Annotated in this window: 52 protein-coding genes (2 of these 52 running past the window's edge); 25 read left to right on the forward strand and 27 right to left on the reverse strand. The window is 72.3% G+C overall.

Going from position 1 to position 56284, the window contains the following annotated elements; genetic code table 11:
- The 3 genes from ACFYOJ_RS10425 to ACFYOJ_RS10435 form a co-directional block, all read right to left on the reverse strand.
- Positions 1 to 317: the 5' portion of a hypothetical protein gene (locus tag ACFYOJ_RS10425; protein ID WP_356553830.1), read on the reverse strand. The gene continues 262 nt to the left of window position 1, outside the view; 317 of the gene's 579 nt are visible here — the first part of the coding sequence; the start codon lies at positions 315 to 317; the stop codon falls past the left edge of the window.
- Positions 318 to 574: 257 nt separating this feature from the next.
- Positions 575 to 1477 (reverse strand): tRNA (adenine-N1)-methyltransferase, encoded by a 903-nt coding sequence (locus tag ACFYOJ_RS10430; RefSeq protein ID WP_356553829.1) that lies wholly within the window; start codon positions 1475 to 1477, stop codon positions 575 to 577.
- Positions 1478 to 1543: 66 nt separating this feature from the next.
- Positions 1544 to 2980, reverse strand: a complete 1437-nt coding sequence (locus ACFYOJ_RS10435) for a site-2 protease family protein (RefSeq protein WP_356553828.1) — start codon at positions 2978 to 2980, stop codon at positions 1544 to 1546.
- Between the two features lie 173 nt (positions 2981 to 3153).
- Between ACFYOJ_RS10435 and ACFYOJ_RS10440 the strand changes: the two genes are divergently transcribed.
- On the forward strand, positions 3154 to 4143 hold the full coding sequence (locus ACFYOJ_RS10440; protein ID WP_356553827.1) for a RecB family exonuclease: 990 nt from the start codon (positions 3154 to 3156) through the stop codon (positions 4141 to 4143).
- A gap of 14 nt (positions 4144 to 4157) precedes the next feature.
- Positions 4158 to 4829, forward strand: a complete 672-nt coding sequence (locus ACFYOJ_RS10445; RefSeq protein ID WP_356553825.1) for a response regulator transcription factor — start codon at positions 4158 to 4160, stop codon at positions 4827 to 4829.
- A gap of 79 nt (positions 4830 to 4908) precedes the next feature.
- On the opposite strand, the gene ACFYOJ_RS10450 is transcribed toward ACFYOJ_RS10445, so the two are convergent.
- From ACFYOJ_RS10450 to metH, 3 genes are all read right to left on the reverse strand, one after another.
- Positions 4909 to 6513 (reverse strand): ABC transporter substrate-binding protein, encoded by a 1605-nt coding sequence (locus ACFYOJ_RS10450; RefSeq protein ID WP_356553824.1) that lies wholly within the window; start codon positions 6511 to 6513, stop codon positions 4909 to 4911.
- A 456-nt stretch (positions 6514 to 6969) separates the two neighbouring features.
- Complete coding sequence (locus ACFYOJ_RS10455; RefSeq protein WP_356553823.1) at positions 6970 to 7671, reverse strand: HAD family phosphatase; 702 nt, start codon at positions 7669 to 7671, stop codon at positions 6970 to 6972.
- Positions 7672 to 7809: 138 nt separating this feature from the next.
- Positions 7810 to 11322, reverse strand: coding sequence for a methionine synthase (gene metH / locus ACFYOJ_RS10460; RefSeq protein WP_356553822.1), 3513 nt, complete (start codon positions 11320 to 11322; stop codon positions 7810 to 7812).
- A gap of 373 nt (positions 11323 to 11695) precedes the next feature.
- Here metH and ACFYOJ_RS10465 point away from each other — a divergent pair, with 373 nt between their 5' ends.
- From ACFYOJ_RS10465 to ACFYOJ_RS10485, 5 genes are all read left to right on the forward strand, one after another.
- Positions 11696 to 12460: an IclR family transcriptional regulator gene (locus ACFYOJ_RS10465; RefSeq protein ID WP_356553821.1), complete on the forward strand. Its 765-nt coding sequence runs from the start codon at positions 11696 to 11698 to the stop codon at positions 12458 to 12460.
- Positions 12461 to 12863: 403 nt separating this feature from the next.
- Positions 12864 to 13652 (forward strand): MIP/aquaporin family protein, encoded by a 789-nt coding sequence (locus tag ACFYOJ_RS10470; RefSeq protein ID WP_356553820.1) that lies wholly within the window; start codon positions 12864 to 12866, stop codon positions 13650 to 13652.
- Positions 13653 to 13750: 98 nt separating this feature from the next.
- On the forward strand, positions 13751 to 15289 hold the full coding sequence (gene glpK, locus ACFYOJ_RS10475; RefSeq protein ID WP_356553818.1) for a glycerol kinase GlpK: 1539 nt from the start codon (positions 13751 to 13753) through the stop codon (positions 15287 to 15289).
- A gap of 8 nt (positions 15290 to 15297) precedes the next feature.
- Entirely contained in the window at positions 15298 to 16914 is a 1617-nt protein-coding gene (locus ACFYOJ_RS10480; protein ID WP_356553817.1) for a glycerol-3-phosphate dehydrogenase/oxidase, read from the forward strand.
- Positions 16915 to 17135: 221 nt separating this feature from the next.
- Positions 17136 to 18122 carry a PAC2 family protein gene (locus tag ACFYOJ_RS10485; RefSeq protein ID WP_356553815.1) on the forward strand — a complete coding sequence of 329 codons (987 nt, stop codon included), beginning with the start codon at positions 17136 to 17138 and terminating at the stop codon, positions 18120 to 18122.
- A 106-nt stretch (positions 18123 to 18228) separates the two neighbouring features.
- On the opposite strand, the gene ACFYOJ_RS10490 is transcribed toward ACFYOJ_RS10485, so the two are convergent.
- The 6 genes from ACFYOJ_RS10490 to ACFYOJ_RS10515 form a co-directional block, all read right to left on the reverse strand.
- Complete coding sequence (locus ACFYOJ_RS10490) at positions 18229 to 19281, reverse strand: BMP family ABC transporter substrate-binding protein (protein ID WP_356557008.1); 1053 nt, start codon at positions 19279 to 19281, stop codon at positions 18229 to 18231.
- A 165-nt stretch (positions 19282 to 19446) separates the two neighbouring features.
- Positions 19447 to 20688 (reverse strand): M20 family metallopeptidase, encoded by a 1242-nt coding sequence (locus tag ACFYOJ_RS10495; RefSeq protein WP_356557007.1) that lies wholly within the window; start codon positions 20686 to 20688, stop codon positions 19447 to 19449.
- 275 nt (positions 20689 to 20963) lie between these two features.
- Positions 20964 to 22025: a hypothetical protein gene (locus tag ACFYOJ_RS10500; RefSeq protein ID WP_356557006.1), complete on the reverse strand. Its 1062-nt coding sequence runs from the start codon at positions 22023 to 22025 to the stop codon at positions 20964 to 20966.
- A gap of 41 nt (positions 22026 to 22066) precedes the next feature.
- Positions 22067 to 23005: an N-acetylneuraminate synthase family protein gene (locus ACFYOJ_RS10505; protein ID WP_356557005.1), complete on the reverse strand. Its 939-nt coding sequence runs from the start codon at positions 23003 to 23005 to the stop codon at positions 22067 to 22069.
- Positions 23006 to 23053: 48 nt separating this feature from the next.
- Positions 23054 to 24364 carry a cytidylyltransferase domain-containing protein gene (locus ACFYOJ_RS10510; protein ID WP_388596547.1) on the reverse strand — a complete coding sequence of 437 codons (1311 nt, stop codon included), beginning with the start codon at positions 24362 to 24364 and terminating at the stop codon, positions 23054 to 23056.
- Between the two features lie 56 nt (positions 24365 to 24420).
- Entirely contained in the window at positions 24421 to 25737 is a 1317-nt protein-coding gene (locus tag ACFYOJ_RS10515; RefSeq protein WP_356557004.1) for a DUF6716 putative glycosyltransferase, read from the reverse strand.
- A 198-nt stretch (positions 25738 to 25935) separates the two neighbouring features.
- On the opposite strand from ACFYOJ_RS10515, the gene ACFYOJ_RS10520 reads away from it, so the two are divergent.
- From ACFYOJ_RS10520 to ACFYOJ_RS10530, 3 genes are all read left to right on the forward strand, one after another.
- Entirely contained in the window at positions 25936 to 26916 is a 981-nt protein-coding gene (locus tag ACFYOJ_RS10520) for a glycosyltransferase family 2 protein (RefSeq protein ID WP_356557003.1), read from the forward strand.
- Complete coding sequence (locus ACFYOJ_RS10525; protein ID WP_356557002.1) at positions 26913 to 28247, forward strand: polysialyltransferase family glycosyltransferase; 1335 nt, start codon at positions 26913 to 26915, stop codon at positions 28245 to 28247. The genes ACFYOJ_RS10520 and ACFYOJ_RS10525 overlap by 4 nt, the downstream gene beginning before the upstream one ends.
- Positions 28248 to 28446: 199 nt before the next feature.
- Positions 28447 to 29451 carry a class I SAM-dependent methyltransferase gene (locus ACFYOJ_RS10530; protein ID WP_356557001.1) on the forward strand — a complete coding sequence of 335 codons (1005 nt, stop codon included), beginning with the start codon at positions 28447 to 28449 and terminating at the stop codon, positions 29449 to 29451.
- 28 nt (positions 29452 to 29479) lie between these two features.
- Here ACFYOJ_RS10530 and leuE read toward each other — a convergent pair whose 3' ends face one another.
- Positions 29480 to 30130 carry a leucine efflux protein LeuE gene (gene leuE, locus ACFYOJ_RS10535; protein ID WP_356557000.1) on the reverse strand — a complete coding sequence of 217 codons (651 nt, stop codon included), beginning with the start codon at positions 30128 to 30130 and terminating at the stop codon, positions 29480 to 29482.
- A gap of 64 nt (positions 30131 to 30194) precedes the next feature.
- Positions 30195 to 31793, reverse strand: coding sequence for a methylmalonyl-CoA mutase family protein (locus ACFYOJ_RS10540; protein ID WP_356556999.1), 1599 nt, complete (start codon positions 31791 to 31793; stop codon positions 30195 to 30197).
- 251 nt (positions 31794 to 32044) lie between these two features.
- On the opposite strand from ACFYOJ_RS10540, the gene ACFYOJ_RS10545 reads away from it, so the two are divergent.
- The gene (locus tag ACFYOJ_RS10545; RefSeq protein WP_356556998.1) at positions 32045 to 32884 is read left to right on the forward strand and encodes a L,D-transpeptidase family protein; all 840 of its coding nucleotides are present in this window, start codon (positions 32045 to 32047) and stop codon (positions 32882 to 32884) included.
- A gap of 219 nt (positions 32885 to 33103) precedes the next feature.
- Here the strand turns inward: ACFYOJ_RS10545 and ACFYOJ_RS10550 are convergent, their stop codons facing one another.
- The 4 genes from ACFYOJ_RS10550 to ACFYOJ_RS10565 form a co-directional block, all read right to left on the reverse strand.
- Positions 33104 to 34195 (reverse strand): hypothetical protein, encoded by a 1092-nt coding sequence (locus ACFYOJ_RS10550; RefSeq protein ID WP_356556997.1) that lies wholly within the window; start codon positions 34193 to 34195, stop codon positions 33104 to 33106.
- Positions 34195 to 34857 carry an RNA polymerase sigma factor gene (locus ACFYOJ_RS10555; protein WP_356556996.1) on the reverse strand — a complete coding sequence of 221 codons (663 nt, stop codon included), beginning with the start codon at positions 34855 to 34857 and terminating at the stop codon, positions 34195 to 34197. The genes ACFYOJ_RS10550 and ACFYOJ_RS10555 overlap by 1 nt, the downstream gene beginning before the upstream one ends.
- A gap of 446 nt (positions 34858 to 35303) precedes the next feature.
- Positions 35304 to 35840 carry a hypothetical protein gene (locus ACFYOJ_RS10560; RefSeq protein ID WP_356556995.1) on the reverse strand — a complete coding sequence of 179 codons (537 nt, stop codon included), beginning with the start codon at positions 35838 to 35840 and terminating at the stop codon, positions 35304 to 35306.
- Between the two features lie 105 nt (positions 35841 to 35945).
- Entirely contained in the window at positions 35946 to 37565 is a 1620-nt protein-coding gene (locus ACFYOJ_RS10565; protein WP_388596553.1) for a glycoside hydrolase family 20 protein, read from the reverse strand.
- Positions 37566 to 37747: 182 nt separating this feature from the next.
- Here ACFYOJ_RS10565 and ACFYOJ_RS10570 point away from each other — a divergent pair, with 182 nt between their 5' ends.
- The 7 genes from ACFYOJ_RS10570 (at position 37748) to ACFYOJ_RS10600 (ending at position 43152) form a co-directional block, all read left to right on the forward strand.
- Positions 37748 to 38323: a 2-oxo-4-hydroxy-4-carboxy-5-ureidoimidazoline decarboxylase gene (locus ACFYOJ_RS10570; protein ID WP_356556994.1), complete on the forward strand. Its 576-nt coding sequence runs from the start codon at positions 37748 to 37750 to the stop codon at positions 38321 to 38323.
- Positions 38324 to 38503: 180 nt separating this feature from the next.
- Positions 38504 to 38884 carry a succinate dehydrogenase, cytochrome b556 subunit gene (gene sdhC / locus ACFYOJ_RS10575; RefSeq protein WP_356556993.1) on the forward strand — a complete coding sequence of 127 codons (381 nt, stop codon included), beginning with the start codon at positions 38504 to 38506 and terminating at the stop codon, positions 38882 to 38884.
- Positions 38885 to 38889: 5 nt separating this feature from the next.
- A complete protein-coding gene (locus tag ACFYOJ_RS10580; RefSeq protein WP_356556992.1) occupies positions 38890 to 39378 on the forward strand; it encodes a succinate dehydrogenase hydrophobic membrane anchor subunit in 489 nt (162 codons plus the stop codon).
- Positions 39379 to 39397: 19 nt separating this feature from the next.
- Positions 39398 to 41152 (forward strand): succinate dehydrogenase flavoprotein subunit, encoded by a 1755-nt coding sequence (gene sdhA / locus ACFYOJ_RS10585; protein ID WP_356556991.1) that lies wholly within the window; start codon positions 39398 to 39400, stop codon positions 41150 to 41152.
- Positions 41152 to 41925, forward strand: a complete 774-nt coding sequence (locus tag ACFYOJ_RS10590) for a succinate dehydrogenase iron-sulfur subunit (protein WP_356556990.1) — start codon at positions 41152 to 41154, stop codon at positions 41923 to 41925. Before sdhA ends, ACFYOJ_RS10590 begins: the two co-directional genes overlap by 1 nt.
- Before the next feature lie 154 nt (positions 41926 to 42079).
- Positions 42080 to 42700 (forward strand): Uma2 family endonuclease, encoded by a 621-nt coding sequence (locus ACFYOJ_RS10595; RefSeq protein WP_356556989.1) that lies wholly within the window; start codon positions 42080 to 42082, stop codon positions 42698 to 42700.
- Between the two features lie 41 nt (positions 42701 to 42741).
- Positions 42742 to 43152 (forward strand): VOC family protein, encoded by a 411-nt coding sequence (locus tag ACFYOJ_RS10600; RefSeq protein ID WP_356556988.1) that lies wholly within the window; start codon positions 42742 to 42744, stop codon positions 43150 to 43152.
- A 60-nt stretch (positions 43153 to 43212) separates the two neighbouring features.
- Here ACFYOJ_RS10600 and ACFYOJ_RS10605 read toward each other — a convergent pair whose 3' ends face one another.
- Together ACFYOJ_RS10605 and ACFYOJ_RS10610 are read right to left on the reverse strand one after the other, a co-directional pair.
- Positions 43213 to 44520: a metallophosphoesterase gene (locus ACFYOJ_RS10605; RefSeq protein ID WP_356556987.1), complete on the reverse strand. Its 1308-nt coding sequence runs from the start codon at positions 44518 to 44520 to the stop codon at positions 43213 to 43215.
- A 34-nt stretch (positions 44521 to 44554) separates the two neighbouring features.
- A complete protein-coding gene (locus tag ACFYOJ_RS10610) occupies positions 44555 to 44794 on the reverse strand; it encodes an SCO4848 family membrane protein (protein WP_356556986.1) in 240 nt (79 codons plus the stop codon).
- Between the two features lie 91 nt (positions 44795 to 44885).
- Between ACFYOJ_RS10610 and ACFYOJ_RS10615 the strand changes: the two genes are divergently transcribed.
- Entirely contained in the window at positions 44886 to 46187 is a 1302-nt protein-coding gene (locus ACFYOJ_RS10615) for a D-alanyl-D-alanine carboxypeptidase (protein WP_356556985.1), read from the forward strand.
- Here ACFYOJ_RS10615 and ACFYOJ_RS10620 read toward each other — a convergent pair.
- Genes ACFYOJ_RS10620 through ACFYOJ_RS10635 form a run of 4 tightly spaced genes read right to left on the reverse strand, consistent with a single transcriptional unit; the run spans position 46135 to position 48951 of the window.
- Positions 46135 to 47043: a YihY/virulence factor BrkB family protein gene (locus ACFYOJ_RS10620; protein ID WP_356556984.1), complete on the reverse strand. Its 909-nt coding sequence runs from the start codon at positions 47041 to 47043 to the stop codon at positions 46135 to 46137. The two genes, ACFYOJ_RS10615 and ACFYOJ_RS10620, sit on opposite strands and share 53 nt — an antisense overlap.
- Complete coding sequence (locus ACFYOJ_RS10625; RefSeq protein WP_356556983.1) at positions 47031 to 47501, reverse strand: GtrA family protein; 471 nt, start codon at positions 47499 to 47501, stop codon at positions 47031 to 47033. Before ACFYOJ_RS10625 ends, ACFYOJ_RS10620 begins: the two co-directional genes overlap by 13 nt.
- Positions 47495 to 48448 carry a decaprenyl-phosphate phosphoribosyltransferase gene (locus ACFYOJ_RS10630; RefSeq protein ID WP_356556982.1) on the reverse strand — a complete coding sequence of 318 codons (954 nt, stop codon included), beginning with the start codon at positions 48446 to 48448 and terminating at the stop codon, positions 47495 to 47497. Before ACFYOJ_RS10630 ends, ACFYOJ_RS10625 begins: the two co-directional genes overlap by 7 nt.
- Complete coding sequence (locus ACFYOJ_RS10635) at positions 48445 to 48951, reverse strand: phosphatase PAP2 family protein (RefSeq protein ID WP_356556981.1); 507 nt, start codon at positions 48949 to 48951, stop codon at positions 48445 to 48447. Before ACFYOJ_RS10635 ends, ACFYOJ_RS10630 begins: the two co-directional genes overlap by 4 nt.
- A gap of 133 nt (positions 48952 to 49084) precedes the next feature.
- Between ACFYOJ_RS10635 and ACFYOJ_RS10640 the strand changes: the two genes are divergently transcribed.
- The 6 genes from ACFYOJ_RS10640 (at position 49085) to ACFYOJ_RS10665 (ending at position 53912) form a co-directional block, all read left to right on the forward strand.
- Positions 49085 to 50452 carry an FAD-binding oxidoreductase gene (locus ACFYOJ_RS10640; RefSeq protein WP_356556980.1) on the forward strand — a complete coding sequence of 456 codons (1368 nt, stop codon included), beginning with the start codon at positions 49085 to 49087 and terminating at the stop codon, positions 50450 to 50452.
- 17 nt (positions 50453 to 50469) lie between these two features.
- The gene (locus ACFYOJ_RS10645; protein WP_356556979.1) at positions 50470 to 51225 is read left to right on the forward strand and encodes a decaprenylphospho-beta-D-erythro-pentofuranosid-2-ulose 2-reductase; all 756 of its coding nucleotides are present in this window, start codon (positions 50470 to 50472) and stop codon (positions 51223 to 51225) included.
- A gap of 86 nt (positions 51226 to 51311) precedes the next feature.
- Positions 51312 to 51818, forward strand: a complete 507-nt coding sequence (locus ACFYOJ_RS10650) for a hypothetical protein (protein ID WP_356556978.1) — start codon at positions 51312 to 51314, stop codon at positions 51816 to 51818.
- On the forward strand, positions 51815 to 52153 hold the full coding sequence (locus ACFYOJ_RS10655; RefSeq protein WP_356556977.1) for a transcriptional regulator: 339 nt from the start codon (positions 51815 to 51817) through the stop codon (positions 52151 to 52153). The genes ACFYOJ_RS10650 and ACFYOJ_RS10655 overlap by 4 nt, the downstream gene beginning before the upstream one ends.
- The gene (locus ACFYOJ_RS10660; RefSeq protein WP_356556976.1) at positions 52150 to 53043 is read left to right on the forward strand and encodes an ABC transporter ATP-binding protein; all 894 of its coding nucleotides are present in this window, start codon (positions 52150 to 52152) and stop codon (positions 53041 to 53043) included. Before ACFYOJ_RS10655 ends, ACFYOJ_RS10660 begins: the two co-directional genes overlap by 4 nt.
- The gene (locus ACFYOJ_RS10665) at positions 53040 to 53912 is read left to right on the forward strand and encodes an ABC transporter permease (RefSeq protein ID WP_356556975.1); all 873 of its coding nucleotides are present in this window, start codon (positions 53040 to 53042) and stop codon (positions 53910 to 53912) included. The genes ACFYOJ_RS10660 and ACFYOJ_RS10665 overlap by 4 nt, the downstream gene beginning before the upstream one ends.
- Positions 53913 to 53925: 13 nt before the next feature.
- Here ACFYOJ_RS10665 and ACFYOJ_RS10670 read toward each other — a convergent pair whose 3' ends face one another.
- From ACFYOJ_RS10670 to ACFYOJ_RS10680, 3 genes are all read right to left on the reverse strand, one after another.
- A complete protein-coding gene (locus tag ACFYOJ_RS10670; RefSeq protein ID WP_356556974.1) occupies positions 53926 to 54504 on the reverse strand; it encodes a 2'-5' RNA ligase family protein in 579 nt (192 codons plus the stop codon).
- 173 nt (positions 54505 to 54677) lie between these two features.
- Positions 54678 to 55691: a tryptophan--tRNA ligase gene (gene trpS, locus ACFYOJ_RS10675; protein ID WP_356556973.1), complete on the reverse strand. Its 1014-nt coding sequence runs from the start codon at positions 55689 to 55691 to the stop codon at positions 54678 to 54680.
- Between the two features lie 100 nt (positions 55692 to 55791).
- Positions 55792 to 56284, reverse strand: partial view of a glycine hydroxymethyltransferase gene (locus tag ACFYOJ_RS10680; RefSeq protein WP_356556972.1) — the 3' end only. 953 nt of this gene lie beyond the right edge of the window; the window shows 493 of its 1446 coding nt (coding positions 954–1446); its start codon lies beyond the right edge, outside the window; the stop codon is at positions 55792 to 55794.

The following is a 56284-nucleotide window of genomic DNA, read 5'->3' on the forward strand; positions in this document are numbered from 1 at the left end:
CCGGTGGGCGCGTCGCAGTGCACGACGGCCACCGTCTCGGGGCGGCCGTCGCCGTCGAGGTCGCCGGAGGCCTTCTTCTTGACCACGGCCTCGACCGGACCGCACCGGAGAGGGAAGGCGACGGCGGCGGGGTCGGGGGGCGGGGTGTGTGCAGGGGCGGTGTTCGTCCGGGCTCCGGCGCTCTGGGCCGCGGTCGCGGCGTCGGGCTGCAGGACCGCGGAGAGGGCCACGACCGCGGCCAGGGCGGTGGCCGTGGCGACCCAGTGGAGGGGCCGGGTGTGCGTGTGCGACAGGTCCGGAACGGCGGGGTGCTGCACGAGGAGTGTCTCCTGTGAGGGCTGTGCCGGTGGGGTGGCCAGCATCGTGCCACACGTCACAGTGCGGGGGAACGGCGGGGTGGGTACCGGTCCGTCTTCCTCCGCGGAGCCCTGGTGGCGGTTCGTGCGGTGGCTGATACCGGTGGCCTGTCGGTGTTCTCGGCCGGTGCGTCAACGCGACGGCGCCGCGGTGGAGTTCCCGGCATGTCGGGGAACTCCACCGCGGCGCCTGTGCGTTGGTCGTGGCAGGGAGCCGTTCAGCGGCCGGAGCCTCCGCCGGCGTTGGGGCCGTCGTAGTCCTCGCCGTAGGCGCCCTTGGCGGGGCGGCGGCGGCGCATGGGCGGCTCGACGCCGTCGGCGAGGCGGCGGGCGGTGAGCAGGAAGCCGGTGTGGCCGATCATCCGGTGGTCCGGGCGGACGGCGAGGCCCTCGACGTGCCAGTTGCGGATCATCGTCTCCCAGGAGGTCGGCTCGTTGAAGCAGCCGATCTCGCGGATGGACTCGACGGTCCGCGCGAGCTGGGTGGTGGTGGCGACGTAGCAGCACAGGATGCCGCCGGGCACGAGTACCTTGGAGACGGCCTCGAGGCACTCCCAGGGGGCGAGCATGTCGAGGATGACCCGGTCGACGTCGGTGTCGGACAGGTTGTCCTGGAGGTCGCCGACGGTGAGCTGCCAGGCGGGGTGGGGACCGCCGAAGTAGCGCTCCACGTTCTGCCGGGCGATGTCGGCGAAGTCCTCGCGGCGCTCGTAGGAGTGCAGCATTCCCTGGTCGCCGATGGCGCGGAGGAGGAAGCTGCTGAGCGAGCCGGAGCCGACGCCGGCCTCGACGACGCGCGCGCCGGGGAAGATGTCGGCGAAGGCGAGGATCTGCCCCGCGTCCTTCGGGTAGACGACGGCGGCCCCGCGGGGCATGGACAGGACGTAGTCGGGGAGCAGGGGGCGCAGCGCGAGGTAGGCGACGTTACCGGTGGTGCGGACAACGCTGCCCTCGGGAGCACCGATCAGTTCGTCGTGGGGGAAGGAACCCTTGTGGGTGTGGAAGTTCTTCCCGGCCTCGAGCGTGAACGTGTAGTGGCGGCCCTTGGGGTCGGTCAGCTGTACCTGGTCCCCGACCTTGAAGGGCCCGCGGCGGCGGGCGGCACCGGTCGGTTCGGACATGTGACCAGCCTACCGGTTCCCCGCCGGGTGCTTTACCGGCGGTCGGGGCGGAGCGGCGGGGCGGGGTCAGCTGGGGCGTGCCATGGCCTTGACGAAGGCGCGCTCGACGTCGGCGGCGGACAGGACGCCGTAGATCTCGCCGGTCTCCTCGATCACCAGGTACTCGGTGGCCGGGGTCGCCCGCAGCGCGTCGAGGAGTTCCTCACCGGACAGCTCGGCCGAGACGCGCATGCCGTCGGTGAGGTCCTGGGCGAGCCCGCTGACGGGGACCCAGGGGCGACGGTGTTCGGGTACGCCGACGATGGCGGCCTCGCGGACCAGGGAGACGGGGACGCCGTCGCCGTCGACGACGACCAGGGCGCGGGCTCCGGAGGCGTTGGCGCGGCGCAGGGCTTCGGAGAGCGGGGTGTCGGCGGGGACGGGGACGGCGCGCCGGGTGAGGGTGCGGGCGCGCAGCTCGGGCAGGTGCTCGCGCAGCCGTGCCATGCGCAGGCTGTTGCCGGCGCCGGTCCAGATGATCGCGGCGAGGATGGCGGCGAGCAGGGCGTCCATGAGGGTGTCCATGCCGACGTCGTCGACGGTGCCGGAGCCGAGCGCCCCGGACTGGGTGAGCCAGGGCAGCCCGATCAGGACGGTGACGGCGAGGGCGCGGCCGACCCAGGCGGCGGCGACCGTGCCGCTCATGGGCTTGCCGGTGATCTTCCAGACGACGGCGCGCAGCATCCGGCCGCCGTCGAGGGGGAGGCCGGGCAGCAGGTTGAAGGCGGCCACGATGAGGTTGGAGATCATCAGGCCGGCGAGGAGGACGCCGGGGACGGTGCCCGGTTCGACGGGGAGCAGGGCGAGGTAGAAGACGCCGGCGAGGACGAGGGAGAGCAGGGGGCCGACGAAGGCGAGCACGAACTCGCGGCCGGGGGTCTCGGCCTCCTTCTCGATCTCGGAGACGCCGCCGAAGAACTGCAGCTGGATGCGGCGGACCGGGAGCTTGAAGCGGAGGGCGGCGACGGTGTGGGCCAGCTCGTGGACGAGGACGGAGGCGTAGAAGGCGACGGCGAAGAAGAGGGAGACCAGGTAGCGGGTGGCGCCGAGCTCGGGCAGGACCCGGTCGAGCTGGCCGCCGAACACCCAGGTGATGAGGGCGGCGACGAGGAACCAGCTGGGGGCGACGTACACGGGCACGCCGAACGGGCGCCCCATCAGCAGTCCGCCGCCGGGCTCGGGGCGGCGCTGCGGTGGCCGTCCCGGGCCGTCGCCGGTGCGGGCCTCGGCTCGGGGGGCGCCGGGCCGGCCGGCGGCGGGTTCCGGGGGGGCGTCGGCGTGCCCGCCTTCTGCCGGTGGCTGCCCGCCGGGGGTGTCGTCCGGTGTCCCGGGGCGCTGTCCGGGGGTGCCGGCGGCGGGTTTGGGGTGTACGGGGTCGCCGGCCGGGGCCGTGGAGCCCGTGGGGGGCTCGGCCGATTCGTCGTTGCCGGACCGCGGCTGCCCGCTCCCGCCGCTCACGTCCACGGTGTCCCCTCGTTCGAAGCGTCTCCCGCGCCTGCCGGGCGGGAGGGTCTCGTGTCGATGGTATGCGGCCGGCGCGCCCTGTTCCGCTCCGGCACCCTGCGCCTTCCCCTCCGTCGCACGGGTCATGGCCGCGACTGGGTCACTGTCGGTGCCGGGCCGTAAGGTCTGTGGGCATGGAGACGAGTATCGAGGATGCCGCGAGGGACGCCGACGGCCCTGCCCCGGCAAGAGCGGCGGCGGCCCTGGGGGGCACGGTGGAGGAAGCGGTGGCCGCCGCTCCGGCGGGGCCCGTGCCGCCGCCCGTGTCCGTCGCGACGGCTCCGTCCTCGCTCTCTCCCTCGCGGGCCGGCGACTTCATGCAGTGCCCGCTGCTGTACCGGTTCCGGGTGATCGACCGTCTGCCGGAGAAGCCCAGTGAGGCGGCGACCAGGGGCACCCTGGTGCACGCGGTGCTCGAGCGGCTCTTCGACGTGCCGGCGGCCGAGCGCACGCCGCCGCGGGCGAGGGCCTTGGTGCCGGGGCAGTGGGAGCGGCTGCGCGAGAGCCGGCCGGAGGTGGAGGAGCTCTTCGCGGACGATCCGGAGGGTGAGCGGCTGGCGCGCTGGCTCGGTGACGCGGAGCGGCTGGTCGAGCGCTGGTTCACGCTGGAGGACCCGAGCCGTCTGGAGCCGGCCGAGCGGGAGCTTTTCGTCGAGGCCGAGCTGGAGTCCGGGCTGCGGCTGCGCGGCATCATCGACCGGGTCGACGTGGCGCCCACCGGTGAGGTGCGGATCGTCGACTACAAGACGGGCAAGGCGCCCCGGCCCCAGTACGCCGAGGACGCGTTGTTCCAGATGAAGTTCTACGCGCTGGTGGTGTGGCGGCTGAAGAAGGTGGTTCCGCGGCGGCTGCAGCTGGTGTACCTCGGCAGCGGTGATGTGCTGACGTACGACCCGGTCGTCGCCGATCTGGAGCGGGTCGAGCGCAAGCTGCTGGCGCTGTGGGAGGCGATCCGGCTGGCGACCGAGACCGGTGACTGGCGGCCGCGTCCCAGCAAGCTGTGCGGCTGGTGCGACCACCAGGCGCACTGCCCGGAGTTCGGCGGTACTCCCCCGCCCTATCCGCTGCCTGTGAGGGCGGCCGCTTCCGGCGCGGGCGAGCAGGGCAGAATGGGGCCGGACTAGCGAAGGAGACTTACGTGGCCATCCGCGTCCTACTGGTCGACGACCAGCCGCTGCTGCGCACGGGCTTCCGGATGATTCTGGAGGCGGAGCAGGACCTCGCGGTCGTCGGCGAGGCCGGGGACGGCCTCCAGGCGCTGGACCAGGTGCGGGCGTTGCAGCCCGACGTGGTGCTGATGGACATCCGCATGCCGCGGATGGACGGTGTGGAGGCGACCCGGCAGATCACCGGACCGGAGCGGGACGGTCCTGCCAAGGTGCTGGTGCTGACCACCTTCGACCTCGACGAGTACGTGGTGGAGGCGTTGAAGGCGGGGGCCAGCGGCTTCCTGCTGAAAGACGCCCCCGCGGGTGAGCTGGTGCAGGCGATCCGCGTGGTGGCGGCCGGCGAGGCGATGCTCGCGCCGAGCATCACCCGGCGGCTGCTCGACAAGTACGCCACCCATCTGCCCTCCGGTGACGAACCGGTACCGGACACCCTGCACACGCTGACCGACCGTGAGGTGGAGGTGCTGAAGCTGGTGGCGCGCGGCCTGTCCAACGCGGAGATCGCCGCCGACCTCTTCGTCAGCGAGACCACTGTCAAGACGCACGTCGGGCATGTGCTGACCAAGCTCGGTCTGCGGGACCGGGTGCAGGCGGCGGTGTACGCGTACGAGAGCGGGCTGGTGCGTCCCGGCGCGCAGTAGCCGTCCTCGCAGCACGTCGAAGGGCGCCCTCTTCCTTCCCGGGAAGAGGGCGCCCTTCGGTCGTGCGGGGCCGGGTGCGTCAGCCGCTCACACCGCGGGCCAGCTCCCACAGCTGCAGCGTGGAGGAGGTGTTGAGGGCGTAGGCGGTGCCGGTGATGTCGTCGCGGAAGGCGACGTACTGCTTGCCCTGCCACAGGGGGATGAGCGGGACGTCCTCGGCGATGATGTCCTGCATCCGGGTCAGGCTGTCGGCGGCGGACAGGCGGTCGGCCTCACGCCGGGACTGGGGGATCAGGGTGTTGATGACCTCGGGTTTCGCGTACGGCGAGTTGAGGGAGTTGTCCTTGTCGAGGAACGGCGCCAGGAAGTTGTCGGCGTCCGGGAAGTCCGGGAACCAGCCCATGCCGAAGACGTCGTACTCGCCCTTCAGCTGGGCCGAGTGGAAGACCTCCCAGGGGATGCCCTCGATGTCGACCTCGAACAGTCCGCTGTCGTTCAGCTGCTTCTGCAGCTGCTCGAACTCCTGCTTGGTGGCGGCACCGTAGTGGTCGGTGGTGTAGTGCAGGGTCAGCTTCACCGGCGTGGTGATGTCCGCGGACTCCAGCAGCGCCCTGGCCTTGCTCACGCTCGGCTCGCCGTATGTGTTGAAGAACGAGTTGGAGTGGCCGGTGATGCTGGCCGGAACCATCGAGTACAGCGGCTCGGCCTGGGAGCCGTAGACCGCTGAGATGAGCTCGCTGCGGTTGATGATCTGGGCCATCGCCTTGCGGACGGCCTTGTCCTTCACGGTCGGGGCATCGGTGTTGAAGCCCAGGTAGCGGATCTCGAGGCCGGCCATCTCGACGATGTCGACGTCGCCGTCCGTGGCCTCGGTGAGCTTCCGGACCTGCTCGGGCGACATCGCGCGGGACATCAGGTCGATGTCGCCCTTCTCCAGCGCGGCGCCCATGGTCTCGGAGTCGGCGAAGGACACGATCTCGGCCTTGTCGTTGTTCACCTCGAGGCTCCCCTTGTAGTGGGGGTTCTTGGTGAACACGGCCTTGGTCAGTTCGCCGTCCTTGACCTCGGGCTTCATGGTGTAGGGGCCGGAGCCGTCCACCTCGAAGCCGTTGCGCAGGCTGTTCTTCTCGTAGTCGTCCGGGTCGACGATTCCGGCGACCGGGGTCGACAGCTTGAACGGGAAGGTGGCATCGGCGGTGTTGAGGTGGAAGATGACCTCGCGGTCGCCCTTGGTCTCCACGGTGTCGATGGTGGACAGCAGCGAGAACACGCTGGTGTCGGCCTTGATGGAGAGGACGCGTTCGATCGAGTACTTCACGTCGGCCGCGGTGACCGGGTCGCCGTTGGCGAACTTGAGGCCGTCACGCAGGGTGCAGGCGTAGCGTTCGTTGCCGGTGTCGGTGAATCCGCATTGCTCCGCCGCCTCGGGGACGGGTTCGCCGTCGCCGCGCGGCTGGGTCATCAGCGTCTGCACGGTCTGACGCAGGATGTTCCAGGAGCCGACGTCGTAGGCGTACGCCGGGTCGAGGGGCGCGGGGGCGTCCTTCGAGGCGGTGAACCGGTCCGTGGTGCCGACGACGATCGCGTCCCCGCCGCCGCTGCCGCCGTCGGACCCGCCGCAGGCGGCGAGTACCGGCGCGAGCAGGCCGACGACGGCCGGCAGCACCAAAGTCTTGCGGTTCATGCTCGAGTTTCTCCAGAGCTGTCGGTCCGTGTATACGGCATGCAGGGGTGTCGCGGGCCGATCACGGGGTAGTGGCCGAGGTTCTCGCGACGAGATTAGTCCGCGCCCGCAGGAGTGCTCGCAGCCCCCGGAGCCGGGGCCTCATCACTGAGCGGAACCGGGCGCGGACACACCGAAAACCTGACAGAGGAAGGTTTAGTGCAGTGATTCACCAATCGGGACACAAGGGCACCCCGACAACGTTCTCCCGGCCGGTGCCTGCACAGCCTTGTCCCTCTGTCGACCCTCGTCGGCGTGGTGAACGTCACAGGACGGGTGTGTATGAGGACGTTGGAATTCGACCGTCCGCGCCGGCGGGAAATCCTTCGGTGCAGTGACTTCCGTTCTTCCGCCGGGCGTTGCGGAAATGCCGCGCCGTGGGCTCCGTGCGTCGTGTGAACGACGCTGTGTGAACGGTCAGCGCATTTCCGTCATCAGACCGCGCAGAAATGTCAGGTCGACCTCTTCCAGCGACCGGACGACGGTGCGCCGGGCGGCCGGCGTGATGGGGGCGACGGAGGGAACGGCGACGACATGGCACCCGGCGGCCTCCGCTGCGGCGACCCCGGTCGCGGTGTCCTCGACGACGGCGCAGCGGGCCGGGTCCACGCCGAGTCCGGCGGCGGCGGCCAGGTAGGGGTCGGGGTGGGGCTTGGTGCGGGGCACCTCGTCGCCGGCGACGGTGAGGGCGAAGTGTCCGCGGCCCAGCGTGGTCAGGACGCGGTCGATGACGCGCCGGTGCGACGCGGAGACGAGAGCGGTCGGGATCTCGTGCTCGGAGAGCTCGGCGAGCAGCCGGGCGGCGCCCGGCATGAGGGGCAGGGACCGGCCGATGCGCTGCTCGAAGCCGTCGTTGAGCAGGACGCTGAGTTCGGCGAGCGTGATGTCGGCGCCGGTGGCTTCGATGAGAAAGCCCGCGCTGCGGGTCATGGGGCCGCCGACCACCACGTGGCGCCAGGAGTCGTCGAGGGTGTGGCCGAGGGAGGCGAAGACCTCCTTCTCGACGTCCCACCAGAAGCCCTCGGTGTCCACCAGGGTGCCGTCCATGTCCAGGAGCACGGCCTGGAGGGCGGAGCCTTCGGCCGTACGGGTTCCGAGCGCGGGGACCGTACTGGTCATCCACATACCTCCTTGAGGGGCGATCAGGCCGGTTCCCTCGGGGGGAACCGGCCTGCAGTGGACCGACCAGTGTACGTCGTGCGGTGCCGGAACGCCTGGTGGGACGCTGGAGAGCCCCGTGGCAGGGGTCCGTGGGCCTCAGCGGGCGTTGAAGTACTTGGCCTCCGGGTGGTGGATCACGATGGCGTCGGTGGACTGTTCGGGGTGGAGCTGGAACTCCTCGGACAGGTGGACGCCGATGCGCTCGGGCCGGAGCAGGCCGGCGATCTTGGCGCGGTCCTCCAGGTCGGGGCAGGCGCCGTAGCCGAGGGAGAAGCGGGCGCCCCGGTACTTCAGGGCGAACATGTCCTCCATCGCGGCCGGGTCCTCCCCCGCGAAGCCGAGCTCGGCGCGGACGCGGGCGTGCCAGTACTCGGCGAGGGCCTCGGCGAGCTGGACGGACAGGCCGTGCAGTTCGAGGTAGTCGCGGTAGGCGTTGGCCTGGAACATCCGGGCGGTCTCCTCGCCGATGCGGGAGCCGACGGTGACGACCTGGAAGCCGACGACGTCCCTCTCGCCGGACTCCTCCGGGCGGAAGAAGTCGGCCAGGCACAGGCGCCGGCCGCGGCGCTGGCGGGGGAAGGTGAAGCGGGTGCGCTCGTTGCCCGCCTCGTCGAGGACGATCAGGTCGTCGTCCTTGGAGACGCAGGGGAAGTAGCCGTAGACGACGGCCGCCTCCAGCAGGTTCTCCGTCTGGAGCCTGTCCAGCAGGCCGCGCAGGCGGGGGCGGCCCTCGGTCTCGACCAGTTCCTCGTAGGTCGGGCCCTCGCCGGTGCGGGCCTGCTTCAGTCCCCACTGGCCCTTGAAGAGGGCGCCCTCGTCGAGCCAGGAGGCGTACTCCTTGAGCTGGATGCCCTTGACGACCCGGGTGCCCCAGAAGGGCGGTTCGGGGACGGGGTTGTCGGTGGCGACGTCGGAACGGACGTGTCCTTCCTCGGGCCGCTCCTCGATCTCGACGGTGGCGGCCTTGACACGGCGCTGGCGCAGTTCGGGCAGCTTGGCGCCGGGCACGCCCCGCTTGATGCCGATGAGGGCGTCCATCAGCCGCAGGCCTTCGAAGGCGTCGCGGGCGTAGCGGACTTCGCCGTCGTAGATCTCGTGGAGGTCCTGTTCGACGTAGGCGCGGGTGAGGGCGGCGCCGCCGAGGATGACGGGGTAGTCGGCGGCCAGGCCGCGCTGGTTGAGCTCCTCGAGGTTCTCCTTCATGATCACGGTGGATTTGACGAGGAGTCCGGACATGCCGATGACGTCGGCCTTGTGTTCGGCGGCGGCGTCCAGGATCGCGGAGACGGGCTGTTTGATGCCGAGGTTGACGACGGTGTAGCCGTTGTTGGACAGGATGATGTCGACGAGGTTCTTGCCGATGTCGTGGACGTCGCCGCGGACGGTGGCCAGCACGATGGTGCCCTTGCCCTCGTCGTCGGTCTTCTCCATGTGCGGCTCCAGGTAGGCCACCGCGGTCTTCATCACCTCGGCGGACTGGAGCACGAACGGCAGCTGCATCTGGCCGGAGCCGAACAGTTCGCCGACGACCTTCATGCCGTCCAGCAGGGTCTCGTTGACGATCTCCAGGGCCGGACGCGTCTTCAGCGCGTCGTCGAGGTCCTGTTCGAGGCCGTTCTTCTCGCCGTCGATGATGCGGCGCTTGAGGCGCTCGTCCAGGGGAAGAGCGGCCAGTTCCTCCGCCTTGGACGCCTTCAGGGACTTGGCGGTGGCGCCCTCGAAGAGCTGCATCAGCTTCTGCAGGGGGTCGTAGCCCTCGCGGCGGCGGTCGTAGATCAGGTCCAGGGCTGTGGTGACCTGTTCCTCGTCGAAGCGGGCGATGGGGAGGATCTTGGAGGCGTGGACGATCGCCGAGTCCAGGCCCGCCTTGACGCACTCGTCCAGGAACACCGAGTTGAGCAGGATCCGGGCGGCCGGGTTGAGGCCGAAGGAGATGTTGGACAGGCCCAGCGTGGTCTGCACCCGGGGGTGACGGCGCTTCAGCTCGCGGATGCCCTCGATGGTGGCCACCCCGTCCTTGCGGGACTCCTCCTGGCCGGTGCAGATGGTGAAGGTCAGACAGTCGACGAGGATGTCCTCCTCGCGGATGCCCCAGTTCGTCGTCAGGTCCGCGATGAGGCGTTCGGCGATCTCGACCTTCTTCTCGGCGGTACGGGCCTGGCCCTCCTCGTCGATGGTCAGCGCGATCAGCGCCGCCCCGTGCTCCCGGGCCAGCTGTGCGACCTTGGCGAAACGGGACTCGGGGCCGTCACCGTCCTCGTAGTTCACCGAGTTGATCACCGCACGGCCGCCGAGCTTCTCCAGGCCGGCCCGCAGGACCTCGACCTCGGTGGAGTCCAGCACGATCGGCAGCGTGGAGGCGGTGGCGAAGCGGCCGGCCAGCTCCTCCATGTCGGCGACGCCGTCCCGGCCGACGTAGTCCACGCACAGGTCGAGCATGTGGGCGCCCTCGCGGATCTGGTCGCGGGCCATCTCCACACAGTCGTCCCAGCGGCCGGCCAGCATCGCCTCGCGGAACTTCTTCGACCCGTTGGCGTTGGTGCGCTCGCCGATCGCCAGGTAGGAGGTGTCCTGCCGGAAGGGCACGGTCTGGTAGAGGGAGGCGGCACCGGGCTCGGGGCGCGGGTCGCGCTCGGCCGGGGTCAGGCCGCGGACCCGCTCCACCACCTGCCGCAGATGCTCGGGGGTCGTCCCGCAGCAGCCGCCCACCAGGGACAGGCCGTACTCGCGGACGAAGGTCTCCTGCGCGTCCGCCAGCTCGGGGGCGGTCAGCGGGTAGTGGGCACCGTCCTTGCCGAGAACGGGCAGGCCTGCGTTGGGCATGCAGGACAGCGGGATGCGGGAGTGCCGGGACAGGTAGCGCAGGTGCTCGCTCATCTCGGCGGGGCCGGTGGCGCAGTTCAGGCCGATCATGTCGATGCCGAGCGGTTCCAGCGCGGTCAGCGCGGCGCCGATCTCCGAACCCAGCAGCATGGTGCCGGTGGTCTCGACGGTCACCGACACGATGACGGGCAGGTCGAGGCCCAGGGCGTCCAGGGCGCGCCGGGCACCCAGCACGGACGCCTTGGTCTGCAGCAGGTCCTGCGTGGTCTCCACCAGCAGCGCGTCGGCACCGCCGGCGACCAGGCCCTCGGCGTTGCGCTGGTAGGCGTCCCGCAGGGTGGTGTACGGGGCGTGGCCGAGGGTGGGCAGCTTGGTGCCGGGGCCCATCGAGCCCAGCACCCAGCGCTGCCGGCCGTCGCGGGCGGCGAACGCGTCGGCGGTCTCGCGGGCCACCCGGGCGCCGGCCTCGGACAGCTCGTGGACGCGCTCGGGGATGTCGTACTCGCCGAGGGCGGAGTGGTTGGCGCCGAAGGTGTTGGTCTCCACGCAGTCGACACCGGCGGCGAAGTACTCCTCGTGCACCGCACGCACGATGTCCGGCCGGGTCACGTTCAGGACCTCGTTGCAGCCCTCCAGCTGCTGGAAGTCCTCCAGCGTCGGGTTCTGCGCCTGCAGCATGGTGCCCATCGCCCCGTCGGCGACCACCACACGGGTGGCGAGTGCCTCGCGGAGGGCGGACACACGGGTCCGGGGGTCGGCGGACGGGGTGGACGGCGACGAGGCCATGAAGGGGCTCCCTAGGATGCGACGGCTGTCGGCTTTGCGCTGCCCGGTGACATCCGTACGAAGACGTCCCGGGAGAGAACGCACGCCGCCAGGGTAGCCGGGACCCGGGGCCGGTGACCGGGCGGTCCACGTGACGGACGAGGATGGGGCCGTACGCCCGCCCCCAGGGGTGACGCCGGTCGCCGGAAGGGCGTACCGGATGCCCGCCGCTCCCGGGCGCGGTCCGCCGGTCTTCCTCCGGATCGCGGTCCGAGTGCAACAGTTGCCCGCCGACCATTGGCGGGAGGTCGGCATGGACCGGTAGTGTTCGGCATTGCCGAACGACGTCAGCGACGCCGAAGTCGGCAGTCGAAGGGACGGAGGCAGTACGTCGATGGCACGGAACATCCAGTCGCTCGAACGGGCGGCCGCGATGCTGCGCCTGCTCGCGGGCGGCGAGCGGCGGCTCGGCCTGTCCGACATCGCCTCGTCGCTGGGTCTGGCCAAGGGCACCGCGCACGGCATCCTGCGCACCCTCCAGCAGGAGGGTTTCGTGGAGCAGGACGAGGCCTCCGGGCGCTACCAGCTGGGCGCCGAGCTGCTGCGCCTGGGCACCACCTATCTCGACGTGCACGAGCTGCGGGCGCGCGCCCTGGTGTGGACGGACGACCTCGCCCGGTCCAGCGGCGAGAGCGTCCATCTCGGCGTCCTGCACCAGCAGGGTGTACTGATCGTGCACCACGTCTTCCGGCCCGACGACAGCCGGCAGGTCCTGGAGATCGGGGGCATGCAGCCACTGCACTCCACGGCGCTGGGCAAGGTGCTCTCGGCGTACGACCCGGTCGCGCACAGCGAGGCCCTGGAGGCCGAGCGCAAGGCGTACACCGACCGGACCGTCTGCGATGCGGACGGGTTCGAGCACATCCTGGACATCACGCGCGCGCGTGGCTACGCGGCCGACGTGGAGGAGACCTGGGAGGGCGTCGCGTCCATCGCCGCCCCCATCCACGACCGGCGCCGCATGCCGGTCGGCGCGGTCGGCATCACCGGCGCGGTGGAGCGGCTGTGCCGGGAGGGCGAGCTGCGGCCGGAGCTGATCGCGGCGGTGCGGGACTGCGCCCGCGCGGTCTCACGCGACCTGGGCGCCGGACGGTTCTGAGGCGCGAACGAGGCGAGCAGGGCCGGAACACCGGGCGGTGTTCCGGCCCTTCGCCGTCCCCGGGGTCTTTCCCGCGGCCGGCTCCTGCGGGACCCTTTCCCTCCGCGCCCGCCCCTCCCCGCCTCCGGGAGGCCCCGAGCTCCGGATCCCGGAGACTCCCCACGGAGACCGATAGCCCACACCGATCAATAACGATCGTGTTTTCGATAACAGAACTCTTGACGCCCGCGTGAGGCCCGGCGAGACTCGCGTCCATCGGTCGGCATTGTCGAACACCTACCGGCAATACGCGTTAGAGTGTGACAACGCCAAGGGCCGCCATCGCTCTCACATCGAGGGCGCCGGAACTCCCGGAGGGACCCGGGGTTCGGCTTCCCCTGGACGAAGGACAAAGGAGTCGCGGGTGTCCAGCTCCGACATCTTCATCGGCGAGACCATCGGTACCGCCATACTCATCCTGCTCGGCGGCGGTGTCTGTGCCGCCGTGACGCTCAAGGCCTCCAAGGCCCGCAACGCCGGCTGGCTCGCCATCACCTTCGGGTGGGGTTTCGCCGTCATGGCCGCGGCGTACATCTCGTTTCCGCTCTCCGCCGCGCACCTCAACCCGGCCGTCACGCTCGGCATCGCGATCAAGGACGGCGCCTGGGACAATGTCCCGGCCTACCTCGCGGGCCAGCTCCTCGGCGCCATGATCGGCGCGGTCCTGGTCTGGGTCGCCTACTACGGCCAGTTCCGGGCCCACCTCACGGACCCGGAGATCGTCGGCGGCGCGCAGGGCAAGGCGGCCAAGTCCGTCGAGGCGCAGGAACCCGCGGCGGGCCCGGTCCTGGGCGTCTTCTCGACCGGCCCCGAGATCCGCAACGTGGCGCAGAACCTCGCGACGGAGATCATCGGCACCTTCGTCCTGGTGCTCGCCATCCTCACCCAGGGCCTGAACGGCGACGGCAAGGGCCTCGGCGTCCTGGGCGTCCTGATCACCGCGTTCGTGGTCGTCTCGATCGGTCTGTCGCTCGGCGGACCGACGGGCTACGCGATCAACCCGGTCCGCGACCTCGGCCCGCGCATCGTGCACGCGCTGCTCCCCCTGCCCAACAAGGGCGGCTCCGACTGGGGCTACGCCTGGATCCCGGTCGTCGGCCCGCTGGCCGGCGGAGCGATCGCCGGAGGTGTCTACCACCTCGCGTTCGCCTGAGCGGGCAGCCGCTCGGCCATCATCGAGCCCCAGCAATCGAGCCCCAGCACACGCGCCACAGCACCGGCCGTCCCACCACGGAATCCCAGGAGCACACAGTGACCGACGCCCACACCGCAGGCCCCTTCATCGCCGCCATCGACCAGGGCACCACCTCGTCCCGCTGCATCGTCTTCGACCGCGACGGCCGCATCGTCGCCGTCGACCAGAAGGAGCACGAGCAGATCTTCCCCAAGCCGGGCTGGGTCGAGCACGACGCCACCGAGATCTGGACCAACGTCCAGGAGGTCGTCGCCGGGGCGGTCGGCAAGGCCGGCATCACCCGCGACGACATCAAGGCCATCGGCATCACCAACCAGCGCGAGACGACGCTGGTCTGGGACAAGAACACCGGTGAGCCCGTCCACAACGCCATCGTCTGGCAGGACACCCGCACCGACGCCCTGTGCCGCGAGCTCGGCCGCAACGTCGGCCAGGACCGCTTCCGCCGCGAGACCGGCCTCCCCCTCGCCTCCTACTTCGCCGGCCCCAAGGCCCGCTGGCTGCTCGACAACGTCGACGGACTGCGCGAGCGCGCCGAGGCGGGCGACCTGCTCTTCGGCACCATGGACACCTGGGTCATCTGGAACCTGACCGGCGGGGTGAACGGCGGCAAGCACGTCACCGACGTCACCAACGCCTCCCGCACCCTGCTGATGAACCTGCACACCATGGAGTGGGACCCGCGCATCTGCGAGTCCATCGGCGTGCCGGCCCAGATGCTCCCCGAGATCCGCTCCTCCGCCGAGGTGTACGGCGAGATCAAGGGCGGCCGGCTCGGCGAGCTGCTCGGCGGCATCCCCGTCGCCTCCGCGCTCGGCGACCAGCAGGCGGCCCTGTTCGGCCAGACCTGTTTCTCCGAGGGCGAGACGAAGTCGACGTACGGCACCGGCACCTTCATGGTGATGAACACCGGTGACAAGATCATCAACTCGTACTCGGGCCTGCTGACCACGGTCGGCTACAAGATCGGCGACCAGGACACGGTCTACGCCCTGGAGGGCTCGATCGCCGTCACCGGTTCGCTGGTGCAGTGGATGCGCGACCAGATGGGACTGATCTCCACCGCCGCCGAGATCGAGACGCTGGCGATGCAGGTCGAGGACAACGGCGGCGCCTACTTCGTGCCGGCCTTCTCCGGCCTGTTCGCCCCGTACTGGCGCTCCGACGCCCGCGGTGTGATCGCCGGCCTGACCCGGTACGTCACCAAGGCGCACCTCGCGCGCGCCGTCCTGGAGGCCACCGCCTGGCAGACACGGGAGATCGCCGACGCCATGACCAAGGACTCCGGCGTCGAGCTGGCGGCCCTCAAGGTCGACGGCGGCATGACCTCCAACAACCTGCTGATGCAGACCCTCGCCGACTTCGTGGACGCCCCCGTGGTGCGCCCGATGGTCGCCGAGACCACCTGCCTCGGCGCCGCCTACGCCGCCGGCCTCGCCGTCGGCTTCTGGAACAGCACCGACGACCTGCGCGCCAACTGGCGGCGGGCCGCCGAGTGGACCCCCCGCATGGACGCGGAGACCCGCGACCGTGAGTACAAGAGCTGGCTCAAGGCCGTCGAGCGGACCATGGGCTGGCTCGAGGACGAGGAGTAAGAACCGCAATGACCACTCAGTCCACCCTGCAGTCCGTGCCTGCCCTGGGGTCGCGCCCGGCCTCCGGTTCGAACCCGAGCCGGGCCGAGACCCGGGAGCAGCTCTCCAAGGCGTCGTACGACCTCCTCGTGATCGGCGGCGGCATCCTCGGCATCTCCACCGCCTGGCACGCCGCGCAGTCCGGCCTCAGGGTGGCCCTGGTCGACGCCGGCGACTTCGCCGGCGCCACCTCCTCCGCCTCCTCCAAGCTGCTCCACGGCGGACTGCGCTACCTGCAGACCGGCGCGGTGAAGCTGGTGGCGGAGAACCACTTCGAGCGCCGCGCGGTCTCCCGCCAGGTGGCCCCGCACCTGGCGAACCCGCTCACCTTCTACCTCCCCGTGTACAAGGGCGGGCCGCACGGCGCGGCGAAGCTGGGCGCCGGTGTCTTCGCGTACTCGGCGCTGTCCGCGTTCGGTGACGGTGTCGGCCACCTGCTCTCCCCGGCCAAGGCCGCGCAGGACGTGCCGGAGCTGCGCACCGACAACCTCAAGGCCGTGGCCGTGTACGGCGACGACCAGATGAACGACGCCCGCATGGCGCTGATGACGGTGCGCGCGGCGGTCGACTCCGGCGCGGTCGTCCTCAACCACGCCGAGGTCACCGGCCTGCGCTTCACCAAGGGCCGGGTGACCGGCGCCGAGCTGAAGGACCGGCTGACCGGCGACGAGTTCGGCGTGAACGCCCGTCTGGTGCTCAACGCGACCGGCCCCTGGGTCGACCACCTGCGCCGCATGGAGAACCCGGCCGCGGCGCCCTCCATCCGCCTGTCCAAGGGCGCGCACCTGGTGCTCAGGCGCACCGCGCCCTGGAAGGCCGCGCTCGCGACCCCGATCGACAAATACCGGATCACCTTCGCCCTCCCCTGGGAGGACATGCTGCTGCTCGGCACCACGGACGAGGAGTACGAGGGCGACCCGGCGGACGTCGCGGTCAACGACAAGGACATAACCCAGATCCTCGACGAGGCCGCGTTCTCCATCCGCGACCAGCAGCTCGACCGGGACCTGATCACGTACTCCTTCGCGGGCCTGCGCGTGCTGCCGGGCGGCCCCGGCGACACCGCGAAGGCCAAGCGCGAGACGGTCGTCACCGAGGGCCGCGGCGGCATGCTGTCCGTCGCCGGCGGCAAGTGGACCACCTTCCGCCACATCGGCCGCACGGTCATGAAGAAGCTGGAGGCGCTGCCGGGCCACCCGCTGGGCGACGACTTCGAGCCGATCGCCTCGCTGCCGAAGAAGCTGCCGCTGCCCGGCGTCGCCAACCCGCGCGCGGTCGCCCACCGGCTGCTGGTGGACGGCCCCGCCCCCGGCCCCCGCATGGCCGCCGACACCGCCAGGCACCTGGCCACGCACTACGGTTCGCTGGCCTTCGACATCGCCCGCATCGCCAACGAGAACCCGGAGCTGGCCGAGCGCGTCCACCCCGACGCCCCGGAGATCTGGGCGCAGGTCGTGTGGGCCCGTGATCACGAGTGGGCCGAGACGCAGGACGACGTGCTGCGCCGCCGGACGACGCTGACCATCCGCGGCCTGGCCACGGACGAGATCCGCGCGAAGGTCCAGGACCTGCTCGACGAGAAGTAGGCCGGACGGCCCCGGGCGACGGCGCCACGGCGTCGTGGAAGGGCCGTCTCCCGCGCGGAGGCGGCCCTTCCGTGTTCCGGCACCGGGCACGGCCGGGGTGTCCGGGGGCGGTGAACGGGGCAGTGTTCGGATCACTCCCCCGTGCAAGGGGGCTGCGGGCGGTCCCTCCGCACGCCGTAAGGTTGGGGGGTACGCGAGGGCACGTCGGAAGGAGGCGCTGGGTGATCGAGCTCGAGGGGGTTCCCGAGCTGATCGACCCGGTCATGGTGGCCGCGTTCGAGGGCTGGAACGATGCCGGTGACGCCGCCTCCGCCGCGGTCGCGCACCTGGACAGGGAGTGGAAGGGCGAGGTGTTCGCGGCGCTGGACGCCGAGGACTACTACGACTTCCAGGTGAACCGCCCCACGGTGTTCATGGAGGGCGGCGTCCGGAAGATCACCTGGCCGACGACCCGGCTCTCGGTGGTCCGCGTCGGCGGGGACAAGCCGCGCGATCTCGTCCTGGTCCGCGGCATCGAGCCGTCCATGCGCTGGCGCTCGTTCTGCAACGAACTGCTCGGCTTCGCCCACGAGCTGGGCGTGGAGCTGGTCGTCGTACTGGGCGCCCTGCTGGGCGACACCCCGCACACCCGTCCGGTGCCGATCAGCGGGACCACGTCGGACGCCGACCTGGCCCGTCGCATGGACCTGGAGGAGACCAAGTACGAGGGCCCCACCGGCATCGTCGGCGTCCTCCAGGAGGCGTGCACGCACGCGGGCGTTCCGGCGGTGTCGCTGTGGGCGGCGGTCCCGCACTACGTGTCGCAGCCGCCGAACCCGAAGGCGACGCTGGCCCTGCTGAACCGGCTGGAGGACCTGATCGACGTGCGCGTCCCGCTGGGCGAGCTGCCCGAGGACGCGCGCGCCTGGCAGGTCGGGGTGGACCAGCTGGCCGCGGAGGACAGCGAGGTCGCGGAGTACGTGCAGTCGCTGGAGGAGGCCCGGGACACCGCGGAGCTGCCGGAGGCGTCGGGCGAGGCGATCGCCCGCGAGTTCGAGCGGTACCTGCGGCGCCGGGACGGCGGCTCCGGACCGGGCGGGCACGCCACGGCGGACGGCGGCGACGGCACACCCGGCACGCCGTTCCTGCGGGACGGTCCGAGCGGCCGTACGCGCCCGCCGAAGCCGCCGAAGCCGGGCGGGGACGACGAGGAGTCGTCGGAGGAGTGAGCGAAGAACGGAGAGGGGGGGGGGGGGGGGGGGGGGGGGGGGGGCCCGGGGCGGGGGGGGGGGGGGGGGGGCCCCCCCCCCGCTTCCGGGACCGCATACCGGCCGGTTACTCGGCCCTGACCTTGATCGAGCCGCTGACGATGCCCTCCTTCGCCTCGGCCACGGCGTCCTTGGCGCCCGGGACCTCGGCGAACTTCGGGTTGCTGTCGGACAGGCCCACGCCGTCGGACTTCAGGTCGAAGGTCTGGACGCCGGTCAGCGGCTTGCCGTCCTCCACCGACTTGGCCAGGGCGTAGACCGCGCCGTCGATGTCCTTGAGGGCGGAGGTGAGGATGTGGTCCTTGTACGCCGCCAGGGCTTCCTGCTTGTACTGGTCGGAGTCGACGCCGATCGCCCAGACCTTCGCCTTGGCGGCGGCCTCGATCACACCCTGCCCGGACAGGCCGGCCGCCTGGTAGACGACGTCGGCCTTCTTCTCGATCTGGCCCTCGGCGGCGGCCCGGCCCTTGTCGGGACTGGAGAAGCCGCCCTCCTCGGCGGTCTGCGTCAGGTACTGCGAGATCACCTTCACCTTCGGGTCGGTGTCCTCGACGCCCTGCTTGTAACCGGCTTCGAACTTGTGGATCAGCGGGACGTCCACACCGCCCACGAAGCCAACCGTCTTGGTCCTGGTGGCCTTGGCGGCGGCGACACCGGCGAGGTAGGAGGCCTCGTGCTCGGCGAAGACGAGGGACGCCACGTTCTTGCCCTCGACCACGGAGTCCACGATGCCGAAGGTGGTGTCCGGGTACTTCTCGGCGACGGCCTTCATCGCCGGGCCGTAGGCGAAGCCGACGCCGATGACCGGGTTGTAGCCCTGCTTGGCGAGCGACGCCAGGCGCTGCTCCTTGTCGGCGTCGGTCTCGCCCTCGGTGGGCTCGATGTCGGCCGTCTCGTAGCCGAACTCCATCTTCGCCTGCTCCAGACCGGCGTACGCGGCGTCGTTGAAGGACTGGTCGCCCCTGCCGCCGATGTCGTACGCGATGGCGAGACCCTTGTCGTTCTTGGTGTCCGCCTCGCCGCTGCCGCTCTCGCTGCTGGTGCTTCCGCAGGCCGTGGCGGCGAGTGCGAGCGACGCGACCCCCACCGCGGCGCGGGTCAGTCCCGAAATACGACGCATCCGACGTTCCCCCTTCTCCAGAACCCCGCAGCGGGCGCTCGGTTCGGCGCACATTAACGCGCGTAGAAACTCCTGGGAACGGGATTCCGCGGGGCCGTTACCCTTTCGTGCCGCTGGCCCGTCCGGACCGGCTGCCCACCGGGCCGGACGGTGCGGGGCGGGCTGTCAGACGGCGTCGATGAGCGCGGCCGCGGTGAACATCTCCACGCCGACGGTGATGGCGTGCTCGTCGATGTCGAAGTCGCCCTGGTGCAGGTCGCGCACCGTGCGCTCGCCGGGCGGGCGGACGCCGAGCCGGGCCATCGCGCCGGGCACGTGCTCCAGGTACCAGGAGAAGTCCTCGCCGCCGAGGCTCTGCTCGGTGGACTCGACGGCGTCCGTGCCGCGCCGGGCGACCATGGCGGCCTGGAGCAGCTCGGTGCTGGTCACCTCGTTGACGACGGGGGGCACGCCCCGGACGTAGGTGATCTCGGACTTGGCCCGGTGCAGGTTGGCGACCTCGTCGATGGCTCCGACGACCAGGTCGGGCGCCTGCCGCCAGGCCTCCAGGTCGAGGCAGCGCACGGTGCCCGCGAGCTCGGCGTGCTGCGGGATGACGTTCGGGGCGTGGCCGCAGTCGATGCGGCCCCAGGTCATGGCGAGGCCGCTGCGGCTGTCCACGCGCCGGGCGACGATCGCGGGCACGTCGACGACGACGCGGGCGGCGGCGGTGACCAGGTCGGTCGTCAGGTGCGGCCGGGCGGTGTGCCCGCCGGGCCCGTCGAGGGTGATCTCCAGCCGGTCGCAGGCGGAGGTGATGGGGCCCACCCGCAGCCCGATCTTCCCGGCGTCCACCCGGGGATCGCAGTGCACGGCCAGGATGCGGCGCACCCCGTCGAGCGCGCCGCCCTCGATGGCGTCGGCGGCGCCGCCGGGCAGCACCTCCTCCGCGGGCTGGAAGATCAGCCGCACGGGCCGGGGCAGCAGGCCCTGCTCGTGCAGGGCGGCGAGGACGAGGCCGGTGCCGAGGACGACGGTGGTGTGCACGTCGTGTCCGCAGGCGTGGGCGCGGTCCGGCACGATCGAGCGGTACGGGCACTCGCTCTTGGTGTCCGGGATGGGCAGCGCGTCGATGTCGGCGCGCAGCGCGAGCATGCGCGGCCCGCCGGTCCACTGTCCCGAGTCGGTGCCGATGTCGCAGACGAGTCCCGTGCCGACCGGGAGCACCCGTGGCCGCAGACCGGCCCGCTCGAGCCGCTCCTTGATCGCGGCGGTGGTGCGGAACTCCTGATTGCCCAGCTCGGGGTGCATGTGCAGGTCGCGACGGAAGGCCACGAGCTCGGCCCGCAGCGCCTCGGGAAGGGTGCCGGGAAGCAGCGCTTCCCCGGACGTGTCGGCCTCGGACTCTCGGGAGATCAATTGCTTCACCCTTTGAAGGGTAGGACGCCGAGGCGGTCAACTGTCCTGCGATCAACAAAAGTTCAACCCGTTAGGGGACGAAAAGTTGGCCGTACGGCGCATGGGTGTCGATGGAGGTGGGTAAACTCACCCGCTTCCGGCCGCCGTACCCGCCTCCGCTTTCCTTGCTCCCTCCACGGATACCACGCTCCGCCCTCCCCACGCGTCCCCGCGCACGGCGGGGCGCCGGACGCGACACCGGATCCGGTACGAATCCACCCGCATCGGCCGCCGGCCGGGCCCGTCTATCCCGCCACCGCCGGCAGCCGGTGGGCGCCTCGGGCCGTGAGGGTGACGCCGGAGAGGAAGCCGGTCGCGCGGGGGGAGGCGGAGCGGGTGAGCCAGGCGGGGTCGATGTCGCAGACGGCGACGCGGACGTCCGTGCCGGCGAGGGCCAGTGGGAGGGTGTGGACGACCGTGGACGGGAAGCTGAGGACGGTGCGGCCGATGGGGCCGCGGCGGGCGATGAGTTCGAGGGGGAGGTCGGGGCGGACGATCTCCAGGCCGGTCTCGACGGCCAGACGGTGGAGCTTGTCCGCGCTCTCCCGGCGGTGGGCGAAGTAGCGGGTGGCTCCGTGGGTCTTCGCGAGGGCGCGTACGGCGTCCAGGTAGCGGTCGCCGTCCACGACGCCCGTCTCCACCAGGGAGGTGCCGACCATGTCGGCGCCCTTGGTGATGCGGGGCGGGCCGAAGCGGGCGCGGGTCCAGGCGAAGGTGTTGGGGGTGACGGTGACGCCGTGCGGGGTGTCGTCCACGGGCATGGCGGAGAAGACCTCCACGTCGCGGCCCCGGGCCGGGGTCAGGCGTCGCCGGGCGGACGCCGACACGGGGGCGAAGAGGAGGTCGCGGGGGCCGGAGCGGGCGCCCTTGCGGTGCCAGCGGACCAGGCGTTCGCCGCGGGCGAGCTGGGTGACGAACTCCATCGTGGCCGTGCCGTCGTCGACGACGACCAGTTCGTGGGCGCGGGTGAGGGTCAGGAGCAGCTGGACGTAGCGGGAGAAGGGGTCGCCCAGGACGACGCGGTCCGCGCGGCGCAGGGGCCGCATGAGGCTCCCCACCGTCTGGAAGGGGGCCGTCGCTCCGCCCCGGGCCTCCTCCCAGCGGACCTCATGGCCCTCCCGTCGGGCGAGTTCCGCCATGCGGCGCAGCTGGCCCCGGGTCATGGGGTCCACCGGGGAGAGGACGACGAGGGTGAGCTCCGCGCCGGGCGCACGGGTGTGCGCCCACTCCAGTACGTTCAGCAGTTGCACCGGGCTCTCGACGAAGGCGAGGGTGTGGGGGCCGGTGTTCCCGGCGCGGCGGCTCATCGGCGTACGACCGTCCCGTCGTGGTGGGGGTGGGGGCGAGGTCAGACCGTGACCGGTTCGCCGGCCGCCGTGGCGATCTCGGCCTCGGCGACGACGCCGGTGACGCGGCGCAGCTTCTTCATGGGGCCGAGCTCGGAGTCGTAGACCTTCTTGACGCCGTCGCCGAGGGCGGCCTCGATGGTGCGGATGTCGCGGACGAGGCGGGTCAGGCCCTGCGGTTCGACCGAGGCGGCCTGGTCGGAGCCCCACATGGCGCGGTCGAGGGTGATGTGGCGCTCGACGAAGACGGCGCCGAGGGCGACCGCGGCGAGGGTGGTCTGCAGTCCGGTCTCGTGGCCGGAGTAGCCGATCGGGACGTTCGGGTACTCCTGCTGGAGGGTGTTGATGACGCGGAGGTTCAGCTCCTCGGCCTTGGCCGGGTAGGTGGACGTGGCGTGGCAGAGCAGGATGTTGTCGCTGCCCAGGACCTCGACCGCGTGGCGGATCTGCCGGGGGGTGGACATGCCCGTGGAGAGGATGACCGTGCGGCCCGTGGCGCGCAGGGTGCGCAGCAGTTCGTCGTCGGTGAGGGAGGCGGAGGCCACCTTGTGGGCGGGGACGTCGAACTTCTCCAGGAAGGCGACGGCCTCGGTGTCCCACGGGGAGGCGAACCAGTCGATGTTCTTGCTCTTGCAGTAGTCGTCGATCTGGCGGTACTCCTCCTCGCCGAACTCGACGCGGTGGCGGTAGTCGATGTACGTCATCCGGCCCCAGGGGGTGTCACGCTCGATGTCCCACTGGTCGCGCGGGGTGCAGATCTCGGGGGTGCGCTTCTGGAACTTGACGGCGTCGCAGCCGGCCTCGGCGGCGGCGTCGATCAGCCGGAAGGCGTTCTCGAGGTCGCCGTTGTGGTTGATGCCGATCTCGCCGGTGACGTAGACGGGGCGGCCGGGGCCGGCCTCGCGGGAGCCGAGGGTGCGGATGCGGGAGTCGGTGCTCATGGCAGGTGGTTCCTTACGTGGGATGCGTGGGGCGGGGGTTCAGGTGGGTCAGGGGGCGGCGGGTACGTCGAGGGAGGGGCCGAGGAGCCAGCCCGCGATCTCGCGGACGGCGCCCTCGCCGCCGGGGACGGTGGTGACGGCGCGGGCGGCGCCGCGCACGACGTCGTGGGCGCTCGCGACGGCCACCGGCCAGCCGACGAGGGCGAAGCAGGGCAGGTCGTTGACGTCGTTGCCGGCGTAGAGCACGCGCTCGGGGGCGATGCCCTGCTCCTCGCACCACTGTTTGAGGGCGAGGTCCTTGCGGTCGATGCCGTGCAGCACGGGGATCCGGAGCTTGCGGGCGCGGGCGGCGACGACCGGGTTCTGTTCCGTGGACAGGATCAGCATCGCCAGGCCGCTGCGGCGCAGGGCGGCGATGCCGAGTCCGTCGCCGCGGTGCACGGAGACGTGCTCCCGTCCGTCGGCGTCGATCAGCACCCGGTCGTCGGTCTGGGTGCCGTCGAAGTCGAGGACGACCGCGTCGACGTCGGCGGCGGTGGGCAGGGCGCCGGGCCTGGCGGTGTCGAGGAGGGGGGCGAGGGCGCGGGCGCGGGCCAGGTCGTGCGGGTCGTCGATCTCCAGGACGCGGGCCGGGTCGGTGCGGACCAGTTCGGTGCGGCCGAAGAAGCGGTGGCCGTGCTCGCGGAAGCCGGCCGCGTCCATGGCGTAGGCGGCGCCGGTCTCCAACAGGTCCTGGGGGCGGTCCTGGCGGCGGGGGCGGTAGGACTTGTCGTGGTTGACGCCGTGGCCGCCGTCGCCCTCGCCCTCGCCGTCGCGCCAGACGAAGCCGTGGAAGGGGGCGACGGTCACCGCGGTGTCGGCGCCGGCCTCGGCGACCGCGGCGGCCACCCCGTCGACGTCCTCGCGGACCAGGAAGGGGCTGGTGCACTGCACGAGCAGGACGACGTCGACGGGGGCGCCGTGCAGGGCCTCGTGGGTGTCCATGGCGTGCAGCACCGCGGCCTCGGAGGTGGCCGTGTCGCCGGCGATGGCGGCGGGCCGCAGGACGACCTCGGCGCCGGCCTCGCGGGCGGCGGCGGCGATGGCCCGGTCGTCGGTGGAGACCACGACGTCGGTCACCAGGCGGGCGGCCAGGCACTCGCGGACGGCGCGGGTGACGAGGGGGACGCCGCCGACGGGGGCGAGGTTCTTCGCGGGCACGCCCTTGGAGCCGCCCCGTGCGGGGATGACGGCGAGCACGCGGCGCACGGTGGCGCCCCGGCTCGTGGCCGCCGCCGTGACCGCGGTGCCGGTCCCGGTGACGGCGCCGGTCGCCGCCGGAGTGGCTCGGTGCGCGTGCGGGTCGTCCGGCTGGGTCATGGCGGGGGCTCCTCGGGCGGGTACGCGGGTCTGGGACGGGGTGGGGCGCGGGCCGGTCACAGCTCCCCCATCCGCCGGATCACCGGGGCGACGCGCTGGACGCCGTGCCGGTAGGCGCCGCGGGCGGCACGGCGCACGATCTGCCGGACCGGACCGGGGGCCCGGTCGGCGGCGGGCGCGCCGGGCAGCGGGCTGCCGTCCGGGGCGAGGTGGTGGCGGGCGAGGACGCCGGGCAGATAGCCGGGGGCGGTGGCGAGCGTGTAGTACGGGGTGAGCGGGGGCAGGCCGCCGGGCCTGTCGAGCAGTTCGGCGATGCGGGCACGGGCCGCGTCGAAGGCGGTGCCGTACGTTCCGTCGGCCGCGACGCCCTGCCGGGCGACCCACGCCGGGTCGGGCACGGGCAGGTGGCCGTCGTCGAGCTGGTCCCAGGAGGCGAGGCACCCGGAGCCGACGAAGTGGTGGTTGCCGAGGGCCTCGCGGATCCCGAGGTCGGTCAGCACGGCCGTCGGGATGCGGCGGTGCAGGGCCTCCAGGGCGGCGGTGGAGCTGACGGTGACCAGCAGGTCGGTGCGGTCGAGGACCTCGCCCATGTGCCCGTAGACCAGGCGGAAGTTGGGCGGCGGGTCGGCCTTGTGCACCAGCTTCTGGTAGGGCAGCTCCTCGATGTGGGTGGTGTGCTCGCCGGGCTTGGAGCGGAGCTTGAGCAGTACCTCCCGTCCGGGGTGCCGGCGGGCGTGCCGGACGAGCCGCTCGAGCAGGTACGTACGGCCCTGGCGGCTGTCCGGGACGGAGGGCTGGGCGGCGAAGACGACCGTGTACGGGTGGCCGTGGTCGCCGGTGTGCCGGGCCCCGCCCAGGAAGGGCAGCGCGACCTCGGTCACCGCCGAGGCGTCGGCGCCGACCCCCTCGTACACGGCCCGGAAACGGTCCGCGTCCTGGCGGGAGTTGGCGAGGACGAGGTCGGCGCCGTGGCGCAGCAGCAGGCCGTCGGCGAGCTTCTCGTAGACGACGCCGACGTAGCCGGTGACGACGACGGGCCGGTCCGCGCGCCCCTGCCAGGTGTGCCGCAGTCCGTGCAGCACGGCCTGGACACCGCCGCCGACCAGGGCGAGGACGAGCACGTCGTACGGCTCGTCGGCCATGGCGCGCAGGAACTCGGCGGTGGTCACCTCGCGGAGCGAGTCCGCCGCGACGCCGACTTCCGCCAGCTGGCGGGCGGTGGGGGTGGCGCGGCCCCGCAGGAGGTAGCCGTCCAGGCGGATGTCCGCACCGTGGGGGGAGACGCGGGCGGCGGTGAGCGCGCCCCATTTCCACCGGGTGTCGGAATCCGCGAGGACGGCGACTCGCCGGGCCTTCGTTGCACTTTCTGGCACGTCGCAGAAGTTACGAGTCCCTTTCTAGGAACCGCCCAACCCGAATGCAACAAAGGGTGAACAGCGCATCGCCGGACGGCGAACCGGGCCGCGTCACACCGGAAAACGCATCCACTTCACGTCTTCGCCATTCCTCGTTCATCCACCGTAAAGACACCGGCAAAGCCGCATGCCGGACAGCCGCCTAACGTCACTCCCGTGCCCAAGCTCTCCGTCATCGTGCCGTTCTACAACGTGCGGCAATACGCACCCGACACCCTGCGCAGTCTGCGCGCCAACACGCGAGAGGACTTCGAATTCATTTTCGTGGACGACTGTTCGTCCGACGGCACCGCGGATCTCCTCGCGCGCGCGGAGAAGGAACTGCCGGGGGCGGTGCTGGTCCGCCACGAACGGAACGGCGGCCTGGCGACCGCCCGGAACACCGGCATCGACCGGGCGCGCGGCGAGTACCTGACCTTCCTGGACGGCGACGACTGGCTGGCCCCCGGACACTACGACCGGCTGGTCGCCGCGATCGAGGATCTGGGCTGCGACTTCGTGCGCACCGACCACGTGCAGTGCACGGCCCGCGCCCGCACCGTCGTCCGGGTGCCGCACGGCCGCAGGAACGTCGTCCTCCGCCCGCGCGACGCGATCCTGCCGGCGCACCGCTCGACCTCGGTCGACTACGCGTACGCCTGGGCGGGGATCTACCACCGCCGGCTGGTCGAGCGGGGGCTGCTGCACTTCACCGACGGGCTGCGCACGGCCGAGGACCGGCCGTGGATCTGGAAGCTGCACCGGGAGGCGGAGTCCTTCGCGGTGACCGGGCTGCTCGGCGTCTTCTACCGGCGCGGGGTGGCGACCTCGCTCACCCAGATCGGGGACGTCCGCCAGCTCGACTTCATCCGCGCCTTCGACCAGGTCGTCGCGGAGACGGCCGCGGACCCGGACGCCGCTTCGCTGCTGCCGAAGGCCGTGCGCACCTACTGCGCGATCATCTCCCATCACCTGGGTTCCATCGAGAGGTTCGAGCCCGCCGTGGCACGCAGACTGAAGGCGATGAGCGCCGCCGCGCTGCGGCGGATGCCGCAGGACGCGCTCGACGAGGCGCTGGCCTCGATGGACGCCGAGCGGGCCACGCGGCTGCGCCGGCTGCGCCGCCGTCCGGTGCCGGCCGGGGAGGTGGCGGCGTGAGCACGCAGATCTTCCTGGCGTCGACGCTGTACGGCACGGCCACGCTGGCCGCCGCCCTGGACGCGGGCTGCTTCGACGCGGCCGACCGGCGGATCCTGCTGGTCTCCAACAACGCGGCGACGCCCGAGACGACACCGCCCACCGACGCCATGCCGGGGTTCGAACAGCTGCGGTCCCGGTTCGACGACGTCGTGTCGTGGAACGAGACGATCTTCCCGTTCCATCCCGGCGGCTGGGCGCCGCGCGTGGACGACGCCCCGATGTGGGAGCGGTATCTGCGGCTGGCCTGGAACCTGGGGGACGACGACGTGTCGCTGGCCGTGGAGTCGATCCAGGTGCAGCCGGCGCTCGGGGTGGCGCAGCTCTTCCCGGACGCGCCCCTGACCGTCTACGCGGACGGCCTGATGAGCTACGGCCCCACCCGCAACAAGATCGATCCGCTGGTCGGCACGCGTGTGGAGCGGCTGCTCCACCTCGACCTGGTGCCGGGGCTCACCCCGCTGCTGCTGACCGAGTTCGGGGTGGCACCGGAGCTGGTGCCGACCCCGGCGTTCACGAAGGTGCTGGCCGGACTGGCGGACACCGGCGCCGGTCTGCCGGACGTCGAGGGGCCCGCGCTGCTGCTCGGCCAGTACCTGTCCGCGCTGGGCATCCTCTCCGCCGAGGAGGAGGAGGACCTGCACGTGCGGATGCTGACGGGCGCCGTCGGTCTCGGGCACACCCGGGTGGTGTTCAAGCCGCACCCCACGGCGCCCGCCCGCTTCACCCGCTCCCTGGAGGAGGAGGCGGAGCGGCTCGGCGTCGCCCTCACGGTGGTGGACACGCCGGTGCTCGCCGAGGTGCTGTACCAGCGGATGCGCCCGGCACTGGTGGTCGGCTGCTTCTCCACGGCGCTGCTCACGGCGTCCGAGCTGTACGGTCTGCCGGTCGCCCGGGTCGGCACCGAGACGCTGCTGGACCGGCTGACGCCGTACGAGAACAGCAACCGGGTGCCCGTCACCGTCGTGGACGCGCTGCTGCCCGGGCCGGACGACGCGGCGGCCGTCGCCGAGGGGCGCCGGGGCATGGACGCCGAGGCCCTCGGCGCGCTGGTGCGGACCGTCGGCTTCGCGATGCAGCCGAAGATCCTGCCCGGACTGCGGCCGGAAGCGGAGGAATACCTGCGCCGGAATCTGGACACGCACACCTGGCGGTATTTCAAGAAACGGCGGCTGACCTCCCTGGGTCTGCCCGGTGGAATTCCGGGACGGCTGGCTTTCCTGCCGCACAATTCCGCCGCGCGGAAGGTGGTGCGGCGGGCACGGGCCGTCCGCCGCGCGATCAGACGGTGACCCGTTTCCGCCGTTCCGCGCCGAACGGCGGACCGTGCCCTGTTCCGGCGCGGCGGCCGCACCGGTACGCCGGGCATCCGTCGCCTCCACGCCCCCGGGCCGTACCTTCCCGTTCATATTGAGCGATTCGTGCGATGTTCTGTCCGGAAGACTGCGCGCGCCCGCTGTCTTTTCCGACTCGAGGAGGCATCCTCCCCTCATGGCGACTGCTCAAGCTACGCACACGTGTCCCACTGAGCTGAACGACGTACCCGGCTGGTTCTGGCCGCTCGACCAGGTGCTGTTCTCCTGGTTCCTGGAGAGGCAGGAGGCCGCGGGGACCCGGGGCGACCTGCTCGAACTGGGCACCTACCTCGGCAAGAGCGCGATCCTGCTGGGCCACCGCCTGCGGGAGGGCGAGAAGCTCACCGTCTGCGACCTGTTCGAGGCGGACGCCCCCGACGAGGCGAACCGGGCCGAGACCGCGAAGTCGTACTCCACCCTGACCCGGCAGGCCTTCGAGCGGAACTACCTCTCCTTCCACGACGCCCTGCCGACGATCGTGCAGGCCCCCAGCTCGGTGATCACCGACGAGGTCGCGCCCGGCAGCTGCCGCTTCGTCCACATCGACGCCTCCCACCTGTACGAGCACGTCCACGGCGACATCGGCGCGGCCCGTGACCTGCTGCTGCCGGAGGGCATCGTGGTCCTCGACGACTTCCGCTCGGAGCACACCCCGGGCGTCTCCGTCGCCGCCTGGGAGGCCGTGCTCAACCGGGGGCTGCGCCCGGTCTGCCTGAGCACCCAGAAGCTGTACGGCACCTGGGGGGATCCCGGGCCCGTGCAGGAGGAGCTGCTCGCCGCGCTGAGCGGACGCGACGACTGCACGGTGAGCGTGGAGCAGGCCGCCGGCCACCGGCTGATCCGGGCCCGCGCCAAGGGCAGGACCATGCGGCTGCCGTCCCTGCCCGTCTCGCGGCACCGGGTGTCCGCTCCGGCTCCCGGCCCGGCGGCCGGTTCGCGGGAGGCCGCAGGGGCCCTTCCGGAGCAGCCGAAGCCGCCGGCGCGGGCGGGCGGCCCGGCGCGGCCGGCGGCCACGCCGTCCGCGCGCAGCCGGGCCCGCCGTCTCGCCCTGGACCTGCTGCCGCCGGTCGCCACCCGGGCGGTACGCCGCAGCCTGGCCCGGCGCCGGCGTACCGCGGCCGGGTCCCAGCCGACGCCGTGACGCGCCGCGTTCCTGTCGGGCCCGGCGGTCAGGCGCCCGCCGCCGACAGTTTCACCGCGAAGCCCAGGAACAGCGCGCCCGCCGCCGAGGTGGCCCCCGCCGACAGTCGCCTGCGGCGGCGGAAGGCGGCGGCCAGCCTGGTGCCGCTGAAGATCAGCGCGCTGAGGTAGAGGAAGCTGAAGAGCTGGGCGAAGGCGCCGAGGACGACGAAGGACAGGGCGGGGTAGGCGTAGCCCGGGTCGACGAACTGCACGAAGAAGGCGACGAAGAAGAGGATCGCCTTCGGGTTGAGGAGGCTGACGACCAGGGCCCGCCGGAAGGGACGCTCGTCGTCGGCCACGGGCGCGGCGGCGGCCTCGGCGGTCTCCTCCCGCCGCGTCCGCCACATCCCCCACGCGGCCCGCATCATGCCGATCGCCAGCCACGTCAGGTATCCGGCGCCGGTGTACTTGACGATCCCGAACAGCACGGCGTTGGCCTGGAGCAGCGAGGCGACCCCGGCGGCCGACAGCGTCATCAGCACCGTGTCCCCGCACCAGACCCCGGCTGCGGCCGTGTAACCGGCGCGCACGCCCCGGCGGGCGGCCACGGAGAGGACGTAGAGCGAGTTGGGGCCGGGCAGCAGGATGACGAGGACGAGCCCTGCCAGGTAGGTGGGGAGGTCTGTGACGCCGAACATGGAGGGAGTGTCGCACGGGAGTACGACACTCCGCCCGGGCGTTCCGGACGTCTCCGGGGCGCGGTCAGAAGGCGTCGGTGGGGACGTACGTCCCCCAGACCTCGCGCAGCGCGTTGCAGACCTCGCCGACGGTGGCGCGGGCGCGCAGGGCGTCCTTCATCGGGTAGAGGACGTTGTCCTCGCCCTCGGCCGCCTTCTTCAGCGCGGCCAGCGCCGTGTCCACCGCCTGCTGGTCGCGCTCGGCGCGGAGCCTGGCGAGGCGCTGGGCCTGCTGGGCCTCGATGGCGGGGTCGACGCGAAGCGGTTCGTAGGGCTCCTCCTCGTCGAGCTGGAAACGGTTGACGCCGACGACGACGCGCTCGCCGGAGTCGGTCTCCTGGGCGATGCGGTAGGCGTTGCGCTCGATCTCGCTCTTCTGGAAGCCGTGTTCGATCGCGCTGACCGCGCCGCCCAGGTCCTCGATCTTGCCCATCAGCTCCAGGGCTGCGGCCTCGACGTCGTCGGTCATCCTCTCGATGACGTAGGACCCGGCGAACGGGTCGACCGTCGCGGTCACGTCCGTCTCGTGGGCGAGGACCTGCTGGGTGCGCAGGGCCAGGCGCGCGGACTTGTCGGTGGGCAGGGCGATGGCCTCGTCGAAGGAGTTGGTGTGCAGCGACTGGGTGCCGCCGAGGACGGCCGCCAGGCCCTGCACGGCGACGCGGACGAGGTTCACCTCGGGCTGCTGGGCCGTCAGCTGCACCCCGGCCGTCTGGGTGTGGAAGCGCAGCATCAGCGACTTGGGGTTCTCCGCGCCGAACTCCTCCTTCATCACCCGCGCCCAGATCCGGCGGGCCGCGCGGAACTTGGCGACCTCCTCCAGGATCGTCGTACGGGCCACGAAGAAGAACGACAGCCGCGGCGCGAAGTCGTCGACGTCCATGCCGGCCGCGACCGCCGTGCGCACGTACTCGATGCCGTCCGCCAGCGTGAAGGCGATCTCCTGCGCGGGCGAGGCGCCGGCCTCGGCCATGTGGTAGCCGGAGATCGAGATGGTGTTCCACTTCGGGATCTCGGCCCGGCAGTACTTGAAGATGTCCGCGATCAGCCGCAGCGAGGGCTTCGGCGGGAAGATGTACGTCCCGCGCGCGATGTACTCCTTCAGCACGTCGTTCTGGATCGTGCCGGTGAGCTTGTCTGCGCCGACGCCCTGTTCCTCCGCGACGAGTTGGTACAGGAGCAGCAGCAGGGCGGCGGGGGCGTTGATCGTCATCGACGTGGAGACCCTGTCCAGCGGGATCCCGTCGAACAGCACCCGCATGTCGTCGACCGAGTCGATGGCGACGCCGACCTTGCCGACCTCGCCCGACGCGATCGGGGCGTCGGAGTCGTGGCCCATCTGGGTCGGCAGGTCGAAGGCGACCGACAGGCCCGTCGTGCCGTTGGCGATCAGCTGCTTGTAGCGGGCGTTGGACTCCGTCGCGGTGCCGAAACCGGCGTACTGACGCATCGTCCAGGGGCGGCCGGTGTACATCGTCGGGTACACGCCCCGGGTGAAGGGGTACGCGCCCGGCTCGCCCAGCTTCCCGGCCGGGTCCCAGCCCTCCAGGGCATCGGGTCCGTAGACCGGTTCGATCGGCAGTCCGCTCTCGGTGGACCGGGCCCTGCCCGACTCGCGCGTCATGGTGCGTCGCCTCCCGCTGAGCCGGTGGCCGAACCGCTCGGACCACCGTCAGTTACTCGCCAGTACAGACCAACCCTCCGACGGACTGTATCGGCGGGTGCGCGCCCCGGTGGAGGGGCACACGCTGGGACCTTGCTCACAACCGCGATGCGGTCCCGGTCACAACCATGCCGTTCCGTTCGCGGCGCGTCATCCGCGGGGAACATCTCCGGTGACATCCGTGCGGGGCCGCGGGACGGCGGGGGGTCGTGATGCGCATGAGGGGCATGGGGAGCGCGCGGCACGGGAAGGGGGCGGTCACCGCGATGGCCGTGGGCGCCGTGCTGGCGGTGGGCGGCTGCACGGTGCAGGGCCCGGGTGTCGGCGGCCCGGGGTTCTCCCCCGCGCCCGGCGGTGTGCCGTCCGGCCGCGCCCCCTCCGACGACCGGCCGGCCGGTGCCGGGCCCGTCCGGCCCGCGCCGCGGGTGCTGTGGGCGCGGGGCGCCACGGGCCGGGACGTCCGCGAACTCCAGGCCCGGCTGCGGCAGGCCGACTGGCTCGTCGACGGGCCGACGGGGACGTACGACGAGCTCACCGAACGTGCGGTCAGCGGTTTCCAGGGCAGGCGCGGACTGCCCCGGACGGGACGGACGGACACCGTCACCTGGCAGCGGCTGCTGGCGATGACGCGCGAACCGGGCAGGTGGGAGCTGTATCTGATGGGCGGTCAGCCGGCCGACCCGCCCGACCCGCGCTGTCTCACCGGGCGGGTGCTGTGCATCAGCAAGTCGAGCCGGACGCTGCGCTGGATGGTCGACGGGCAGACGGTGACGACGACGGCGGTGCGGTTCGGATCCCGGTACACGCCGACCCGGGAGGGCGTCTTCCGTGTCTACTGGAAGTCCCGCGACCACTGGTCGACGCTCTACGACTCGCCGATGCCGTACGCGATGTTCTTCAGCGGCGGCCAGGCCGTGCACTACTCGTACGACTTCGCCGCCCGCGGCTACGCGGGGTCCTCGCACGGCTGCGTCAACGTGCGGGACGAAGGGGTGATCGCCGGCCTGTACGCGCGGGTGCGCAACGGCGACAAGGTCGTCGTGCACCGGTGAGACCGGTGAGGGGCGGGGTGCGGAGTGCGGGAAAGTGGCGCGGACGGGGCCGGGGGAACAAGCCCCGCCCGCGCCGAGGTGCACGAGCCGTAGGTACGGGGGGAACCCCGGCTCGGTGCGAAAGCCGATGACCAGTCGGCTCACTCAGTACTGCGTGCCCGGGGCCGAAAGTGTCACACCCACGCCGGGAAAAGATGCGCGGGCCCGCGAAACAGCAGGTCAGGTGTGGTTCCGGGCTTCCGGTCGCCGGCCGGCCCCGCGGTGACCGGCGTCGTCCTTCTCCTCGCCGCCGCCCTTGCCCGCGTGCTTCCTGCCGCCTCCGGTGCTGTCCTCGGCACCCTTGCCGTCCTTCTCGCCCTCCTTGTCCTCCTCCTCGGCCTTTTCCGCCCTCTCCGCCCTCTCCTCTTTCTCGGCCCTGCCGCTCCTGCCGTTCTCGTCGCTCCTGCCGCCCTTGCCGCCCGCGTCGTCGGGGAGGCCGGGGACGTCGGTGTCCTTGCGGGCCCCGTGGCCGCCCGGAGACCCGTCCGAGCCGTTCCCGGCGGGTCCGGCGGCGAGGAGACCGCGGCAGTACGTCCCCACCCGTGAGGCGCCGCCGGCCGCCTCGCCCAGCGTGCGCCTGCGGGCGTCGTCGAGCGCCTTGCCGTCGCGCATGTCCCGGCAGGACGCGGCGTGTTCCCGCCGACGGCCGTCCGCGCCGTCCGCGCCGTCCGCCTCCCGGTCGCCGGCGTCCGGGGCGTGCTCCCCGGCCGTGCCGCCGCTCGCGGTGTCCCCGCCGAAGGTGCCGGGCGTGGCACTGCCCGGGGGCGCGGACGGCGCGGGCGTGCGGTCGGGGCTCGCCGCCACCGAGGCGGTGACGGAGGGGGCCGGGTGGGGGCCGCCGAACATCGTCGGCAGGACTCCGCTTCCGGCCGCGACCGCGACGCCGCCGACCATGCCGGCGGCCAGCGCCGCGGCCAGTCCGAGGCGCAGGGGACGGCGCCGGCGGGAACCGCGGGCACCGTCGCGGCGGGGCCCGACGCGGACCGCTCCGGCCTCGTCCGTCCTCGTCGGGGCGCCGTGACCGGGCGCGGCCCGCGCCTCGGACGGCTCCGCCGCGCGATCGGCGCGCGCCGCGCGGAAGGCGGCCAGCGCGGCGGCCTCGCCGGGCATGTCCTCGCTGGTGGGGGCGGGGTGTGCCGAGAGCGCGGCCAGGGCCTCGCCGAGTCGTTCGGCCCGGTCCCGGACCGCGGGATCGACAGCTTCCAGTGACTCTCCGCGCAGCAGGATCTCCGCCGTCCGGGGATCCAGCCACCCGTCGTGCTCGTCGGCCATCACATGTCCTTCTGCGTCCGCGCCCGCATGTGCGTCACAGTCGCGGACGTCACCGCACTGCGGCGCGGTTCTCGCGGGGGCGGCAGGGCGCCGAACGCCCCGGACGATTCCGGATCGCCGCCGAGCAGTTCGGCCAGGCGCTTCAGACCGCGGTGCGCCGCCGTGCGGACGGCGCCGGGACGCTTGCCCAGCGTCGCGGCGGCGCTCTTCGCGTCGAGGCCGACCACCACCCGCAGGACGACCGCCTCCGCCTGGTCCTGGGGCAGCCGGGCGATGAGGGAGAAGGCGCTGTCGGTGGCCAGGGCCTCCAGGGCCTCGCCGGCCGTGTCGGACTCGGCGGGCCTGCCCGTCAGTTCCGTCTCGTCGCCCCCGACGACGGGCCGGCGTCCGCGCATGCGGATGTGGTCCAGCGCGCGGTTGCGGAGGATACGCGCGGCCCAGCCGCGGAACCGGTCCGCGTCGCCCTCGAACCGTTCCAGGTCACGGGCGATCTGCAGCCAGGCCTCGGACGTCACGTCCTCGGCGTCGGGATCGGCGACCAGCGTCCGGGCGTAGGCGAGAAGCCGTGGGTGCACCGCGCGGTACACGGTCCGGAAAGCCGTCTCGTCCCCGGCCCGTGCCGCACGCACCGCGGCGGTCAGCTCCGCGTCGTCCCCCAGCACCGAGAAGCCTTTCTGCGCCTGAACCGGCGCCGCTCTCGCGGGCGTCGTCCTCGCCGTCGTGGTTTCTCCCTCGATGGTCGCGGTGGTCTCCCGCGACTCCGGCGCGGGAGAGAGTCCCGCGCCGCATCGGCGCGAATGGCACGTTACGTCGGGAAACCGCCGCTCGTCCATGTCCTCATCGCATTGCCGTACAAGATGCAACTAACCCGTGACGCGGGGCGGTGTGACAGAAAACGCGGTGTCGGCGCTGTAGGGAGTACGGGTCGCCACGCGGCCCGTACCGCGCGACGGCCGGGGCCTCTCCTGTGGGGGGTGGCGGCCCCGGCTGTCGCCTCGGTTCCCGACTCCCCCGGCATGCACGCCACCCGGCTCCGCGCATCGGCGTCCGCGCGCCGTACCACGCGCGCCGCACCGGGCACTTCATCCCGTACGACGGCCCCTGAGGGTCACAGCGGTACCACGCCCAGCCGGTCCAGGAAACGGAAGAAGAGGTCCTCGGCCGTCGGCGCCGCGTCACCGGACGGGCCGCCGGCGTCGTCCCGCAGACCGGCCGACAGCACCTCGGTCAGCTCCCCGGCGTCCGCGGTGCGCCCCGCCTCGGCGGCCCAGGCGACGGCGCGTTCGGCGGCGTCGCGCGGTTCGAGGAAGTAGTCCTCCAGCGTGAGCCCCTCCCGCTCGGCCCCGAGGTACCCGGCCATCGCGGTCCGTACCAGGCAGGTCGTCCACGCCCCGCTCTCGGGCGCCGCCGCCTCGATCACCACGCAGGCGCTGTCCATGACGTATCCGAACAGTGCGGGTGCGCCGGTCCGCGCGGCCAGGTCGTTCATGTTCCCGACGTCGCCCTCGCCGCCCGGGTACTCCCACACCCGCCAGCCGTCCGGAGCGGACGCCCGCAGGGTCATGTCCGCGGCGGACGCCGGCCCGTCCCGTTCCGTGAGCGGCCGCTCGGCGCGGCTCACCACGAAGTATCCCCAGTAGCCCATGGTCCCGGCTCCCCCCGGCGTGTCGGTTCGGCTCGTCCACACATCACCACAGGTCCACGGCGGTTCGCAGCCGTATTCGGCAATCCGCGCGCTCCGCCGGGGACGTCAGGGCCGGTCGAGACGGTCCGCCAGTGCCTTGAAGTCGGTCCAGGACAGCTCGGGCCGGTCGGGGTCCCACAGCTTCTGGACCGTCGCCGCGAGCGGCAGCCGGATGCCGGCGGCGACCTGGGCCTGTGTCTGGGCGTTCGGGATGTCGCCCCAGACCGCGAAGCCGCCGCCGAGGATCTGGTCGTCGTACTTGGCGTCGACCGGCGTCGTGCCCCGGATCACGCGCGGGGTCCACTGCTCGTAGATGCGCTCGCCGGTCGGGTAGACGAAGGTCTGCGGCTCGCCGAGCACGTAGTAGAGGAACTCGTCGTTGTAGTTGAGGACCTCCCGCCCCGCGCTCAGGTACTCCGTCGGCTGCCGGGCGCCGATCTCCTTGCCGGTCCAGTAGGCGACCTGGATGTCCTTCAGCGGCCGGACGGAGGTGTCCTTGAAGAAGCCGTCGTTCCAGGCGCGCGGGGTGCGGTGGTGGGCCTGCACCGTCTTCGCGCGGTCGTTGAGCCAGTCGGTCGTGAGGTCGGCGACGGTACCGCCGGGGCCGTAGGCCTTGCGGGCGGCGGCGGCCAGCGTCGGGTAGGACGCCTCCGGGTCGGACACCACGAGCGCCTGGTACTCGTCGGCGCCCAGGTGGAACCGGGAGCCGGGGAAGAGGTCGGCGTACTCGTCCAGCAGGTCGTCGACGATCTCGGCGGCCTCGGGCTTCGAGATGTCGATCGCGCCGCGCGTCGCCGTGCCCCGCGCGTTGCGCAGCTGGAGGTCGGGGTGGGCGGCGATCACCGCGCCGAGGTGTCCCGGCGAGTCGATCTCGGGGACGACGGTGATGTGCAGGGAGGCGGCGAGGTCGGTGATCTCCTTGACCTCGGCCTTGGTCAGGTGGTCCTCGGAGACGATCTCGGGGTGCGAGTCGGACTCGATGCGGAAGGCCTGGTCGTCGGAGAAGTGCAGACCCAGCTCGTTGTACTTCAGGTCGCCCAGCTCACGGATCCGGTCCTTGATCCACTCGGCGTCGTAGTGCTTGCGGGCGATGTCGAGCATGAAGCCGCGCGCGGGCTTGGCCGGCTCGTCCTTCACGACGCCCTCGGGCGCGGTGCCGCCGCCGTCCACCGCCTGTTTCAGGGTGCGGGTGCCGTAGAAGACGCCCGCCTCGCCCGGCGCGCTGACGGTGACGCGCCCGTCGCGCACGGTCATGGTGTACGACTCCGGGTCCGCGCCCTTGTCGGCCTTCACGTCGAGGAGCAGGTCCCCGGCGCGTTCGTCGTCCTTCTCCCCCGCGTACGCCATCCCCAGCTCGCCGGCTATCAGCCGTCCCTCGTCGGCGAGATCGGCGTCCGCGACGACGACCCGGTGTCCCTTCTCCGGCTGCCAGCCGGGGCCGCGGGCCGGGGTGTGGTCGCGGACGGCGGGTATGGTGCGCGGCTCCTTCGAGAGCGGATAGGAGCGGCTGGGACTGGGCGCGGCCGCCTCGGCCGAGGACGGGGCGGCCGTACCCTCCGGCCCTCCGCCGTCGCCGTCGGTGGCCCACAGACCGGCCCCGACGCCGAGCGCCGCGACCGCCGCGCCGGCGATCACGGCCCGCTGCCTCACCTTGGACGCCGGCGTCCGGCGTGTGTGCTGGCTCACAGCGCCAACCTACGGCCGCCGACTCCGCCATGCGTCCACCACATGTTCCGAAACTCTCCCGTTCGGGTGAAATTCGGGCAGTGTACGGACATGCGATGCCCTCTCTCGGTAACGTGACGACACATCTTTCGCACAATCCCCTGCCGACACACACGTGACGCCCACAAGGACCCACGCTGCCTGTGCACCGTCTCCCAGACCTCCCCGGCCGAGTCGCCATACCGGTGCCGGCGCAAACCCGCGCCGCGCCGATCGAGGCCCCCTCGCTGGAACACTTCAACACGGCCCCGGCCGACGAGGCCGTGCGCACCCTCCTGACCTGCCTGAACAGCCGGGACTGGGCCCGCCGCCTGGCCGCCCACCGCCCCTATCCGGACCTGGCGGCCCTTCTCGCGGCGGCCGACGAGGCGGCGTACGACCTGCCCCCCGAGGCCCTGGCCGAGGCCCTGGCGGCGGAGTCGCTGCCCGCCCTGCCCGAGGACACGTACGCGGCGGCCCACACGGCCCTCAGCGCGGCGACCGCGGCCTACGAGGCCCGATTCGGGCGCGCGTTCGTCATCTGCCTGGACGGCCTGAGCGCGGGCGAGGCCCTGGATCACGTCCTGGCGGCCATACGGTCACGGTTGGCGAACGATCCGGACGAGGAACGCCTGGTGGCGGCCGAGGAACTCCGGCGCCTCGCGAGAGCCAGACTGGCCGGCGCCCTGGCGGGGCGGGGGACCCCGGCCCGGCAAACCACCCAAACCCCCACCCACTGACCCACTCCGCGGCGGCGGACTGCTCCTTTGAGTGCAACTTTGATCACACAGGCAGGCCCCCCGTAAGCGTCACTCCCAACCGTCGCTACCATGCTGGGGGCCGGTGGACCGTACCCGGCCGGGCCCGACCGACAAGGAAAGCCGGCGCGGCCCCAATCCCCGCTCCCGGAGGAAATTTCCGTGCCGGCTGGAACGCTGTACCGCGGCCGGGAAGGAATGTGGTCCTGGGTGGCTCACCGAGTCACCGGCGTCCTCATCTTCTTCTTCCTGTTCGTTCACGTGCTGGACACCGCACTCGTCCGTGTGTCCCCCGAGGCCTACGACAAGGTCGTGGCCACGTACAAGACGCCCATCGTCGCGCTGCTGGAGTACGGCCTCGTCGCCGCCATCCTCTTCCACGCGCTCAACGGTCTGCGTGTCATCGCCGTCGATTTCTGGATCAAGGGCGCCCGCTACCAGAAGCAGATGCTCTGGACCGTCGTCGGTCTGTGGGTCGTGCTCATGCTCGGGGCGATCTACCCCGTCCTCGGCCACGCCGCTCGTGAACTGTTCGGGAGCTGACGCGCATGTCCACCACTGAAACCACCGCCTCCGGCATCGGCCCCGTCGAGGGCGCCGGCGCCTCCGCCTACACCGTGGACAACCCGGCGCCGCTGATCGAGCCGCCCCGCAAGCGGACCAAGAAGACGCCGAAGACCACCCGCGGCAACTTCGAGATGGTCGCCTGGCTCTTCATGCGCCTGTCCGGCGTGGTGCTGGTCGTCCTCGTCCTCGGCCACCTGCTCATCCAGCTCGTGCTGGACGGCGGCGTCTCCAAGATCGGCTTCGCCTTCGTGGCCGGCCGCTGGGCCTCGCCGTTCTGGCAGGTCTGGGACCTGCTGATGCTGTGGCTGGCGATGCTGCACGGTGCCAACGGTCTGCGCACGGTCATCAACGACTACGCGGAGCGCCCGAACACCCGGCTGTGGCTCAAGGGCCTGCTCTACACCGCCACGGTGTTCACCATCCTGCTGGGCACGCTGGTGATCTTCACCTTCGACCCGAACATCCGCTAGGCACGGGGCTGCGAAAATCATGAAGGTACACAAGTACGACACCGTCATCGTCGGCGCCGGTGGCGCCGGCATGCGCGCGGCCATCGAGTCGACCAAGCGCAGCCGCACCGCCGTGCTGACGAAGCTCTACCCCACCCGCTCCCACACGGGCGCCGCGCAGGGCGGCATGGCCGCCGCGCTCGCCAACGTGGAGGAGGACAACTGGGAGTGGCACACCTTCGACACGGTCAAGGGCGGTGACTACCTGGTCGACCAGGACGCCGCCGAGATCCTGGCGAAGGAGGCCATCGACTCCGTCCTCGACCTGGAGAAGATGGGCCTGCCGTTCAACCGGACCCCGAACGGCACCATCGACCAGCGCCGCTTCGGCGGTCACTCCCGCAACCACGGCGAGGCCCCGGTCCGCCGCTCCTGCTACGCGGCCGACCGCACCGGCCACATGATCCTCCAGACGCTGTACCAGAACTGCGTCAAGGAGGGCGTGGAGTTCTTCAACGAGTTCTACGTCCTGGACCAGCTGATCAACGAGGTCGACGGCGTCAAGAAGTCCGCCGGCGTCGTGGCGTACGAGCTGGCCACCGGCGAGATCCACATCTTCCAGGCGAAGTCCGTGATCTACGCCTCCGGCGGCACCGGCAAGTTCTTCAAGGTGACGTCGAACGCCCACACGCTCACCGGTGACGGCCAGGCGGCCGTGTACCGGCGCGGGCTGCCGCTGGAGGACATGGAGTTCTTCCAGTTCCACCCGACCGGCATCTGGCGCATGGGCATCCTGCTGACGGAGGGCGCCCGCGGTGAGGGCGGCATCCTCCGCAACAAGGACGGCGAGCGCTTCATGGAGAAGTACGCGCCGGTCATGAAGGACCTCGCGTCCCGTGACGTCGTCTCGCGCTCCATCTACACGGAGATCCGCGAGGGCCGCGGCTGCGGTCCCGAGGGCGACCACGTCTACCTGGACCTCACCCACCTCCCGCCGGAGCAGCTCGACGCCAAGCTGCCCGACATCACGGAGTTCGCGCGGACCTACCTCGGCATCGAGCCCTACACGGACCCGATCCCGATCCAGCCCACCGCGCACTACGCCATGGGCGGCATCCCCACCAACGTCCAGGGCGAGGTCCTCGCGGACAACACCACGGTCGTCCCGGGCCTGTACGCGGCCGGCGAGGTGGCCTGCGTGTCCGTGCACGGCGCCAACCGCCTGGGCACCAACTCGCTGCTGGACATCAACGTCTTCGGCAAGCGGGCCGGCATCGCCGCCGCGGAGTACGCGCAGAAGGCGGACTTCGTCGAGCTGCCCGAGGACCCGGAGTCCTTCGTCGTCGGCCAGATCGAGCGCCTGCGCTCCTCCACCGGCAACGAGCGGGTGTCGACGCTGCGCCGCGAGCTGCAGGAGACCATGGACGCCAACGTCATGGTGTTCCGCACCGAGCAGACGATCAAGACGGCCGTCGAGAAGATCGGCGAGCTGCGCGAGCGGTACAAGAACGTGGCCATCCAGGACAAGGGCAAGCGGTTCAACACCGACCTGCTGGAGGCCGTCGAGCTGGGCAACCTGCTCGACCTGGCCGAGGTCATGGCGGTCTCCGCGCTCGCCCGCAAGGAGTCGCGCGGCGGTCACTACCGCGAGGACTACCCCAACCGCGACGACGTCAACTTCATGCGCCACACCATGGCGTACCGCGAGGTGGGCGACGACGGCACCGAGTCCATCCGTCTGGACTACAAGCCGGTCGTCCAGACCCGCTACCAGCCGATGGAGCGTAAGTACTGATGGCTACCCCTGTCATGGAGAAGAGCGACAAGGCCCCCGAGCCCGGTTTCGCCGACTCCCCCTACATCACCGTCACCATGCGGGTCCGCCGGTTCAACCCGGAGGTCTCGGCGGAGGCGACCTGGCAGGACTTCCAGCTGGAGATCGACCCGAAGGAGCGCGTCCTCGACGCCCTTCACAAGATCAAGTGGGATCTGGACGGCACGCTGACCTTCCGCCGTTCCTGCGCCCACGGCATCTGCGGGTCCGACGCCATGCGGATCAACGGCAAGAACCGGCTGGCCTGCAAGACGCTGATCAAGGACATCAACCCGGAGAAGCCGATCACGGTCGAGCCCATCAAGGGCCTGACGGTCCTGAAGGACCTCGTGGTCGACATGGAGCCGTTCTTCCAGGCGTACCGGGACGTGATGCCCTTCCTGATCACGAAGGACACCAACGAGCCGACGCGTGAGCGTCTGCAGTCCGCCGAGGACCGCGAGCGCTTCGACGACACGACCAAGTGCATCCTGTGCGCCGCCTGCACGTCCTCGTGCCCGGTGTTCTGGAACGACGGCCAGTACTTCGGCCCGGCCGCGATCGTCAACGCCCACCGCTTCATCTTCGACTCGCGCGACGAGGCCGGGGAGCAGCGGCTGGAGATCCTCAACGACCGCGACGGCGTCTGGCGCTGCCGCACGACCTTCAACTGCACGGACGCCTGCCCGCGCGGCATCGAGGTCACCAAGGCGATCGCCGAGGTGAAGCGGGCGCTGATCACGCGCCGCTTCTGACGCCGTCGGCGTCACGCCCGGAGGGCCCCGTCTCCGCTGGAGACGGGGCCCTCCGGCATATGCCACACCATCGGGTGACGGGCCGCTGCAGGGCCTCGCCGGTCCGCTCCGGCCTACGATGATGCTCTCGGCACCAGCCCCAAGGAGGCACGCGATGTCCGCAGCATCCGTCGAGCTGTCCCACGGCGAGCACCCGCTGATCGCGGAGGCGAACCGTCTCATGGACCGCAATCCGGGCTACCGCGTCGAGATCATCGGAGGCCAGCTCCTCGTGACCCCGCCACCGGACGGCCCGCACGCCGTAGTCCTGACCGACCTCGTCCTGCCCTTTGCGGCGGCAGGCCTTCACGGCACGGAATCGAAGGTGGTCCAGGGCTTCGGCATCTGGCTGCCCACCGACGCCGAGGACTACGCGGTCCCGGACCTCGCGGTGGTCGACGCCGACTACCGCGACCACCTCATCGAGAACAACTGCTACGACCCGGTCTGCTTCCGCCTCGTCCTGGAGGTCACCTCCAGCAACTGGAAGAACGACCTGAAGACCAAGGTCACCGCCTACGCCGCCGCCATGGTCCCCGTCTACGTGATCGTCGACCGCAAGCACCAGCGCCTCCACGTCCTCACCGGCCCCGACTGCGCCGACTACTCCACCCACCGCGTCCACTCCCCCGGTGAGACCGTCACCCTCCCCGGCTCCCTCGGTGCCGAGGTCACCCTGGACGTCTCCGAGGTCCTTGCCGCCGGACGGCCTAAACCCGCACCCGGCGAGGACTGACAATCAGCCGTCCCGGGCGTTCATCGACCTAATCTGACGCCATGTCAGATGACGAGTCGTACGAACTGCTCGGGTTCGACAACGTGCTGCTGCCCGTCGGCGACCTCGGTGAGGCCGTCGGCTTCTACGAGCGCGCCGGGTTCCCGGTCGCGTACCGGCTCGACGAGGCCGGCATCGCGCTGCTGAAGGTCGGCGGCGAGACACCGGGCGTCCTGCTGCGGGCCGAGGAGGAGTTCGGGCGGCGCCCGCCGCTGGGCCCCTGCGCGCGGCTGTGGCTGGAGGTGCCCGACGCCCGTACGGCGGCCCGGGCGCTGCGCGAGGCGGGCATCACGCCGCTCGACGAGCCCTTCTCCACCGCCACCGGCTGGACGGTCGAGTTCACCGACCCCTGGGGCAACGTCATCGGCCTCACGGACTACCGCAAACGCCCGGAGCTCGGCCGCCGCCCGTAGCCCGCCGGCACCGGCCCGCTCCCGGGCCCTGCCCGGCCCGGCGGTCCGGAAGGCCGCCGCTCAGGCCTGGCGGGACGCCAGCTCGATCACCGTGACGTCCGACGGCGCCCCCACCCGCGTGGGCGGGCCCCAGGCGCCCGCGCCCCGGCTGACGTACAGCTGGGTGTCGCCGTAGCGCTCCAGACCCGCCAGCGTCGGGTTGGCGGCGCCCGCGATCAGGTTGCCGGGCCAGAGCTGGCCGCCGTGGGTGTGGCCGGAGAGCTGGAGGTCGACGCCGTGCTCGACGGCGTCGTGGATCTGCACCGGCTGGTGGGCGAGCAGCACACAGGCGCGGGAGCGGTCGCGGTCGCCGAGGGCGCGGACGTAGTCGGGGCCCTGGCCCTCGTCCTCGCCGGCCACGTCGTTGACGCCGGCCAGGTCGAAGTGGGGCATCTCCGTGCGGGCGTTCTCCAGCGGGATCAGGCCGAGGCGGCGCACCTCGGCGACCCACTGCTCGGCGCCGGAGAAATACTCGTGGTTGCCGGTGACGAAGTACGCGCCGTGCCGGGCCCGCAGCCGGGCGAGCGGGGCCGCCGCCGGGCCGAGGTCCTTCACGCTGCCGTCCACCAGGTCGCCGACGACGGCGATGAGGTCGGGCTGCGTGGAGTTGACCGTGTCGACGACCGTCTGCGCGAAGCCCCGGCCGAGGACCGGGCCGAGATGGACGTCGCTGACCACGGCGATGCGGAAGCCGTGCGCGGCGCGCGGCAGCTTGGCCAGCGGCACGGTGACCCGCTTCACCCTCGGGCCGCGCAGCACGCCGTACGTGCCGTGGCCGACCGTCGCGACGGCCGCCGTGGCCGCGGCACCGGCGACGACGCGGGAGACGAACAGGCGGCGGGAGGGGACGGCGAGGGGGCTCGGCGGCGTGGTGCCGGACGCGGCGGCAGCGGACCCGGCAGGCGGCTCGGGCTCCGCGGAGGGTGCCCTCGAGGGCGCGGTCCCCGCCGGTATGCGCTCCGGGTCCGGGGCCCGCAGCTCACCCGGCTCCGCCGGCCGCGCGGCCGCCCGCCGCTCCAGGAACCGGCGCAGCAGCGGCCGTACGATCTCGCCGGCCAGCAGCGCCAGCAGCAGGTAGATCGACAGGGCCAGCCACAGGTAGCCCGGCCACGCCAGGACGCGCTGGAGCCAGAAGGGGGCGCCGGCGCGCTCGGCGGTCAGCGCGGCGACGGCCAGCACCCAGCCCCCGGCGACCACCACGGCGCCGATGCGGCGCGCTGCGCCGGGCCCGCGGGACGTGTCGCGGAACAGACGCCGCCACACGTACCAGTTGGCCGCTGACAGGACGCCCACCACGACCAGTGCGACGAGCGCGAAGACGACCACCATGCCGTCGGATCCCCTCAGTTGTGCGTCTGTGACGCTATGACGTTCGGCGCAGTGCGCGCAGTCCGCGCAACCCGATGACCCCGACGGCCGTCCCCAGAAGGAAGGAGACGATGGCGAGCAGCAGGTGCACCCAGAAGTACGCCGTGGGGTCGCCGTCCTCGAAGGCCAGTCCGCTGCCGTCCTTGACCAGGTTTTTGACGAAAGTGATCCAGATGATCCAGCTCCACACCCCGAAGGCGAGCAGGAACCAGGAGACGGGACGGCTGAGCTTCATGCGTCCAGTATCTCCGCCGCGCGTCCGGTTCCCCGCCCGGGGTGGGGAGGGGGCTGGGCCCGCGCCGCGTGAGGGCGGTACGTTCTCGCTCGTGCCCGCATCCACGCAGACCGCCGGGCGATCCCTGCTGGTCGCCTCCGCCGCCCTGACCGCCTTCACCGTCCTGACGCCCGCCGCGCTCGCCGCGCCGGGCCCGTCGGCGAGTCCGTCGGCGAGCCCTTCCGCGAGTCCGTCGGTCACGCCCCCGGCGGCGATGTCGTCCGTGGGCGGCGCGCGGCTCGGGCGGCCCGGGACACAGGTCGACCTGGCGGGCGGGGCGCCCGTCCTGCCCAAGGACCTCACCGCCCGCTCCTGGATCGTGGCCGACGCCGAGTCCGGTGAGGTGCTCGCCGCGCACAACGCGCACTGGCGCCTGGCACCGGCGAGCACGCTGAAGATGCTGTTCGCGGACACCCTGCTGCCGAAGTGGCCGAAGACCGCCCGGCACAAGGTGGCGGTGTCCGACCTCGCGGGCGTCGGCGCCGGGTCCAGCCTGGTCGGCATCAAGGAGGAGGAGACCTACACCGTCCACGATCTGTGGCTCGGCGTCTTCCTGCGCTCCGGCAACGACGCCGTGCACGTGCTGTCCGCGATGAACGGCGGCGTCGACAAGACCGTGGCGGAGATGAACGAGCACGCCGAGGAGCTGCAGGCCCTCGACACGACCGTGGTCAGCCCCGACGGCTACGACGCGCCCCGCCAGGTCTCCTCCGCGTACGACCTGACGCTGATCGCCCGCTCGGGGCTGCAGAAGAAGGACTTCCGGGAGTACGCCTCGACGGTCCGCGCGAAGTTCCCCGGCGAGACGACGAAGGACAAGAAGGGCAAGACCTCCCGCGGTTCCTTCGAGATCCAGAACACCAACCGGCTGCTGACCGGCAGCTCGGGCCTGGACGTCTACCCGGGCATCGCCGGGGTGAAGAACGGCAACACCACCAACGCGGGCGCCACCTTCACCGGGGTGGCCGAGCGGAACGGCCGGGTGCTGCTCGTCACCGTGATGAACCCGGCGAAGGACGAGCACAACGAGGTCTACAAGGAGACCGCCCGGCTGTTCGACTGGGGTTTCCAGGCGGCCGGCAAGGTGAAGCCGGTGGGCGAGCTGGTGCCACCGCGGAGCGCGGCGGGGGCGGGCCCGGGTCCCGCCGCCACGGGCGAGGCCCCGGGTGACGACGGCAAGGCCGCCGTGGGGACGAAGCCGGTGGCGGGCGCCCCGGCCGCGGACGGCTCCCGGGGCGTCGGGATCGCGGCCGGCATCACCGCCGGGGTGCTGGTGCTGCTCGCGGGCGGCGTGTTCCTGGTCAACCGTCGCTGGCCGCTGCCGGAGCTGGTGCGCCGCCGGCCTCGTCCGTGAGTTCCTCGGCCTTGCTGCCCGTGGCCGTCCAGGCGGCGCAGAACAGCACCAGTTTCGAGGTGAAGTTGATCCACAGCAGCAGGGCGACGGGGACGCCGAAGGCGCCGTACATGCTCTTCGCGGCGACGCCCTGCATGTAGCCGCTCAGCAGCAGCTTGAGCAGTTCGAAGCCGACGGCGCCGGTCAGCGCGGCCACCATCAGGCGGCGGCGCTCCGGCTGGACCCCGGGCAGCAGGGTCAGCACGTACAGCAGGAGCAGGAAGTCGGCGAGGACGGCGACGGCGAAGGCGGCGAGGCGGAGCAGGATGTCGCCGAAGCCGCCCTCGGCGATGCCGATCTGCCGGATGATCCAGCCGACGAGCGCCGAGGCGACGGTGGAGATGCCGACGGTGACCAGGAGGGCGCCGCCGAGACCGACGAGGACGCCGGCGTCCTTGGCCCGGTGCAGGAACGGATTGTCCTCCTCGTCCGGCATCTCCCAGACGGCGCGCAGACAGCCCCGGGTGGCGTCGACCCAGCCGATGCCGGTGAGGAGCAGGAGCAGGCCGGCGATGAGGCCGACGGTGCCGGCGTTGTCGACCAGGCTCTGGATGTTCAGCTGGTCGGAGATGCCGGGGATCTGCTCGGCGATCTTGTCCTGGAGCTGTTTCTGCTGCTTCTCGCTGAGCAGCGCGGCGGCGACGGCGGCGGCGAGGCTGAGCAGCGGGAAGAGCGCGACGAAGCTGGTGAACGTCATCGCCGCCGCCAGCCGCGTCCACTTGACCCGGTCCAGCCGCTCGTACGACCGCCACGCGTGCGTGGTCGTCAGCCGCGCGATCCACGGCCCCACCAGCGGGAGCTTCTTCAGCCAGTCCATGATCCGACTCTGCCCCCGGTCGTCCCGTTCCATGATCCCGGCGTGCGGCCGGCCGTCCCCGCGGCGCGGAAGACCAGTGTTCTCGTGCCCCAGAAACGCAGAAGGGTGGCCAGCGCCATGCCGATTCCCGCCCCCGAGACGGTGTCGGCGCGCTGCGAGGTGAGGCCGAGGCCGTAGTGGCTGACGGCCAGGCACAGCAGCTGCACGGCGGCGCCCGCGGCGTTGACGGCGAAGAACACGGCGCAGGGGCGCAGGCCGCGGGGGCGGGTGTGCCGGTAGGTGCCGAGCGCGTTGCCCGCGTACGCGACGGCGCAGCCGGCGACGAAGGACAGGGTCTTGGCGGTGAGCGGGCCGAGGCCGGCGGGGCCGCGCAGGACGGTGAACAGGACGAGGTCGACGGCGTAGGCGGCCAGGCCGGCGCAGGCGAAGCCCACCAGTTCGCGGCGGGCGGTCACCAATTGGCCACCGCCAGGCCGTACATGGCCACCCACACCACGCCGATCAGGGCGAGGGCCCGGTCGCGCAGGACGACGTCCTCGGGTTCGCCTGCGGTGCCGCGGTCGGCGAAGACGGCGTAGCGCAGGACGGCGAGGACGAAGGCGGCCATGGACAGCTGCCGCCAGGGCAGCACGCTGGTGTGCGGGACGCCGCCCTCCTCCATGGCCCACATGCAGTAGGCGAGGACGGCGACGCCGGCGGCGAGCTGCCAGACGAAGCGGAGGTAGCCGGTGGTGTACTCGGTGAGCAGCGCGCGGGTGGCGCCCTCCTTGCCGGCCATCTGCACGGCTTCGGAGTAGCGCTTGGCGGCGACCATGAACAGGGCGCCGAAGCCGGTGGTGATGAGGAACCAGCGCGACAGGGGGATGCCGAGGGCGAGTCCGCCGATCATGGCGCGCATCAGGAAGCCGGTGGTGACGACGGCGAGGTCGACGACGAGGACGTGCTTGAGGCTGACGCAGTACGCCAGTTGCATCGCGAGGTAGGCGATCAGCAGGACGGCGACGGGGGCCGGGCACAGCCACATCGCGAGGGCGGGGGCGAGGACACCCAGGGCGCCTCCGGCGGCGTAGGCGGCCGGCACCGGGACCTGTCCGGCGGCGACGGGGCGGTGGCGTTTGACCGGGTGGGCGCGGTCGGCCTCGGCGTCGCGGGCGTCGTTGACGAGGTAGACGGCCGAGGCGCAGGCGGTGAACAGGGCGAAGACCAGGGCGAGCTGGGCCAGGGCGTGCCGGGAGAACAGGTCGCCGGCGGCGGCGGGGGCGGCGACGACCAGGACGTTCTTGACCCACTGGCGGGGGCGTGCGGTCCTGAGCAGTCCGCCGGCCAGGCCGCCCCGGCGGGGCGGGGCGGGGTGCGGGGACGGTTCGGAGGCGTGGTGCTCTCGCAGGACGGCCGTCTCGGTCACCGGGCGCCTCCGTGCATCCAGCCGGTGCCGAGCCGGGCGGTGAGCGCGCCGAGGGCGGCGCCCGCCGCCACGTCGGTCGGGTAGTGGACGCCGGCGACGAGCCGGGAGGCGCACACCGCGGCGGCCAGCGGCCAGGCCGCGCGGACGCCGAGTGTGCCGAAGACGACGGCGGCGGCCGCGGCGGAGGTGGCGTGGGAGCTGGGGAAGGAGTGCCGGCCCGCGGTGTGCACCAGGGGCGTCACGTGCGCGGGGCGGGGACGGCGCACGACGCGTTTGACCCCCATGCTGGCCAGGTGGGCGCCCGCGGTGAGCGCGGTGCCGCGCAGCCAGGCCGTGCGCCGTCCGCGGTCCACGGCGGCCGCGGTGAGGCCCGCCGCGATCCACAGTGCTCCGTGCTCCCCGGCCCAGGACAGGGTGCGCGCGGCGGCGGCCACGCGCGGGTCCGTGCCGCAGGCTCTGAGGGCCGTCACGATCCGGTGGTCCATGTCGTCGAGGTCGTCCATGTGGACTCACTGTTCACGCCGAAGGCGCGGTAGGTCCGGCATCATCGGGCGACATACCATTAATCACCCGTTTCGGGGAGGGACGGGATGTCCGTGAGTCGACGGCCCGTATCGGGGGGATACGGTCGCCGGCATGTCTGCCGACACCGTTCCCGTCGCCGAGTGGGGCTCCGTCACCGGCTGGGGCCGCACCGCGCCCACCGTGGCCCGCCTGGTCCGTCCGCGGACGTACGAGGAGGTCGCGGCGGCGGTCCGGGAGTGCGGGGCCCGTGGCGGCATCCCGCGCGGGCTGGGGCGGGCGTACGGCGACGCGGCGCAGAACGCGGGCGGCGCGGTGCTCGACATGACGGACCTGGACCGGATCCACGCCGTCGACGCCGACGGCGGCACCGTGCTGTGCGACGCGGGGGTCTCCCTGCACCGGCTGATGGAGGTGCTGCTGCCGCTCGGCTGGTTCGTGCCGGTGACGCCCGGCACCCGCTACGTGACGGTCGGCGGGGCGATCGGCGCCGACATCCACGGCAAGAACCACCACGTGTCCGGGTCCTTCTCCCGGCATGTGCTGTCCCTGGAGCTGCTCACCGCCGACGGCACGGTCCGCACGGTGGAGCGGGGCACGCCGCTGTTCGACGCGACCACCGGCGGCATGGGCCTGACCGGGGTGATCCTCACCGCGACCGTGCGGCTCCAGCCGGTCGGGACCGCGCTGATGTCGGTGGACACCGAACGCGCCGCCGACCTCGACGACCTGATGGCCCGTCTGACGGCGACCGACCACCGCTACCGCTACTCGGTCGCCTGGATCGACCTGCTGGCGCGCGGCGCGGCGACCGGCCGCGCGGTCCTCACCCGCGGCGACCACGCCCCGCTGGACGCGCTGCCGGCCCGCGCCCGCCGTGCGCCGCTGGCCTTCCGCACCTCGCGCCTGCCGGCCGCCCCCGCCTTCCTGCCGGAAGGGCTGCTCAGCCGGACGAGCGTGGGCCTGTTCAACGAGTTCTGGTACCGCAAGGCTCCCCGCGCGCGGCGCGGGCAGCTCCAGCGGATCTCCACCTTCTTCCACCCGCTGGACGGCGTCCCGCACTGGAACCGGGTCTACGGCCGCGGCGGCTTCGTGCAGTACCAGTTCGTGGTCGGGCACGGCCGGGAGGAGACCCTGCGCCGGATCGTGGGGCGCATCTCCGCGCACCGCTGCCCGTCCTTCCTGGCCGTCCTCAAGCGCTTCGGCGAGGCCGATCCGGGCTGGCTGTCGTTCCCGGTGCCCGGCTGGACGCTGGCGCTGGACGTGCCGGCCGGGCTGCCGGGGCTCGGCGCCTTCCTCGACGAGCTGGACGAGGAGGTCGCCGCGGCCGGCGGCCGGGTCTACCTCGCCAAGGACTCCCGGCTGCGGCCCGAACTGCTCGCCGCGATGTACCCGCGCCTGGACGACTTCCGCGCGCTGCGCGCCGAGCTGGACCCGCGCGGGGTGTTCACGTCGGACCTGTCCCGGCGCCTCGCCCTCTGATCCCCTCTGGAGCTGTCGTGAAGGACGCCTTCGGCCTCCCCCAGTCCCTGCTCGTGCTCGGCGGTACGTCCGAGATCGCGCTGGCCACCGCGCGCCGCCTCGTCGCCCGCCGCACCCGTACCGTGTGGCTGGCCGGCCGGCCCTCCCCCGCGCTGGACGCGGCGGCCGGGCAGCTGCGCGAGCTGGGCGCCGAGGTGCGCACCGTCGCCTTCGACGCGCTGGACCCCGAGTCCCACGAGGAGGCGCTCGGCAAGGTGTTCGCCGAGGGCGACGTCGATCTGGTGCTGCTCGCGTTCGGCGTCCTCGGCGACCAGGCGCACGACGAGCGGGAGCCGCTGAACGCGGTGCGGGTCGCGCAGACCAACTACACCGGCGCGGTCTCGGCCGGTCTGGTCAGCGCCCGCGCACTGCAGGCGCAGGGGCACGGCTCGCTGGTGGTGCTGTCGTCGGTGGCCGGGGAGCGGGCCCGCCGGGCCAACTTCATCTACGGCTCCAGCAAGGCCGGCCTGGACGCCTTCGCCCAGGGTCTCGGCGACGCGCTGTACGGCACGGGCGTGCACGTCATGGTCGTACGTCCCGGGTTCGTGCGGACGCGGATGACCGCGGGGATGCAGGAGACGCCGCTCGCGACGACGCCCGAGGCGGTGGCGTCGGCGATCGAGCTGGGGCTGCGGCGCCGTTCGGAGACGGTGTGGGTGCCGGGCGCGCTGCGGTTGGTGATGTCGGCGGTGCGGCACCTGCCGCGCGGCGTGTTCCGGCGGCTGCCGGTGTAGGAGCCCTTCCCGTTCCACTTGCCTCCTCGGAAAGCCAGAGGTACTTTCCCGGGAGGAAAGCCGAACGGGAGGGGAAGGCGGGGGTCATGAGCGCACCGGTGGACGCCGAACGGGCGTGGCAGGACCTGCAGCGCATCCGGGTGCCGCAGGAGCGGGTGTACGACGAGGTCGAGCGGTGCGCGGCCGGCGGTCCCGCGACGACGTACTCCACGGCCCTGCTCATGTGGGTGTTCCTGTTCCTCACGGGCCTGGACCTGCCCCTGTGGGGCGTCCTGCTGGCACTCGTCGGGTACGTCGCGGTGCTGGGCGGGCTGGCCGTCGCCCACAACCGCCGCAGCCGGGTGCGGCTGCACCGCTCGCAGTACGACTGGCGGTCGGTGGCCACCTTCTTCGGCGGGGCCGTGGTGACCGGCGGGACGGTCGTGCTGTCCGGCCGCCTGGTGGAGCCGCTGGCGCCGCTGCCCGGCAGCCTGGTCCAGGCCACCGTGTCGGCGGCCGTGTTCGTGCTGTTCGTCGGGCCGGCGACCCGGTGGGCGACCGGTTCCGTGCGCGGCCGGGGCGTGCGGCCGGCCGGGACGGGGGCGGCCCGATGAGTGTCCCGAGCGGCTTCGACGAGCTGATCCACCCCGCCACCCGGCTGTCGGTGGTCGCGCTGCTCGCCACCACCGAGTGGGCGGACTTCGCGTTCGTCCGCGACAGTCTCTCGCTGAGCGACTCCGCCCTCTCCAAGCAGCTGCACACGCTGGAGGAGGCCGGGTACCTGGAGATCCACAAGGAGGGCGGCGGCCGCAGGCGGCGCACCCGGGTCCGGCTGACGGACCGCGGCCGTACCGCCTTCGAGGGGCATGTGGCGGCGCTCCGGGCGATCGTCGAGGGCGCCGGAGCACCGGAGGCGGCCGGGCGGGAACCGGCGGGGGCCGAGCGATGACGGGCCCCGCGGACCCCGTGGTCCGGGCGCGCGGCGTGACCATGGCGTACGGCGGGACCGAGGTGCTGCGCGGCGTCGACCTGGACCTGCACCGCGGCGAGGTCCTCGCCCTGCTCGGGCCCAACGGCGCGGGCAAGACCACCACCGTCGAGATCCTGGAGGGCTTCCGGCGGCGCACCGCCGGGGAGGTGAGCGTCCTCGGCACGGACCCGGAGCGGGGCGACGACGCCTGGCGCGGGCGCATCGGGCTGGTCCTGCAGTCCTGGCGCGACCACCGCCGCTGGCGGGTCGCCGAGCTGCTGACGCACTTCGCCGGCTACTACGCCGACCCCCGCGACCCGGCCGCCCTGCTGGCCCTGGTAGGCCTCACCGGGCAGGCGGACCGGGCGGTGGAACGGCTGTCCGGCGGCCAGCGCCGGCGGCTGGACGTCGCGCTCGGCATCGTCGGCCGCCCCGAGCTGCTCTTCCTGGACGAGCCGACCACCGGCTTCGACCCCGAGGCCCGGCACGATTTCCATCTGCTGGTCGAGCGGCTCGCCCGCGACGAGGGCGTCACCGTGCTGCTCACCACGCACGACCTGGCGGAGGCCGAGCGGCTCGCCGACCGGATCGCCATGCTGGTCGGCGGCCGGATCCGGGCCTGCGGCAGCCCCGCCGAGCTGGCCCGCCGGGCCGCCGCGCAGGCCGAGGTCCGCTGGACCGCCGCCGACGGGACGCCCCGCCGGGAGCGCACCGCGGACCCCTCCCGCCTCGTGTGGGAACTCCATCAGGACGCCGCCGGCCCCCTCGCCGGCCTGGAGGTCCGCCGCCCGACGCTGGAGGACACCTACCTGCACATGGTGCACCGCGCGGACGGGGCCGAGGACGAGAAGGAGGTGCGGGCCGCATGAGGGGAACGGGATCCCGGGCGGCCCGTTCCTGGCGGGCCGGTCTCGGGCGCGGCGGCATCGAGCTGCGGCATCTCCTGCGCAGTCCCAAGGAGTTGTCCGGTCACCTGTCCAACGTGGCCGTCGCGCTGCTGATCGCCGCCTGGAACGGCGACGACGTGCCCGGCACCGGGACGCCGATGGCTCATCTGGTGCTGGCGGGCTTCGCCGCCTATCTGCTGTTCCAGGTCGGACTGGTCAACCTCCCGCAGATGCTGGTGACCGAGCGGGAGGAGGGCGCGCTGCTGCGGCTGCGCGCGACGCCCGGCGGGATACCGGCCTATCTCGTCGCCAAGTGCCTGCTGGTGGTGGCCACCGCGGCCGGCTCGCTGGTGCTGCTGCTGGGGACCGGTGCCCTGCTGGCGGACGGGCCGCTGCCGCAGGGGCCGGCCGGGTGGCTGACGCTGCTGTGGGTCACCGTGCTCGGGCTGCTCGCCGTCGTGCCGCTGGGCGCGGCCATCGGCGCGGTGCTGCCCAACCCCCGCGAGGCACTGGCGCTGATCATGCTGCCGGTGATGGGGCTGCTGGTCACCTCGGGGACGGTGTTCCCGATCACCTCGCTGCCCGTGCCGGTGCAGCAGGTGGCCTCCGTCTTCCCGCTCAAGTGGATGGCGCAGGGGCTGCGGGCGGCACTGCTGCCGGACGCGGCGCGGGCCGCCGAGCCGGCCGGGACGTGGGAACTGCCGCTGGTCGCCCTGGTGCTGGCCGCGTGGGCAGTCCTCGGGTTCCTCCTCGCGGTGCCCCTGCTGCGCCGCGCCGCCCGCCGCGAGTCGGGCTCGCGCCTGAGCGCGCGTCACCGCAGGGCGGCACAGAGCGGGGCACTGCCCGGGTAGGCGGGCCGTACGGCTAGCGGGCCGGTACGGAGCCGCTCTCCACGCGGCCGGACTGCGGGGGGACGACCGCGCTGCCGAAGGGGAACTCGCGCAGCTTGCGCCACACCCCGTCGGGGCCCTGCTCGTAGAGGGCGAAGCCGGTGCACGGCCACTGGGCCTCGTAGTCGGCCAGCTCCTCGTAGGCGCGGTCCATCGCGGCCTCGTCGATGCCGTGCGCGACGGTGACGTGCGGGTGGTACGGGAACTGCAGTTCACGCGGGACGGGCCCGGAGGAGTCCCGCACCCGTTCCTGCAGCCAGGAGCAGGCCGCGGCGCCCTCCACGACCTGGACGTAGACCACGGGCGACAGCGGACGGAACGTTCCGGTGCCGGACAGCCGCATCGGGAAGGGCCGGCCGCGGGCCGCCACCTCCGCCAGGTGCGCCTCGATCGCGGGCAGCGCCGCGCCGTCGACCTCGGTCGGCGGCAGCAGGGTGACGTGCGTGGGAATGCCGTGCGCCGCGGCGTCGCCGAAGCCCGCGCGCAGCTGCTGAAGCCGGCTGCCGTGAGGCTCCGGGACCGCGATCGACACGCCGATCGTTACGGTCCCCACGTCGTCTCCCTGTCGTTCTGTCGGTGCCGCCCGCCCACCGGCGCGCGACGGTGGCCGCCGGTGCGGCCACCCGGTTATCGACTGTACGGCCACGGCCCTGCCCCGGGCAGGCGCAACCGGAGTGATGTGCAGCGCTACGGCGGCGCGCCGGGGGCTCGGGGCGGCCCGGCGGGTCAGTGCTTGGCGGGCAGGAATCCCATGCCGTCGTACGCCCGGGCGAGGGTCTCGGCGGCGACGGCGCGGGCCTTCTCCGCGCCCTTGGCCAGCACCGAGTCGAGGGTCTCCGGGTCGTCCAGGTACTCCTGGGTGCGCTCCCGGAAGGGCGTCACGAACTCGACGATGATCTCGGCGAGGTCCGTCTTGAGCGCGCCGTAGCCCTTGCCCTCGTACCGCTGCTCCAATTCGGGGACCGGGGTGCCGGTGAGCGTGGAGTGGATCGTCAGCAGGTTGCTGACGCCGGGCTTGTTCTCACGGTCGAAGCGGATCACCGTGTCGGTGTCGGTGACCGCGCTCCTGACCTTCTTCGCGGTGACCTTCGGCTCGTCGAGGAGGTTGATCAGGCCCTTCGGGGTGGCCGCCGACTTGCTCATCTTGGCGGTCGGGTCCTGGAGGTCGTAGATCTTCGCCGTCTCCTTGAGGATGTAGGCGCTCGGCATGGTGAAGGTGTCGCCGTAGGTCTGGTTGAAGCGGTCGGCGAGGTCGCGGGTCAGCTCGAGGTGCTGGCGCTGGTCCTCGCCGACGGGGACCTGGTCGGCCTGGTAGAGCAGGATGTCGGCGACCATCAGCATCGGGTAGGTGAACAGGCCGACGGTGGTGCGGTCGCTGCCCTGCTTGGCGGACTTGTCCTTGAACTGGGTCATCCGGGAGGCCTCGCCGAAGCCGGTGATGCAGTTCATCAGCCAGCCGAGCTGGGCGTGCTCGGGCACGTGGCTCTGCACGAACAGGGTGCAGCGCTCCGGGTCGAGACCGGCCGCGAGGAGCTGGGCGGCGGCGACCCGGGTGTTCTCCCGGAACACCTTCGGGTCCTGCGGGACCGTGATCGCGTGCAGGTCGACGACCATGTAGAACGCGTCGTGGGTGTCCTGCATGCCGACCCACTGGCGGACGGCGCCGAGGTAGTTGCCGAGGTGGAACGAGCCGGAGGTCGGCTGGATACCGGAGAGCACGCGGGGACGGTCATTCACCATGCCCCCCATTGTCTCAGAGCCGCGGGGCGGTTCCGGAGGTGGGGAACCGCGGGCCGGCCGCGGCCGGGCGCGCGGTTCCCCGTGCCCCTTCGGGGCGTTGTCAGCCGAGGTCGATCTCCGGGTAGAGCGGGAAGCCGGCGACCAGGTCGGTGGCGCGGCGGGAGATCTCGTCGGAGATCTTCCCGTCCAGGACGTGGGACGCCTTGGAGGGGGCGCCGGACTTGGTGGTGCCGGGCTCGGCGGCCGTCAGGACGCGGTCGATGAGGCCGGCCACCTCGTCCATCTCGGCGGTGCCCAGACCCCGCGTGGTCAGTGCCGGGGTGCCGATGCGGATGCCGGAGGTGTACCAGGCTCCGTTCGGGTCGGCGGGGATGGCGTTGCGGTTGGTGACGATGCCGGAGTCCAGCAGGGCCTGCTCGGCCTGACGGCCGGTGAGGCCGTAGGAGGTGGCGACGTCGATCAGGTTGAGGTGGTTGTCGGTGCCGCCGGTGACCAGGGTGGCGCCGCGCCTCATCAGGCCCTCGGCGAGGGCGCGGGAGTTGTCGACGACGCGCTGGGCGTAGTCCCGGAACTCGGGCCGGCGGGCCTCGGCG

This window comes from Streptomyces sp. NPDC006384 (assembly GCF_042870695.1).
Classification (GTDB): domain Bacteria; phylum Actinomycetota; class Actinomycetes; order Streptomycetales; family Streptomycetaceae; genus Streptomyces.

Bases quoted from the DNA above. Each gene is read 5' to 3' on its own strand.
- trpS (WP_356556973.1), bottom strand. From the start codon at position 55,691: ATGGTGAATGACCGTCCCCGCGTGCTCTCCGGTATCCAGCCGACCTCC.
- metH (WP_356553822.1), bottom strand. From the start codon at position 11,322: ATGGCCTCGTCGCCGTCCACCCCGTCCGCCGACCCCCGGACCCGTGTG.
- ACFYOJ_RS10500 (WP_356557006.1), bottom strand. From the start codon at position 22,025: ATGAGCCGCCGCGCCGGGAACACCGGCCCCCACACCCTCGCCTTCGTC.
- ACFYOJ_RS10540 (WP_356556999.1), bottom strand. From the start codon at position 31,793: ATGACGCGCGAGTCGGGCAGGGCCCGGTCCACCGAGAGCGGACTGCCG.
- sdhA (WP_356556991.1), top strand. From the start codon at position 39,398: ATGAAGGTACACAAGTACGACACCGTCATCGTCGGCGCCGGTGGCGCC.
- ACFYOJ_RS10655 (WP_356556977.1), top strand. From the start codon at position 51,815: ATGAGTGTCCCGAGCGGCTTCGACGAGCTGATCCACCCCGCCACCCGG.
- ACFYOJ_RS10650 (WP_356556978.1), top strand. From the start codon at position 51,312: ATGAGCGCACCGGTGGACGCCGAACGGGCGTGGCAGGACCTGCAGCGC.
- ACFYOJ_RS10440 (WP_356553827.1), top strand. From the start codon at position 3,154: ATGGAGACGAGTATCGAGGATGCCGCGAGGGACGCCGACGGCCCTGCC.
- ACFYOJ_RS10600 (WP_356556988.1), top strand. From the start codon at position 42,742: ATGTCAGATGACGAGTCGTACGAACTGCTCGGGTTCGACAACGTGCTG.
- ACFYOJ_RS10450 (WP_356553824.1), bottom strand. From the start codon at position 6,513: ATGAACCGCAAGACTTTGGTGCTGCCGGCCGTCGTCGGCCTGCTCGCG.
- ACFYOJ_RS10640 (WP_356556980.1), top strand. From the start codon at position 49,085: ATGTCTGCCGACACCGTTCCCGTCGCCGAGTGGGGCTCCGTCACCGGC.
- ACFYOJ_RS10550 (WP_356556997.1), bottom strand. From the start codon at position 34,195: ATGGCCGACGAGCACGACGGGTGGCTGGATCCCCGGACGGCGGAGATC.
- ACFYOJ_RS10480 (WP_356553817.1), top strand. From the start codon at position 15,298: ATGACCACTCAGTCCACCCTGCAGTCCGTGCCTGCCCTGGGGTCGCGC.
- ACFYOJ_RS10635 (WP_356556981.1), bottom strand. From the start codon at position 48,951: ATGGACGACCTCGACGACATGGACCACCGGATCGTGACGGCCCTCAGA.
- ACFYOJ_RS10620 (WP_356556984.1), bottom strand. From the start codon at position 47,043: ATGGACTGGCTGAAGAAGCTCCCGCTGGTGGGGCCGTGGATCGCGCGG.
- ACFYOJ_RS10545 (WP_356556998.1), top strand. From the start codon at position 32,045: ATGCGCATGAGGGGCATGGGGAGCGCGCGGCACGGGAAGGGGGCGGTC.
- ACFYOJ_RS10610 (WP_356556986.1), bottom strand. From the start codon at position 44,794: ATGAAGCTCAGCCGTCCCGTCTCCTGGTTCCTGCTCGCCTTCGGGGTG.
- ACFYOJ_RS10465 (WP_356553821.1), top strand. From the start codon at position 11,696: ATGGCACGGAACATCCAGTCGCTCGAACGGGCGGCCGCGATGCTGCGC.
- ACFYOJ_RS10580 (WP_356556992.1), top strand. From the start codon at position 38,890: ATGTCCACCACTGAAACCACCGCCTCCGGCATCGGCCCCGTCGAGGGC.
- ACFYOJ_RS10455 (WP_356553823.1), bottom strand. From the start codon at position 7,671: ATGACCAGTACGGTCCCCGCGCTCGGAACCCGTACGGCCGAAGGCTCC.
- ACFYOJ_RS10560 (WP_356556995.1), bottom strand. From the start codon at position 35,840: ATGGGCTACTGGGGATACTTCGTGGTGAGCCGCGCCGAGCGGCCGCTC.
- ACFYOJ_RS10590 (WP_356556990.1), top strand. From the start codon at position 41,152: ATGGCTACCCCTGTCATGGAGAAGAGCGACAAGGCCCCCGAGCCCGGT.
- ACFYOJ_RS10490 (WP_356557008.1), bottom strand. From the start codon at position 19,281: ATGCGTCGTATTTCGGGACTGACCCGCGCCGCGGTGGGGGTCGCGTCG.
- ACFYOJ_RS10510 (WP_388596547.1), bottom strand. From the start codon at position 24,364: ATGACCCAGCCGGACGACCCGCACGCGCACCGAGCCACTCCGGCGGCG.
- ACFYOJ_RS10665 (WP_356556975.1), top strand. From the start codon at position 53,040: ATGAGGGGAACGGGATCCCGGGCGGCCCGTTCCTGGCGGGCCGGTCTC.
- ACFYOJ_RS10505 (WP_356557005.1), bottom strand. From the start codon at position 23,005: ATGAGCACCGACTCCCGCATCCGCACCCTCGGCTCCCGCGAGGCCGGC.
- ACFYOJ_RS10660 (WP_356556976.1), top strand. From the start codon at position 52,150: ATGACGGGCCCCGCGGACCCCGTGGTCCGGGCGCGCGGCGTGACCATG.
- ACFYOJ_RS10605 (WP_356556987.1), bottom strand. From the start codon at position 44,520: ATGGTGGTCGTCTTCGCGCTCGTCGCACTGGTCGTGGTGGGCGTCCTG.
- ACFYOJ_RS10430 (WP_356553829.1), bottom strand. From the start codon at position 1,477: ATGTCCGAACCGACCGGTGCCGCCCGCCGCCGCGGGCCCTTCAAGGTC.
- ACFYOJ_RS10530 (WP_356557001.1), top strand. From the start codon at position 28,447: ATGGCGACTGCTCAAGCTACGCACACGTGTCCCACTGAGCTGAACGAC.
- leuE (WP_356557000.1), bottom strand. From the start codon at position 30,130: ATGTTCGGCGTCACAGACCTCCCCACCTACCTGGCAGGGCTCGTCCTC.
- ACFYOJ_RS10595 (WP_356556989.1), top strand. From the start codon at position 42,080: ATGTCCGCAGCATCCGTCGAGCTGTCCCACGGCGAGCACCCGCTGATC.